Raw genomic sequence first — 57671 nt, forward strand, 5'->3', positions numbered from 1 at the left:
ATTGAACCCATCTTTGAAGCAGACTTCGAAGAAGTATCCTTCGGATTTCGTCCGAAGCGGAGTGCCAAAGGAGCACTGGATCGAATCCGGAAAGCCTGCAACCGCAAAGGAAATTGGGTAGTCGACGTCGATATTCAAGGTTACTTCGACAATATTAATCAGGAGAAGCTTGTGAAATTGGTACAAATGCGTATCAATGACAGGCGGATTCTAAAGTTAATACGGAAGTGGCTGCATGCGGGAGTCATGGAAGAAGGAAACGTAAGACGCTCCGATTTAGGGACGCCACAAGGTGGCGTCATCTCACCGCTTTTGGCGAATATCTACTTGAACTACTTTGACCGACTATGGGAGAAACACGGAAGTGGATTAGGGGAACTGACAAGGTATGCAGACGACTTTGTAGTGGTCTGTAAAACCAAAAAGGACGCGGAACATGCGTATGAACTTATACGCAGAATCATGGAACGTCTAGAGTTAACCCTCCACCCAACCAAAACCCGCATAGTAGGGCTATGGACAGGAGACGAAGGGTTCGACTTCTTAGGAATGCACCACCGAAAAACGAAAGCAGAAACTTCTCAAGGGAAGATGTACTATACCACACAGCAGTGGCTAACGAAGAAGGCAGAGGAACGTATACGAAGCGTGGTCAAAGAGAGATTAGCACCGCCCGGCATGCGTTCTAAATCTTTCGCGGAACATGTAGAATGGCTCAATCCGAAAATTCAGGGATGGAGAAATTATTACTACACGAACTACAGCCAAAAGAGGTTAGCCAAGCTGGATTGGTATATTCTGCAACGGTTCACCCGGTGGTATGCAAAGAAGAGACAACGCAGGAGATGGATGAGTTCACGATCTGAAGTCAAGTATATAGCCAGCATGTATGGACTAAAAACGCTATTGTAATCTGCATGCCCATGAATGACAAGCATCGGAAAGCCGTATGAGGGAAAACCTCACGTACGGTTTGATGAGGAGGGGCTGGTTTGAATCCAGCCCTTTACTCTAGAAATATCATTTATGAATTAGGCGGATGTCCCCCTCTACACAACCACCTTCGCATGCGGCCATAAAGAATGGAATGTACGTACGCATCCTGAATGATGTAGACCCCGTCCGTGAAGGGAATTGGCTGATATGGTGCAATGCATTCTTGCACGTACCCTTGCGACAAACAATACGCGATGCCGGGCGGTGCCGGCGACCATTCCCGAATTCGAAAAACCGACCACAATGTGCTCTGCGTGAGTAAATGGACTAAATGCTCCGAATGTGTACGAAAAACCGACTATAATACGCTGCTGCGTGGGTAAACGGGCTATATGTATATGAAAAACCGACCACAATTCGCTGCTGCATGGAGAAATGGACCAAATGTGTATGAAAAACTGACCACAATTCGTTGTTGCAGCGGTAATCGAGCCAAATGTGTACGAAAAACCGACCACAATTCTTTGTTGCAGCGGTAATCGAGCCATATGTGTATGAAAAACCGACCACAATTCATTGGAAATTCACAGAAACGTGTGAGAGACGAGATGAACTTTAAGCGCAAAATATAGTCACTATGTTACATCAATCATAAGAAGGGCAGTGTCTTAAAGTGTAGCTTTTAATCCGGCTGCCTCAACAAAAAAGTCAAAATTACACACGCTCCCGGCAAAAGTTCTCCCCGTGCGGCCTGTCTCCATCCTATACGATTAGGCAAACAGGCAGGTATTGTTAAGGGGGAATCAGAGATGTGGAAGGCCGCCATTGAAGATGCGGTTCAGAAGGTGCAGCGCAATATTGCGCGGTTTGACGGACGATATCCGCATGTAGGCGAGGGGAAGCAGTATGCACTGATCGGCAATGACGACTGGACGAACGGGTTCTGGAGCGGGATGCTCTGGCTATCCTGCGAATACACGGGCGATCCGCAGCTCCGGGAGGCCGCCAGGCATACGGTGGAGAGCTTCCACCGCAGAATGGATGAAGGCACGGTGCTGGATCATCATGATATCGGGTTTCTGTATTCGCTGTCGGCGAAGGCGCAGTGGATCGTCGAACGCGATGAAGAGGCACGGCAGCTGACGCTGCGCGCTGCGGACAAGCTGATGGAGCGCTGGCGGGAACAGGGCGGATATCTGCAGGCGTGGGGCCGGAAGGATGACGCGGCGGAGAACGGCCGCATTATTATCGACTGCCTGCTTAATCTGCCGCTGCTCTACTGGGCATCGGAGCAGACCGATAACCCCTTGTACCGGAACGCTGCGGAGCAGCAGGCCCGCAAGAGCAGAAGATATCTGGTCAGAGGAGATGACAGCTCCTATCATACCTTCTTCTTCAATCCGGAGACAGGAGAGCCGATTGGCGGAGCGACGCATCAGGGGTATACGAACGGTTCGACGTGGGCGAGAGGGCAGGCCTGGGGCATATACGGATTCGCCCTTTCTTACCGGTACACCGGAGACCCGGCGTTTCTGGAGACGGCGAAGCGGATGGCCCTGTACTTTGTGCAGCACTTGCCTGCTGACCATGTCGCTTACTGGGATTTCGCCCTGCCGCCCGGAATGGAGCAGCCTTACCGCGACAGCTCGGCGTCGGCCATTGCCGCCGCTGGGCTGGCCGAATTGCTGGACCATCTGAAGGAAGAAGATCCTGTGTATGCGTACCTTCAGGAAGGCCTGAACCAATCTATGACATCGCTCGTGCACAATTATTCTACTGCCGGTGACGACAGTGCCGAGGGGCTGCTGCAGCACGGCTCCTATCATGTGCGGGGCGGACTGGCTCCCGATGAGTATATGATCTGGGGCGACTATTTCTATCTGGAGACGCTGCTGCGGCTGGAGCGTGGAATCGGGGGCTACTGGTATGAGCGGAAATAAGGATAGTGCTAAAGGAAATGAGAACAGCGCTGTAAGAAATGCGGGTAGAACTGTAGGAAGTGAGGACAGCGCTGTAGGGTGTGGGAACAGCGCTGTAAGAAATGCGGGTAGTGCTGTAGGAAGTGAGGACAGCGCTGTAGGGTGTGGGGACAGCGCTGCAAGGAATGCAGGTAGTGCTGTAGGAAGTGAGGACGGCGCTGCACGTATTTCGCCGTCTGCAATCGAAGCATTACTTCCGCTGCTGAACCTGGCGTATCCGGGCCTGGACAAGGTAAAGGAAGCGCTGCGCCAGAATCGGCCCGAACTAGCCGCCGCCGAACTCATGGCCTACTTCGCAGGCCGGAAGATGCCGGCTGGATATCCCGATGCAGCCGACCGTGAAGCGGTGGCCGCGCATATCCGGGCATCTTGTGCAGACGAGCTTGCGCTGAGCAGGACTACAGCCGATGAAGTGCTGGAGCAGACCTTCCGGTTCCGGTTCCCGATGGATATGGAGCGTACCCAAATACCGGTGGCCTTCACCGGGGCCATTGACTGGAATCACGTGCCGGCCGGCGATGTGGAGTGGGCGTATATGCTGAACCGCCACCGCTATTGGGTGGCACTGGGACAAATGTATGTTCTGACGGGCGAAGAACGTTATGCCGAGGGTCTGTGCGGCCAGCTGGAGGATTGGATCGGCCGCAATCCGCTGCCGGCGGGTCCGGGGGAGGTGCTGACCTGGCGCAGCATTGAAGCCGGGCTTCGCGGCACCAACTGGACCAAGGCACTGTCCTATGTGCTGCACAGCCCCAGCTTCACCCCCGGCTTGCTGGTGAAATGCCTGCATGCGCTTTACGTGCATGCGGAGTATCTGGCAGCCCCTTATAGCGGCTGGAAGAATATCAGCAACTGGGGTGTGCTGGAGTGCTGCGGCCTGCTCCATATCGCGCGCTTTCTGCCGGAGCTCCGCCTCTCGGAGCACTGGAGCGACCTGGCGCTGGAACGGATGCGTACAACGGCGTCGCTGCAAATATTACCGGACGGTCTGCACTGGGAGCAGTCGCCGACCTATCACCATGAGGTGCTGTCCAGCTATCTGGAGATGATTCATCTAGCCCATTCGGGAGGAATCAGCCTGGAACCGGCAGTGTTGAATACGGTCCAGGCCGCGGCGCATGCCTCGCTCGGCATCGCTCAGCCGGACGGCGGCCAGCCGATGACCGGAGACAGCGACCGGCTGGCGGTTGCGCCGCTCATGGCGGCTGCCGCGCTGCTGTTCAATGATCCTGTGCTGCGGTTCGGAGGCGGGGAGCGCCTGGATTACGACAACGCCTGGCTGTTCGGAAGGTCAGGTCTGCGGCAATATGCAGGGATGTCTGCCAAGCCGCCGCAGGAGCTGTCGCAGGCGTACACGCATTCCGGCAACTATATCATGCGTACAGACTGGGACCGGCAAGCCTTATATCTGCTGCTGCGCTGCGCGCCGCTCGGCGGCGGGCACGGTCATGCCGATTCGCTGCACATTGATATTCATGCCTATGGCCGCAGCCTGCTGACCGATCTGGGCCGGTATAATTACAGCGATTCCGAGCCGCTGCGGCAGACACTCAAGCGGCCCTCCGCCCACAACACCTTTGTGGTGGATGATACGGATTTTACGGAAGTGATCGACACCTGGCAATACGGGGCCGTGGCTTCCCCGGCCGGAATCCACTGGGTGACGCTGCCGGAATTCGATTATGCCGAAGCCGGGCATGACGGCTACCGCCGTCTGGAGGTTCCCGTCTACCCGCGCAGACGAATCCTGTTCATCAAGCCTTACGGCTGGCTGCTGGTGGACAGTGCGGAGGGAAGGGGATAGCACAGGCTCAAGCAGCGGTTTCACTTCCCGCCCGGCCCGGTCCAGCTCTCTCCGGAGAGCGGAATTGTCCGCAGCCGGTCGGAAGCTGCCGCCAATCTGTGCATTGTCCCTGCCCCGCAGCACGGCCTGAAGGTATCGCTGGAAGAAAGCCGCATATCCTACGAGTACAATCTGCAAGAGCAGTGCAGTTGCGCCGTGTATGAGGCGGAAGGCAGCGGCCATGTTTCGTCGGCACAGTGGCTGTATCCGCAGCCGGCGGGAGAGACGGAACTTCCTTCGCTGCAGAAGCTTCCGGTCCACCGTTACAGCGGCGAGCAGGTAGAGCCTTCACAGGCAGAAGCCTTCCGCATTATGCTGCCGGATGCATCCGAGCGGCTCGTGCTGATCAGTCACCGTCCTCCGGCGGTGCATGCCGACTCGTATATCGTGGCGGGCCACCAGGTGTTCGGTGAGGTCGTAGTCATTGAACCGGGAAGCGCGGGGACAAAGATTAAGGTGATTAAATAGAAAAGTTAATGTGCTGAAATTTAGCCGCTCCGGGGATGTCCAACCTGCAGCGGGAGCTGTTACAATGGGAGAAAAGCTGCTTTAGTCCCATCCAAGAAGGTGCGGTGCATCCATGTTCAAACTTACGTATTACCGGAGAATACAGCTGTCCTTTCTGCTGTTCATCATCCTGCCGATCCTGGCGGTTTCGATATTCTCATACACGCTGCTGAAGCAAAACATGATCGAGAAGTTCCGGCTGAGCACCAGCAATATGCTGAATGTAATTGTCGGGGAAATCGAACGGACCATCGACGACGTCACCTTCGCTTCGCATTATCTGGTCAATGACACAGGCCTGAAGGCTTCACTGGACAATTTTGCCGATACGGGCCGGATCAGCACCTATCCCGACTATACCCGGTTTATGCAGATCAAGGACAGCTTCTCGCTGATTACCTCGAAACCGCTTAACAACAGCATCCGCATGTATCTGGTCAACCGGGCCGGATTCATCATCTCGCCGGATTCGGAGAACTTAAGTGCCATCAACGAACAGATGGGCGTGCTGCTGGACCGGGTGGATGCCTCCCGTCCTGCCGTGCTGCAGTGGCTGGGAGTGCTGGAGGGCGGGAAGGACGTGAAGGACGGGGAGGCGACCTATTATATGGCCAGAGTCATCGGCGGGGGCGGCGACCGGCCGTACTCCTCCGTGCTGCTGATCGGTATCCGCACGGCTTACTTCGAGCAGCTGCTCGGCCGGGTGGAGTTCGGGACGCCGGCTTTGTTCGACAGCGCAGGGCAGCGGATAGCCGGGGGCGAAGCGATTCTGCTCCATCCGGAGCGGGACACGGATTCCGTACTGCGCAGCGAGGAGGCGCTGGAGAAGACGGACTGGACACTCGTCTACGAGACCTCCGAGGAAGCGCTGACCGGCCAGATGTCCAGAGCCTTCTATACCGGCATCGCGCTGGTGCTTGTCTTCACGCTGATCTTCTCCGTGATTTCGCTGCTGTTCGCCCAAAGACTGCACAGCCCGATCCGCAAGCTGCAGCGTGTGGCCCGGCAGTTCACGATGGGCAACCGCGATATGCGGCTGGAGGTCACCGGCAAGGACGACATCGCCGAGCTCGGCCACTCCTTCAATCAGATGCTCGATGAAATCGAGGTGCTGATCGCCAATATCGAGCAGGAACAGGAGCAGAAGCGGGTGCTGGAATTGGAAGCGCTCTTTATGCAGATCCGCCCGCACTTCCTGATCAATACACTGAATTCTATCAAATGCAGTCTCATTCTGAATGACGACGAGCTGCACAGCGGCGTCATCGACTCGCTGATGGGCCTGCTGCGCGCTTACCTGAAGGTGAACGAACCGGCCACCCTGGAGGAAGAATGCCGCCTGCTGCGCTACTACGCCGATATCATGCAGGTGCGCAGCGAGATGCTGCTGGACCTGAAATTCTTCATTGCACCGGAGCTTGCGCCCCTGATTGTTCCGAAGCTGGTGCTGCAGCCGCTGGTGGAGAATGCCATTGTGCACGGGCTCGCGGATCAGGACCAGCCGCTGATTACAGTTACGGCCTGGAGAGAGCAGGGGATGATAGTGATTGAGATCGCCGACAACGGCGACGGCATCGAAGAAGAGCAGCGTTTGCGGCTAAACCGGCAGCTGAATGAACCGGATTCCGGGGAATATGCCGCTTATCCGCGGGTCGGGCTGCGCAATGTCATTCAGCGGCTGCGGCTGACCTTCGGCCCGGCGGCCAGCCTGGAGCTCCGCCCGGGTGAAGCCGCCGGCACTACAGTTCACTTACGGTTTCCTGCGCCGGAACGCCAGGACCGACTTACAGAGGAGGTGCGGGCATGTACAGAGTCATGCTGATCGACGATGATATCCCGATGCTGAAGGTATTGCAGCAGATGGTGGAATGGGAACGGCTGGATTTGCATGTGGCCGGGAGCACGTATTCCAGCGCCAAGGCGCTGCTGATGTTCAAGGAGACGCTGCCCGATATTGTCATTACGGACATCGGGCTGCCCAAGAAATCGGGTCTGGAGCTGGCCGCCGAATTTACGGCGATCAAGCCGGAGGTGCGGATCATCTTTCTGACCTGCCATGAGGATTTCCACTATGCCCAGTCAGCCCTCAAGCTGGACGCCGACGATTATCTGCTGAAGGACAGGCTGTCTGCGGAGCAGCTCGAAGAAAGCCTGCGCAAGTCGGTGGCCCGGCTCAAGGCCAGAGATGCCGGCAACCGGATTGAGGCTGCAGCGGGCGTACATGCCGGACTGCTGCGCCGGGCGCTGATGCAGATGGTCATGGACGGAACCCATCCGGAGCAGACCCGCGCCCATGCAGCTCAGCTCGGAATAGCCTGGAGCTATCCCTGGTTCATGCTCGGCATCGTCAATCTGCATTATTCCGCCTATGAACCGTTATACAACCGCAGTAATCTGCAGCTGATCCGCTATGCGGTATTTAATATTGCCCTGGAAATTGCCGAGAGCTTTGAAGGGATCACTCCGTTTATTGAACAAGAGCATTTCTTCGTGTTATACAACTACCGGGACAATCTGGCGGGCAATGCTGCGGCATATCTCCAGTCGTATCTGGAAGAGCTGCAGCGGCAATGCGCCGTCTTCCTGAAGCTGACGCTGGTCTCGGCGGCGGTAGCGGACAAGCTGGCGCTGCAGGCGATCGGGGCCGTGTACCAACAGGTCCGGCAGGGCCGCCCTGAATTCTACGGCGGCAGTCCGCTGATGATTGCGGCCATGGGTCAGGTGCTGGACCGCGTCTATTACCCGGCGCCGCAGGGCTTCGGGGAAGCGTTCCGCAGCAGGCTGGAGCAGCACATTCTGGACAAGGATGCAGCTACGCTCCGCGAGGTGCTGGAGCAATTCGGCAGCGAGGCGAGGAGCCGGAAGATTGAGCCCGGAGAGTTCATCGAGGAGCTGGTGGCGCTGCTGCGCAGCGCGGAAATGCTGTTCGCCCGGCGGAAGCCGGAAGAGGATATGTACTTCTACATCGGGGAAGCGCGGACGATGGAGGATGCTTTGGAGCTGGCCGCTGCCCGTCTGGAGCATCTGCTGCGGGAGCAGCAGACGGCGGCCGGAAACGGCGTTCATGCCCGGGAGCCCCGGCTCCAGGTGATCCAGGCGTTTATTGACCAGCATCTGGCCGAGAACATTACGTCCATTGATATCGCACAGTTCCTGTATTTGAATCCAAGCTATTTCTCCCGCTATTTCAAGCGGCTGACCGGACTCAGCTTCACCGATTATGTCCATCAGTACAAAATGAAAATCGCCGCCAACATGCTGAAGAACTCGGGGCAGACCCTCGAAACGCTGGCCATGGCGCTAGGCTATTCCGACCGGGCTTATTTCTCCAAGGTATTCAAGAAATATACCGGAATGACGCCGAGCGACTACAAGAGCCGGAAGCAACTGCGGCGTACGCCGTAAGGCTGTTTCCGAATGTCCGCTGCCGCACCTGAGGGTGCGGCTGTTTTTACCTCCGGCCCCGGAATTCCCGCCCTGCCCAACAAGTCAAAATTGTCCTCTTTACGGGTCAGAATCCGGCCCTTGAAGCCGCAGCGCTTCCCTTATGATGATCTCAACAAATCAGTTAGAGGTGATGGAAGTGGAAGCTGTAAAAAACATCGCGGCAGCGGTGCCGGAGCCCGGGAAGAGGAAATTCTGGACGCCGAAGCGGAAGGAAGCGCTCGTCGGCTGGCTGTTCCTGGCTCCCGAGATTATCGGCATGCTGCTGCTGAACGTATTCGCACTTGGATTTTCGCTGTACCTGAGCTTTTCCAAATGGGATATGCTCTCCGGCGTGTCCGGCATCGAATGGATCGGGCTGGGCAATTATGCCGAGCTGCTCCGGGACCCTGCCGTGCTGGAGGCGCTGAAGAACAATCTTCTGTATACCGTAATGACCGTGCCTATACCGATTGCCATTGCCCTGGTGCTGGCGGTCATTATCAACAACAGTGTTTTTCTCAAAAGCTATTTCAAGGTCGTCTTCTTCATTCCCTACATTTCGTCCATTATCGCGATTGCGGCCGTCTGGAGCGCTTTGCTGCATCCGTCGCTTGGACCGGTCAACCAGCTCCTGCTGCAGCTGGGAATTGATTCGCCGCCGAAATGGCTGGTCGACCCGAATACCTCGCTCCTGTCCATCGCGATTATCAGCACCTGGGCCAGTCTGGGGTACACCATTATCATTTATACCGCCGGGCTGACCAATATCTCCAGCGAGATTTATGAAGCTGCCGATATTGACGGCGCCACGCCGCTGCGGAAATTCCTGCGGATTACGGTGCCGCTGCTGCGCCCTACAACCTTTTTCCTGCTCATTACGATGCTGATCGGCTCCTTCAAGGTGTTCGATATCATCTCCTATCTGACCGAGGGCGGTCCGAACAATTCTTCTACGGTGCTGGTGTACCGCATCTATGAAGAGGGCTTCCGCAACTATGATATGGGATATGCATCGGCGATTTCCTGGCTGCTGTTCGCCATCATCGGCGTCATTACCGCGGCAACCTGGAAAATGCGCAACGAAGAAGCTTAAGGGGAGGGGTTCAACATGCAATTACTCGGCAAACATTTATCCAAAAGCATCCTGACGCTGATTATGGGCGCGGTTTCGATTGTTTTCCTGATTCCGCTGATCTGGATGGTCTCGGCGGCGTTCAAATTCGAAAAGGATGTCATGCGGTTCCCGATTCAGTGGATTCCGGACCATATCAACTTTATCTATAATTTCAAGGCGGTATGGATGGGCCGCGTGCCCTTCTACGACTTCTACTTCAACTCGCTGAAGGTCGCAATCATTACGACGGTGCTGACCCTGGTGATTTCCTCCATGTCGGCTTATGCGCTGACAAAGCTGCATTTCCGCGGACGCAACCTGATCTTTCTGGCGCTGCTGTCCTTCATGATTATCCCGGACCAGGCCACGCTGATTCCGCGCTTCCTGATCATCCGCTGGCTGGGGCTGTACGATACGCATGCGGCGATTATCCTGATGAGCATGTTCTCGATCTACTTTACGTTTCTGCTGCGGCAGTTCATGATGGACATCAGCGATGAATACCTCGAAGCGGCCAGGATCGACGGGGCGGGGCACCTGCGCTCCTTCGCTTCAATCATGCTGCCTCTCTGCAAGCCCGTACTGGCGACGGTGGCGATCATCAAATTCATCTGGACATGGAATGATTACCAGAACCCGCTGATCTTCCTGATGAGCAAGGAGCTCTATACGATTCCGCTCGGGATCACGCTGTTCCGCGACGACTACACCAACAATTACGCCATTATGATGATGGCAGCGTTGTCCGCCATTATTCCGCTGCTTGCAGTCTTCATTATTATGCAGAAGCAGGTTATCAACGGCATCGCGCTGGGCGGAGTCAAGGGCTAAGGAGCGCAGATATGAGGCGGATGAAGTATTTTTGGTCCCCGAGCAGATAGTCAAAAATAACCTCTTTCCCCCTCAAAATTGTACACTTGGCTGTCCGCGGCGGCGGCTATACTGAGGGGGATTCAGCAACATCATCCATTTAGGTACAAGGGGGAAGCAGGATGAAACACACAACCAAACGCAAGATGACAGTGGCAATGACCTTGCTGCTGACGGGAGCCATCGCCCTCGGCGGCTGCGGCAACGGCGGTTCCGCAAATTCGGACGCTGCGGCAAATACAGGAACTGGGGGAAATGCTGCGGCAGGCTCCGGCGAGCCGGTGACGATCAAGTACTACAACTGGGACAATGAAGCCCAATCCGTCGCCACCGAAGGCATGCTGAACGACTTCATGAAGGAGAATCCGGAGATCAAGGTGGAGCACGTGGTGCTGGTGCCGGGGGATTCGGTCGAAATGCTCAAGAAGCTGGACTTCCTCATCTCCTCGGGCGAAGCAGTCGACGTCATCGCACTGCCCAACCTGGGCTCGGTCTATGAGCGGGCTACCCGGGGCGCACTTGCTCCGCTGGATGAGTATTACGAGCAGGCAGGCCTTGTTCCTGAGGACGAATATTATGTCAATCCCAAGATCGACGAGCAAATTTACGGCATGCAGCTGACCTCCAGCTTCAATTATGTGCTGCTGAACAAGGATGCGCTGGATGAAGTGGGGCTGCCTGTGCCGACCTACGGCTGGACCTGGGACGACTACCGCGAATATGCGAAGAAGCTGACCAAAGGCGAAGGCGTCGACAAACGGTATGGCTCCTACTTCCACACCTGGGAGCTGTACATGAACGCTCCGGCGCAGACGGTGATGAAGGACCCGTTCCGTTATGATGACGGAAGCACAATTCTCGCCGACCCGACCTATAAATACTTCTTCCAGCTCCGCAAAGACATGGAGACGGTGGACCAATCGGCGAAGCCGTATGCCGATGTACTGGCGGCCAAGCTGAACTACCGGACCGAATTCTTCAACGAAGAAGCGGCCATGGTGCTGAGCGGCAGCTGGACGATTCCGGACCCGGCCAATCTGGAGCAGTACCCGCATGACTTCAAGACCGCTTTTGCACCGGTTCCGCTGCCGCCGGCAGGCGCCGAGCCGAAGGATTATGAAGGCGGCAAGTATTTCACCAGCGGCAATCAGGTGGTGATGGGAGCAACTTCGAAGAATAAGGAAGCTTCCTTCAAGCTGATGCGTTACATGACGACAGCGGATTCCGAGGCCAGAACCGAATTCTCCGGCTGGAAAAAAGCGGACAATCAGGCCGTCCTGGACCGCCTAATCGGCGACAATGCCGAGCTGTACGATGTGGAATCGCTGCAGAGCACGCTCTTCGGCGAGGACATCGAATATCTGGACGCTTCCAGTGTCATTACCGTATCGACCTCGGAGCTGACCAAGATTGTCGGCGACGGCTTCAGCAAGTTTATGCTGAGCAATGAATCCATCGACGATGTACAGAAGTGGATGGTCGATGAAGCGACCAAAATTATCAATGAGAAAGAAAGCAAATAAAGAGATCAGAAGACGCGCTTGACCCGGAGAGCTTCGAAGAGAGTGCCATGAGGCTTCCTTCGGAGCTCTTCGGCTGTGCGGACAGATGGGAGGAACAGCCATGGCCCGATTGGCCTGGAAGGATCAGAAGTATTGGCTGGATGGCGGGGAGCTGCGCATCCTTGCCGGAGCGTTGCATTATTTCCGGGTGGTGCCGGAGTATTGGGAGGACCGGCTGCTGAAGCTGAAGGCTTGCGGCTTCAACACGGTGGAGACCTATATCCCGTGGAATTTCCATGAGCCGGAGGAAGGGGTCTTCCGGTTCAGCGGAATGGCAGATATTGAAGGGTTCGTCCGGCTGGCCGGGCGGCTGGGGCTGCATGTTATTCTGCGTCCCAGCCCGTATATTTGCGCAGAATGGGAGTTCGGCGGTCTGCCGGCCTGGCTGCTAAAGTCGGGCATGGCGCTGCGCTGCATGGACCCGGCCTATCTGGAGAAGGTCGACCGTTACTACGATGAGCTGATTCCGCGCCTCGTGCCGCTGCTCGGTACGAACGGCGGGCCGGTAATCGCTGTGCAGGTGGAGAACGAGTACGGCAGCTACGGCAACGATACGGCCTATCTGGAATATCTGCGGGAGGGGCTGCTCCGCAGAGGCGTAGATTGCCTGTTGTTCACCTCGGACGGGCCAACCGACGAGATGCTGCTCGGAGGGACGGTAGAGGGGCTGCATGCGACCGTTAATTTCGGCTCGCGCGTCTCCGAGTCCTTCGCGAAGTTCCGCGAATACCGGCAGGATGAACCCTTAATGGTTATGGAATACTGGCTAGGCTGGTTCGACCATTGGCGGGAGCCGCATCATGTGCGTGAGGCGGCCGACGTGGCCGCCGTCCTGGACGAAATGCTGGAGCAGGGTTCATCGGTCAATCTGTACATGTTCCACGGCGGCACCAACTTCGGCTTCTACAGCGGGGCCAATCATATCGCAGGCTATGAGCCGACCGTAACCAGCTATGATTATGATGCCCCCTTGACGGAATGGGGCGATATTACGGAGAAATATCAGGCGATCCGGGCCGTGCTGGACAAGCACGGGGTGTCGCCGGGCGGGGAGCTTCCCGCGCCGCAGCCGAAGCAGGCGATCGGTGTGGTGAAGCTGACGGAGTCCGCCGATCTGCTGGCACAGGCGGAGCATTTAGCCGGGGTCAGCGCAGAGTCGGTCACAACCCGGACAATGGAGGAGATGGGCCAGAATTACGGCTTCATCCTGTATTCGGCCTGGATCAAAGGCCCGCGCACCGGGCAGCAGCTGCAGCTGCGCGAGGTGCGCGACCGGGCCCAGGTCTTCCTGAACGGCGCGCCGCTCGGCGTGGTGGAGCGCTGGAACCCGCAGCCGCTCAGCCTGACGGTTCCGCCCGAAGGCGCGAGACTGGATATTCTGGTCGAGAATATGGGCCGGGTCAATTACGGCCCTTGGCTCAGCGACCGTAAAGGCATAACGGAGGGTGTGTTGATCGACAACCAGTATCAGTTCAACTGGACAATCTCTACGCTGCCGATGGAGCCGGAGCTGCTGGAGCGGGTGCGTTACCGCGGGGTTGGCGAGGCTGATCGGGAAGATTTAGCAGTAAAAGAGGGAATCGAAACAAACGCAGGGTTAAAGGTAGAGCCGAAAGCAGGATCAAACGCAGGACCAAATGCAGAACCAAGCACCGAACGAAACAAATTAAGTATCGAGTTAAGTGCTGAACCAGGCACCGGGCGAAATGAATCGGATGCTGATTTACACGTTCGGTCCGCTTCTGAACCAGGCAGGGAATTTAGTGCTGAAGTTATGACTGGACGAAAGTTAGCGGGTGATGAGCAGGGCACTGAATCCAGTGCTGAACCGGGCCCCAGTCCGGGCACAGAACCAGGTACACAGGCAGCGGTACACGAACAATTGCACACCGGCCGTCCTGCGTTCTACCGAGGATCTTTCATGGCCGCCGCGCGCGAGGATACGTTCCTGCGCTTTGACGGCTGGGGGAAGGGAGTAGCCTGGATTAACGGCTTTAATCTGGGAAGGTACTGGAGTGCCGGACCGCAGCGCGCCCTGTATATTCCCGGCCCGCTGCTGCGCGAAGGCGCCAATGAGCTGGTTCTGCTGGAGCTGCACAGCTGCCCCGAAGAGCCCGCGGTCGAATTGACGGCGGAGCCGGACCTTGGTGCTGCGGCCGCAGTTGATGAGCGGGTGCTGAATTTTGTGCAGGAGGACTATATAGATTGAACTAAAGATTTTGTGTTGGGATTAGCCGTGACGCAAGAAAACATGTGGACTTCCGGCCGTTTCCCGTCCGTAGATTTCTTGATTTATACCGCTTGTTGCGGTTTCGGCCTCCGCCTGATGGCTTTCCGCAGTAAAGCTGATAGGCGGAGCACGGGCTGTCATCGTTTTAAGCTGCTGAAATGCAGATCGTGATTATCCTCCACACAGGTCCAATCAATTGGCGATTTTCCAACTGGAGTTTGCCTTTCAGAAGCCATCAGCCGCAATGAAATAACAAGCTCTTCATGACCTCACTAACCGCTGCAAAGCTGCTAATTGCAGTTTGTACAACTATATCCATCTAAACTGGCCGTCTCCCGGCAATAGTTGCATTTCGTACATCTATTTTCTTGCTTTTAGGCAATTTGTTCCCTATATGCTGATTTTAGTTGCACAAAACACATCTATCCTTCAAAAATGGGTGCATACCTAACAAATAGTTGTACGAAATACATTTATCCTTATTGAATAGGGGTTGCTTTTCGTTCTTCATACACTTTCCGGCCTTATTCAGCCAAATCTTAAGTTCAACTTATATAGCTTGCAATAGATTCAATATCTGATGCCCGTCTGCAAAAAGAAGCTGCTCCCCAAGCCATAAAAAGGCTGAGGAGCAGCTTCTTCACTAGATAAGTTGAGCGAGAGTAACACCCGACGCGTTGTAAAATGGAGGAGCAGCGTTCGTTTGATCGTACGTCAAACGCAGCCGTTCACAGCGAATAGGTGGAGAATCACTCATTAGTTTTGTCTTTTTAGATTTCAGCAAGCTCATTCGATTAGCGCCACTTTATTTACATGGTACTGCTTCATTTAGCTCAGGACCCTGCCTGCTGCACAATCTCCGTTATCCGGCGGTGCAGCTGCTCCGCAATCTCTGCGAAGCCGCTGTCCGACGGATGCAGGCCGTCGGAAGAGAGCCCGCTGCCGGCGGTCAGCAGATCGTAGCCGTTCAGATAAACCAGCTTCGGCCGGTTAAGCTTCTGCACAATCTCCCGGACCGTGTCCCGGAAGCCGGTATTGATGCTCTCTGCCTTGTAGTCGTTATAGTTGCGGAAGATATCCGTGCAGAAAATCCACTGGTCCGGATGGGCGTCGGCGATACGGCCAACGAAGGACTCTGCAGCTTCCCGGAACCGTTCCAGCGGCCAGTCCGTTACATTGACGCCCATTTCCAGCGTGGCAATGTCCCAATCGCTCCGCCCGGCGATGTACTCCGCCATAGCCGCATCCATCTGTGCGCTGCCGGCCATGCCGAGATTGATCAGATCCATGCCGAGCTTGCGGGCCAGACGGCTGGCGTAAGCCGCCGAATGGACGGACGCGCTGCCGCCGTGCGTGATCGATGAGCCGTAAGCGAGGTAGCGCTGCTCCGGAACCTGGCCGGGGAGCGGCGGGGCGACGTCGCCCTCGATATCATACAGCCGGTTGGCCCAGTCGTAAGGCAGCAGCACCCGGATTAGCTCGGGATCATAAGGGTATTGATCCTTATGCTGGACGGGAAGCAGGGATTCCAGGCTTTGCCGGGTAATCGTTACCCGGGTAGGCTCCGTCGTAATGACCTTGGGCGATAAATGGTAGGAGCCCTGGAATCCGCCCTGATACACTTCGCAGATACCGGCGGGGGAGACGGCGTCCGGGACGGCATCGCGGGCCAGAACGAAGGTGACTGAATGGCCGATGAGCCGGAAACGCAGCTCAGCGCCGCTGCCGGACAGGCAGGCGTATTGCGCTCCGCTGTTAACCCCGGAGCGCACCCCGGCCGGGAGGCGGCTGAGCAGAAAGCCGCCGTGCTCCGGTTCCTCAATCAAGTCCTGCACATTGTACAGTTCCACATTTTTATAGATCATATCTGATTCCGCACTCCCTGTGGATTATTGCTGCTTGCCTGCGTACCATTCCGAGAACTGCTTCTGGTATTCGGCGATGTATTTATCGATGCCTGCTGACTTGAGACGCTCCAGCGCCTTCGGATAAGCGGTTTCGTAATCGACAAAGCCGCTGCCGATCGGTGCCATGTATTCGGTGAACACGCCGTTCAGCTTCGTTTCTTCATTCTTGACCGGAGTATTATCAAAGTTGAAGCCCGCTCCCTTGGAGATAATGGCGCCGTCATCCCAGGCCTTATATTCGGCGATGAAATCATCGGGAACGGTATTGTCAAAGCGCATAAAGTTCTTGTTCATGAGCAGCCAGTCCGGGATCAGCGCATCGGTCGTCAGCTTGGTCAGACGGCCGTTCTCATCCAAGGTGAAATCCGTGCCTTCAATGCCGTAAGCGAACAGATCGTACAGCTCCTGATTCTTCTGCAGCAGGTTGAAGAACATGACATAACGTTCCGGGTCCTTGGCCGCCGCCGAGACGAAGAATGCGCTGCTGTAGGTGCCGCGGCTGATCTTCGGACGTCCTTCGCCCAGGAAGTAGTTGACCAGCTTCGCATCCGGAACCGCCTGTGAGATCGTTGCCGCGCCTTCAAACGGACGGGCGGCCGTGCCGGACCAGATCATGGCTTTGCCGGAATTCCAGTCAGATTGCAGCTGCGGTGTATTGGTGGCCGCATATTTCGGAATGATGCCTTTGTCGTACCAGCCGCGCATCAGATTGGCATAGTTCTTGAAATCCTCGCTCTCAAACCAGCTGATGATTTGATCGTCCTGGGCAGCCTCGTCGAGGGCAATGAATTCATTTTGCCAATACAGGTTCTTGTCGGTGTAATCATATAGCAGCATACGGCGGGCGTCTGTGCCGGCGAAGCCGACCAGCTCCGGATGGGCCGCGTGCGTTTTATCGTAGAATTCCTCAAGCTGTGTCAGCGAGGTGACCTCGGTCATACCGACCTCTTCGAGCAGATCCTGTCGCACCAGTACGCTGTAGAATTCCGCAGAGTTCGGCTTGTTGCCGACCGGAATGGCATATTGCTTGCCGCCGAGCTGGAAGGCCTTGAAGGAAGCCTCGTCCACATTCTTGCCCAGATCGGCAGCCGCATCCACATAAGGGGTGAGATCGGTGTATAGACCCTTGGCCACGGATTTGACCATATAGTTGGAGTCGGTATAAGTAGCGAAATCTTCGCCTGTGGACAGCATCAGGTCGGTCTTGCCGCCGGCATATTCTGTCCAGGGCAGGAATTGAAATTCAACCTCGGCATTGATCTCTTCTTTTACCACATCGTAGAACTCCGTCTTGGCCAGCTCTTTCATCCGGTTCGACTCGTCGCCGTACAGTACGATCTTCAGCTTGGCGGGAGCGAGGTCACTGCCTGCCTCTGTACCGTTTTCTGCGGACGGGCTTGCGGACCCTGGGCTGCTGTTGTTGCCGTTAGCGCTTTCATTGTTGCCCTGCGAACAGGCACTGAGCAGGAAAGAAGTGGCGAGGAGCAGACTGAACCAACCTTTTTTTGTCATGATGAACCCTCCTGAATTGGAATCGATATCTATTGCAAAGGCTGGCTCCCTTACTGCCATTGTACTACAGGAATACCGGCAGGAGGGAGACCTTAGCCTGGTGCAACCATAAAGTGGTTATGAATGGTGCAGGATCAGCCTTTGACCGATCCGACGATAATGCCTTTGACGAAGAAGCGCTGGAGGAACGGATAGAGAATCGCGATCGGCAGAACAGTCAAGCAGGTCATAGCCATCTTGGCAGTCTCCAGCGGCGGTGCGATGATGGCGCCACCCACCTGTGCGGCATTGCCCGAAGCAAGGAACTGGATGTTCGCCATCATGTTGTACATTAAATACTGTATCGTATAGAGCTCCTGATCGGAGACCAGCATCAGCGGCAGATAGAAGTCATTCCAGAACTGCAGCGCGTAGAACAGGGAGATGGTGACCAGTCCCACCCGGCCGAGCGGAATCATAATGCTGAAAAAGATGCGCATATGTCCGGCACCGTCGATCTCCGCCGACTCCACAATTTCATGCGGGATACTGCGGAAATAGTTGGTCATCAGGAACATCAGGAACACACTCAGCAGATAAGGGACGAACAGGCCGATCAGCTTGTCATCGAGATGATAGTATTTGGTGCTGAGCAGATACCAGGGCAGCGTACCACCGCTGAACAGCATCGTGAAATAAGCGAAGAAGGCCAGCACATTCTTGAAGCGGAAGCTTTTGACGGAAACGACATAGGCATAAGCGGTGGTCACCAGGACTGCGGAGGCCGTACCGAGCACGGTTACGAGCACCGACATGGAATACGCCCGGAGGATTTGCTCCGCCTTCGAGCCGAACAGGAACTGGTACGTCTCCAGCGTGAAGCCGCGCGGCCAGAAGGAGTAGCCTTCCGCCGCAATCCGTGATTCCGTGGACAGCGAGCCGGAGACCGCCAGCACGAACGGGACCAGACAAACGACGGAGAATACGGCGATACAGACGTAGAAGAAAATGAGTAATCCTTTGTTTTCGGTAGTTTGCATGCTTTTCGTCTCCTAAAATAGTTTGCTGTCTTTGTCATACCAGCCGGCCAGCTTGTTGGCGACCAGCACCAGAATGAAGCCAAAGACGGATTGGTAGAGCGTAATGGCGGATGCGAAGCCGAATTCACCGGACCGTATGGCTGTACGGTAGACATACACATCGATGATGTCGGTTGTCGGCAGCAGCAGCGGGTTGAGGAAGGTGACGCCCATAACCATACTGAGATCGCCCTTGAGCATTCCCCCGATATTGAGCAGCGACATCAGAATAATGGAAGGAATGAGCATCGGCACCGTAATCTTGGTTATGATCTGCCACCGGGAGGCGCCGTCGATCCGCGCTGCTTCATAGAAGGAGGTATCAATCCCCTGCAGCACGGAATAGTAGATGATGGCGCCGTAGCCCGCGCTTTTCCAGATATTCGCCAGCACCATTACAATGACGAACAGCCACGGGCTGGAATACCAGTCGACCTGGCCAAGGCCAAGCGCGGAGAACATCTGGTTCATGATCCCTTTGTCATAGTCAAGCAGGGAGAAGAGGATGGCGCCGATAATGATCCAGGAAATGAAATACGGGAAGAACATGACGCTTTGCGTGATTTTGACGAACCACTTGCTGCGAAGCTCGTTCAGAATAATGGCGATAGCTACGGAGAAAAAAGTCCCGGTCGCCATATACAGCACATTGAGCATGACCGTATTTCGCGTCGCCCGCATCGCGTCCTCCATACTGGAGAAGAAAAATTCGAAGTTGGATAATCCCGCCCAGGGACTGCCGAAGATCCCGTCGTTAAAATTGTAATTCTTGAAGACGAGGATCAGGCCGCTCATCGGCAGATAAGCAAACAAGATCAGAATAATGATTCCAGGCAAGGCGAGCAGGTACAGGGATCCGTCCTTCTTTAGGGATTTTCCGATGCGGCCTGTCTTGGACACCCGCGTCTTCACGATCTGCCCGCCCGGCTTCACCGGCGTAGCCTCTTGCATCATTGATGGTCCACTCCTTTAATGTTAGCGTGTTCATTTGTGTGTGCCCCCTCGAACCGAGCGAATCCGGGGAACCGCCTCTACATGCCACAGCATACTGCCGCAAAGCGTGAAAACGCTACCAAAATAAACGGGAAAAGTTTAAAAAAACCGTAAAACCGGAGCTTAAAAAAACGTAAAAGACATCATTTTTCTGCGCTGAGTGCTGATAATACGGGGGTTCGGTTACAGGAGGGGGTGCTGAGGGAGGGGCAGAGTAATGGAGTTGATGGTTAGCTCGGGCGGGTAGGGTGGAGCGGTTAACGAAAGCAGACATGGTTGCTTGGAACAGGTGGATTAATGGAGTGAGACGCTTAGCGCGGGCGGGCGTGTGGGGGGAGGCGGAACGGTTGGCGGGGTGGAGTAATGGAGTGGGGCTGCTGGAAGAGACTAATTAATCTGCCGAGTGGAGCTTCAGTCAAGTCCCGTGAAGCCCAGTGAAGTCCCGTGAAGCCCAGTGAAGTTTAGTGGAACCCAGAGAACTCCTCACAGCTCCCACCAAACGTTGAGCATGGCCTCCCCGTTAGCAGTCGAAGCTCCCACCAAACATTGAGCAAAGGCCTCCCCGTTAGCAGTCGAAGCTCCCACCAAACGTTGAGCAAAGGCCCTCTCCAGTGGAGGAGTGCACCAATTGCACTCACCAAGCAGCGAACCCGCGGTCTATCATGCATTTTCCATCCAAAAAAGACAAACACAAACAGGGATACTCCACCGCATGGCGCGGCGCTAAGTATCCCTGAAGCTTCATTGATATTTCAGACAACTATTCCTGCTGCTGCAAAATATGGTTCATCCGCCACTTGGACGGCGTAACGCCGTAGCGCTTCTTGAACTGGGTGGTGAAGTAGGTGCTGCTGTTATAGCCCACCTGCTCGGCAATTTCGCGGATGTCCAGCGACAGGTCGCCCACGAGCAGCTTCTGCGCCTGCTCCAGCCGCTGCAGATTGACCAGGTCGGGGAAGCTGCTGCCGGTCTCGTCGGCGATCAGGCGGCTCAGATAGGCCGGGCTGATCGCCAGCTTCTCGGCCAAGGCATTCAGAGACAGCTTCGGATCATTGTAATGCTGGCTGATATATTGAACGGCTTCCCCGGCCAGGCTGCGGGTCTGCAGCGTGTCCATATGCACCAGCCGTTCGCGGGCTGAATAACAGCAGTCCTCCAGCCAGCCGCGCAGTTCATTGTAGCTCTCCATCCGCCAGATTTGCTGGTAACAATCTACGAAGCCGGAATCGCGGGTGTCCGCTTTCACCTCTGCGGTCCGGCCCAGTTCAAAGGCCAGCTTCGCCAGCAGCACGGTAGCGGATTCCGCACGGTAGCTGCAGGCGACCGCGAGCAGCCGTTCTACCGCCTGCCGGATATGGTCGCTCTGATCCTGCTGCCTTACCGCCTGCAGCACCGGTTCCATGGTGCTGCCCTGTACCGGGCTGCTGTTGAGGTGAATGATATCGTCGGCAAAGATCACGGAGCGATGCTCATGGAACTTTACATAACGCTGGCATTCGGAAGCTTCATCGTATTTCTGCTTGAGCAGCGCAGCATCGTCCGTCAGCCCGCTGATGCCCAGGGCATAGTGCAGCCCGGAGGCGGCGGAGGCAAGCTCAAGCTGATCCCACCGGCTGCGGAACAGCGCGTAATCGTCGAAGCAGCCAGGCTGCAGCTCGCTGACAATGAGCACTGCCGCATGCTGATGCGGCCGGAACGTGCGGATATCCGCCCATTCCGCGAAGCCAAGATGCAGGCTCTCCAGGAATGCCTCGCAGGCTGTACTCAAATCACCGGCTTCGCCCCGGGCATGCATGGACAGCACGCAGACACAGTAGGAGCCGCCCGCTACATTCAGATGGACAGGCTCGCCGCTCTGATCGGGAATGCCGCCGGGAGCCTGCAGCCAGCGCATCAGGGCGCTGTCGTTGTTCTCCTTCCGGAGCTGTGCCAGCCGCGCCCCAATGGTCTCCAGCTCCTGGCTGACCGCGTTGTAATCGCTGCCCTTCAGCGCATTTTCGTTGCCTGACATATGTACGATGTTGCCGAAAATCCGTCCGATCGGCTGATAAATCCGCCGGGAGATCAAATAAGCGGTTGCGGCAGCGGCAGCCGTCAGCCCCAGACAGAGCGCTATCATCAGGTTGCGGGCACTGGAGATGTCGCGGATGCTGTCTTTGTAGGGAGTCTCCGAGACGAACCACAAGTCGTCCCTGGCGGAATGCACATAGGTGATGAGCTGCGGTTCACCGCTCCCTTGGGAGATGAAGGAGCCCTGCATCTCACCCGAGGCCACAATCTGCTCCATCATATCCGTCTCTACCGCACCGCCGCCCGGACTGTGCATCAGCACCGCTCCATCCTCGCCAAGTACCTTATAACGTGTGGATTCGCTGTCTTCCTGCGAGAAGAGATTATTTTGCAGCTTGGACAGGTTGACGGTAATCGCCACCGCCCCGTAATAAGCACTGTCCTCAAAAGCGCGGTCATTATAGAACACAGTCATTAATGTAACAGGACTGCCGTTATTCGTGGTGGCCTGCCAGAGGAACGGAGATTCCACAATGCGGCTATCCTGGACCCGCAGGGACAGCTCTTCCTTGGAAGCAGGACTCAGCGGCATATTTTCGAACATGGCTACGGGCTTGTCGATGCCGAAGATATATGCGTTCTCCAGATAGGGATTGACCACCAGCGCGCCGCGGATCTGGCTAAGGGCACTGTACAGCTGGTCGCTCCAGCCGGTATCCCCGCTCATCATCAGTGCATTGATATTGGGGTTGGCGTAGAAGTCCATGGTGTAGTTCTGGACAATATCTTTATAATTCATAAAAACGGTTTCAGTATTGAGCAGCACGCTCTGATTGGCTTTATTAACATTATTAATCGTAATATTCCGGTACCAGAAAAAGATCGCAACGGCCAGCACCAGTATGCTGCACACTGCAATCATGGTCAAACTCAGAAAAAAGCGGGTGTACAGCTTCTTGTTCTTTCTCATGGTGATCGCCCCTTCACAACAATCCTACTACACCTATTCTAGAGCGGCAAGGTAAACACTGACAAGCACCTAAATTACGCCAATAGAGCATGAAAGTATAAAAAACAATAAATCGAACATGAAAAATACAAGAAAGTTACATTTGTACGAACTATAATTGGTGGTGCTTACATATCAGCCGCGTCATTCGCGCCCAAGGAGGCTACACATTTTGAGAACATTCCGCAATCCCATTCTGCCCGGCTTCTACCCCGATCCGTCCGCGATCCGCGTCGGTGAAGATTACTATTTGGTCACTTCGAGCTTTGAATTCTTCCCCGGTGTACCGATCTTCCACAGTAAAGATCTGGTGAACTGGCGCCAGCTGGGCCATATCCTGGACCGGCCATTCCAGCTTAATCTCGATGGAACACTTCCTTCCATGGGTATCTGGGCCCCGACGCTCCGTTACCATGACGGCGTATTCTATATGATTACTACCTTTGTCGACAACAACAAAGACACGCATAATTTCTATGTAACAGCAACCGATCCGGCCGGAGAATGGTCCGACCCGGTCTGGCTGGAGGATGCGCCGGGCATCGACCCTTCGCTCTTCTTCGATGAAGACGGCAAGGTCTATTACACCGGGAACCGCGTTCCTCCGGAAGGCCAGGATTATCCGAAGCATATGGATATCTGGCTGCAGGAAATCGACCTGCAGTCAGGCAAGCTGGTCGGCGAGAAGCTCAGCATCTGGCAGGGCGCCCTCAAGGTGGGCCATGCCCAGGAAGGGCCGCATGTCTATAAGATCGGCGACTGGTATTATGTACTGATTGCCGAGGGCGGCACCGGCCATACGCATGCGATTACCATCGCCCGCAGCAGAAACGTAGCCGGACCCTACGAGGGCCATAAATCGAATCCGATTCTGACCCACCGCCATCTGGGCCGGGACTACCCGATTGTGAACGTAGGCCACGGGGAACTGGTGGAGACCCAGCATGGTGACTGGTGGATGTTCTGCCTTGCTTCACGGACCAGAGGCGGCTATTACCGCAACCTCGGCCGCGAGACCTTCCTTACGCCTGTGAAGTGGGAGAATGAATGGCCGGTGGTCAATCCGGGCAAAGGTGTGCTTGAGTTCGAGTCGCCCGCTCCCGACCTGCCGGAGACAACCTGGCTGCAGCTGCCTGCCCGCGATGAGTTCGACGGCCCGGCATTATCGCTGGCCTGGAACTTCCTGCGGACGCCGCGCAGTGAATTCTGGAGCCTGAGCGAGCAGCCGGGAAGCCTGCGGCTGCACCTGAGACCGGAGCGGCTGACCGATATCGCCAATCCTTCGCTGGTCGCAAGGCGCCAGCAGCATCTCAGCTTCCGCGCGGCGGCCGATATGGTCTTCACACCTGCCGGCGATGGCGAAGTGGCCGGCGTCGTCCTGTTCCAGAATGCGGACAATCATTTCCGCCTGGAGCTTGGGCTGCTGGAAGGCGAGTCCACATTGTCGCTGTCGATCCGCAGCCGCGGCGATGAGCAGGTGCTTGCGGCCATCCCATGGACGAAAGGCCATATTCAGTTCAAGGTCGAAGCCCAGGGACAGGAGTACAGCTTCTACTACAGGGAGAATGAAAGCAGCAAATGGACGGGGCTGTACGCAAATGCCGACGGCCGTGTACTCAGTACCGATCTGGCCGGCGGGTTCACCGGAGCTTACATCGGTCTGTATGCCAGCTCGCAGGGCGCAGACAGCGGCAATCATGCCGACTTCGACTGGTTCAGCTATGAAGGACTGGAATAGGAGGAGCTGAAGGAATGGACACAAATCTGCAAACCGATAAGTATCCGGTGCCCGAACTGCCGCAGATTCCCGGACTCACGGTGAACGTGACGGATTACGGCGCATCCGGAGACGGAATGTCGCTATGCACAGCGGCCATTCAAGCGGCAATTGATGCCTGTGCCGGGGACGGCGGCGGCAGAGTGGTTATTCCGGCGGGCATTTGGAGCACCGGGCCGCTCACACTGCGCAGCCGGATCAACCTGCATCTGGAACGCGGAGCGCTGGTGCAATTCGACCCGGATTACCGGCTCTACCCGCTGGTTACTTCCCATTATGAGGGCAACTCCGGCTGGCGCTGCCAGGCGCCGCTGGACGGGGACCGGCTGAGTGATGTGGCGATTACCGGCGAGGGAATCTTCGACGGCGGCGGTGAGGGGTGGCGACCGGTCAAGCGCTTCAAAATGACCGCGCAGCAGTGGAGAGCGCTGACGGATTCCGGCGGCGCGCTGGATGAGCCCGGCGAGATCTGGTGGCCGAGCCGTGAAGCGCTGGAGGGTGAGGCAGTCTGCAAAGCACTGCGCGCCAAGGGGGAGATCTCGGCGGAGGCCTATCTGCCGGCCCGGGCGTACCTCCGCCCGGCGCTGCTCAGCCTGCGGCACTGTGTCCGTGTGCTGCTGGAAGGGCCGACCTTCCAGAACTCGCCGGCATGGTGTCTGCACCCGCTCGGCTGTGAGGAGGTTACGATCCGCAAGGTTCAGGTCCGCAACCCCTGGTATTCACAGAACGGGGACGGGCTGGATCTGGAATCCTGCACGAACGCGCTGGTCGAATTCAGTACCTTTGATGTCGGCGACGACGCAATCTGTCTGAAATCGGGCAAGGATGAGGAAGGCCGGAGAATGGGGCTGCCGTGCCAGTATATTACGGTCCGGCATTGCACAGTGTATCACGGCCATGGCGGCGTAGTCATCGGCAGTGAAATGTCCGGCGGCGTCCGTGCCGTGCGGGTCAGCGATTGCGTGTTCAACGGCACGGATATCGGCCTGCGCTTCAAGAGCACGCGCGGCCGGGGAGGCGTGGTGGAGGATATTGTGATGGAGAACATCCTGATGAAGGATATTGTCCATGAAGGGGTATCCTTCCACCTGTTCTATGCAGGCGTGGAAGGCTCGGAAGGAAATGATGACGAGGTGTATCCGGTAACGGAGGAGACGCCGTGCTTCCGGGACATTACCCTGAAGAATATCGTCTGCAGCGGAGCCGCAACGGCACTGCTCGTCAACGGGCTGCCGGAAATGCCGCTGGCGAATCTGACCGTTGACGGGCTCCGTGCTGCGGCCCGCCGCGGAATTATTCTGCGGCATGCCGATGGCATCCTGCTGAACGATGTTGAGCTTCAAGCACAGGCGATGCCGCCGGTAGAGACCCGTCACTGCCGCAACGTCACGATTACGAACTCGGGAGCGCTGGCGGCTTCCGGGCAATAAACCGCCCGGTTCATTCCTCCGCCCGGGCCGGAGGCAGGGATTTCGCCTGCTTCCGGTACTGGAGCGGAGTAATGCCGGTTGCTTTCTTGAAGGTCTTGTTGAAATGCGAAAGATGCTCGAAGCCGACGGCGGAAGCGATCTCCTGAATCTTCGCCGCCGAGCCGGCCAGCAGGCGTTCCGCCTCTCTGACCCGGATATGGACGATATATTCACGGAAGTGGAAGCCGGTCAGCCGGTGGAACACGCGGCTCAGGTAAGACGGGCTGATGAAGAAATGGCCGGCCGTCTCTTCCAGCGTCAAGCCTTCACGGTAATGCTCGCGGATGTAGGTGGCTACATCCGTCACCAGATGATGCAGCGGATGCTTCGGTGCTCCGCCTTGCTGCAGGCCCTCCGAGCGCTGCAGGAGGATCATCAGCTCGGTGAAGAGGGCAACGGTGCAGGCCTCGTGATAAGGTCTGGCGGCGCGGCATTCCTCCAGCATGCGGCTTAACAGCTGCTGCGCTTCATCTTGCTCGCGCAGCGTCAGCCGGAACAAGCGGTAGCCGCGCCGGTGGAACCAGAGCGGTTCATCCCGCAGCGGCGGCGGCAGGAGCAGCGGATCATAGTTAATGAGAATCCGCTCGAACTCGGCGATCTCCGAGCTGGCCGTCGCATGCAGCTGCCGGGAAGGAATAAGGATCAGCTCGCCTTTGTGGACCGTCACGACGCGGTCGTCCACGAAGTAGACCCGCTCACCTTCGCACAGGTAATACAGCTCCATCAGCTCATGGCTGTGCGGGCGCGGCATGGCGGTGATTCCCTTGCGTTTCATATGCTGGATGCTGAACCGTCCGTCCTCCAGATAATATTTGGGGTTAGGACTGCTTATGCTGGACATAAATTTAGTACCTCTTCTCCTAGAGACAATTGATATTATTATAGAATAAACTCAGGCAGACAGGAAAGGAGCCCATAAATGATGCTGATTACAGTTTCCAAAAAAGAGCACGAAGGCTACAGCAGCCTGCAGAAAGCGCTGGATTCCATTCCGCAAGGAGAGCAGACCCCGGTGACCATCCGGATCAGGCCGGGAGTCTACGAGGAGAAAGTTACGGTTCAGGCGGATGCCCCGCCGATTCTGCTGCTTGGCGATGATGCGGCCACGACCATCATCAGCTGGTCGGACAATGCCCACACGCTGGGTCCGGACGGGCAACCGCTCGGAACCTTCCGTTCCGGAACATTGAATGTGTTCGCCGAGCATTTTACGGCGGAGAATGTAACGATCCGGAACGCCTCGGGTCCCGGAACAGGGCAGGCGGTAGCCGCATTTGTCGATGCCGGATACGCCGTGTTCCGCCGCGTACGGCTGCTTGGCGACCAGGATACGCTTTATACGGGCAAAGGCAAGCACTATTATAACGACTGCTATATCGAAGGGGATGTCGACTATATCTTTGGCCCGGCAACTGCGGTGTTCGACCGCTGTCAGCTGCACAACAAGCGCTCCAGGGGATATATTACTGCCGCATCTACGCCGGAAGGCACGCCTTACGGATACGTGTTCCTGGATTGTAGAATTACCAGCGAAGAAGGCTCCGGTGAGATATTTCTTGGCCGGCCGTGGCGTCCTTATGCCCATGTTGCCTTTATCCGCACGGTAATCGACGGTTCGATTCTTGCGGAGGGCTGGCATAATTGGGGGCAGCCGGACCGCGAGACGACGAGCCGGTATGAGGAGTTCGGCAGCAGCGGGCCCGGAGCCGCTCCGGAAGCCCGGGTGCCATGGTCACGCCAGCTGACGGCGGAGGAAGCTGCGGACTACCGGGTTATCAAGGTGCTGGACGGCTGGCATCCCGAGGGCTACTGAGGGAGCAGACGTAACCGCATACTTGCTACATAAGGAGGCAATAACGTGGGTTCTTTGGAACAATACATGAGCCGTCTGACAGGCGGGGTGACGCACCGGTCAGCCTTTCAGACAGAGACTTCATTCACGAAATGGCGGGCTGAACTCGTGGCCCGCTTCACCGAACGGCTTGGCGGATTTCCGGCAGTCCCACCCGCTACTCAGGTGAAGCTGCTGGAGCGGACGGAATGTGACGGCTACCGCCGTGAACGCCTAGAGATCACCACCTATGATGGGCTGCGGATGCCGCTGTATCTGCTGCTTCCACAGCAGCCGCTGCTGTCTCCTGCGCCTGCCGTGCTGGCCATCCATGGCCATGGCTACGGCAGCCGGGAGATCGTCGGGCTGGAGCCGGATGGGGCGGAGCGGCGGGGTGAGCCGGGGCTGCACAAGGATTTTGCCGTCTCGCTTGTCCGGCAGGGCTTCGTGGTCGCTGCTCCCGAAGTGCTCGGCTTCGGTGACCGGCGGCTGCAGGAGGATCTCGCAGCAGGCGAACCCGGGAGGAATTCCTGCTTCCGGCTGTCCTCCGCCTTGCTGATGGCCGGGCAGACGATGGCCGGCTACCGGATCTATGAAACGATGCGCACGCTGGATTACCTGCTGACGCGCGAAGAGGTCGATGGCGGAAGAATCGGCATTATGGGCATCTCGGGCGGCGGACTCGTTGCGGGATTCGCCGCCGCGCTGGATGAGCGCATCGCCTGCGCGGTTGTCAGCGGCTATGCCAATACGTTTGCGGCCAGCATTCTCGCGCGGAACCACTGCCTGGACAATTATATTCCCGGCATATTGCTGGAAGCGGAAATGCCGGATTTGCTCGGATTGATCGCGCCGCGCGGCCTGTTCCTGGAAGCGGGCGCCAACGACCATTTATTTGGTCCGGCCGGGGTGCGTGAAGCGCTGGAGCGGCTTGAGCAGATCTACAGTGCGGCGGGGCAGCCGGGGGGAGTCGAGGCCGACTTCTTCGAAGGCGGACATGAAATACACGGCGGACCGGCGTTTGCCTGGCTGCGGCAGCAATTGGCCGCAGAGGCTGGCGGTACCGGGCATTGGCGTGACTAAAGAGGAGGTACATCAACATGACCGCAACGGAAACGACAGGGGCAGCAACGAAGGGCGCAGATATCGCCCGTAGAATTGCGGATGCAGTTCTTTCCCAGTGCAACGAACAGGGGGTGCATCCATGGATCATGCAGCGCTGGGCTTACGTTCCAGGCATGCTGCTGCTGGCGATGTCCCGGGCCGGGGAGCAGCTAGGCAATCCGGACTACTCGGCTTTCATGCAGCGGCATATGGAAGCATTCATCGGAGAAGACGGAACCATCCGCTCCTACCGGCTGGAGGAATATAATCTCGATCAGATTAACCAGGGCAAGAATCTGTTTCCGCTTTACCACGCAACGGGAGAACAGCGTTATGCGGAAGCGGCCCATTTGCTGGCGGCCCAGCTGATCTCCCATCCCCGCACCTCGGAAGGCGGCTTCTGGCACAAGAAGGTCTATCCGTTCCAGATGTGGCTGGACGGCCTGTATATGGCTTCACCGTTCCTGGCGGAATACGGCAAGGTCTTTCAGCGTCCTGAGCTGATCGATGAGGCGGCCCATCAGCTGCTGCTGATTGAGCGCATGACCCGTGATCCGCGCACCGGCCTGCTGTACCACGGCTGGGATGAGTCGAAGGAGCAGGAGTGGGCCGATTCACTGACCGGACTTTCAGCTCATTTCTGGAGCCGGGCGATGGGCTGGTATGCGATGGCGGCAGTGGATTGCCTGGAGCATTTCCCGGTTACACATCCGAAGCGGGGAACGGTGATCGGCATATTCCAGCGGATGATGGGGGCACTTGTCAAAGTCCAGGACGAGTGCACCGGACTATGGTACCAGGTGCTCGATCAGGCCGGACGAAAGGGGAATTATCCCGAAGCCTCCGGCTCCTGCATGTTCGTCTATGCAATGGCGAAGGGGCTGAGGCTCGGTTATCTGGAGCCGTCCTTCCGGGAGGCGATGTGGAAAGGGTATGACGGGATTCTGCAGCATCTGGTGACCGAGGATGACAAAGGTGTCCATTTAAACAGCATTTGCCACGGGGCCGGATTGAGCATCGACCGCAACGGCTCCTATGATTATTATATTTCCGAAGCGGTGGTAAGCGATGCGCCGATGGGGCTTGCCCCGCTGCTCATGGCCCTGCTGGAGGCGGAGAAGTGCAGTAATGGTCAATAATCCGCAGACCGGTGCCGGCCGCCTGTATAGGTTCAATTTTGCCGCCAGTCCGAAAGACGGCTATATTTCTGTTCCCTACAACGAAATGAACGGCGCAGCGCTATATGATCCCGGGAACGGCTTCGGCTTCGTCGACTATACGCTGGCACTGCCTCCGCGTAGGGTTCATACCTTGGAGATCGTAAAGGAAGCTGCCGGATTCACCATTGCAGAGAGGGCAACGGAAGAGGATGACAGCCCAAAGAACGATCATTACAACCGTTTCGGCATGGCCTTCCGGGTCAAAGCCCCGCCGGGCGCCTACCGGGTAGAGGTTAGGCTGACCCCGGACTCGGGTGAAGCGGCAATTGCTGTGTCAGGCATGAATATGGCGCAATTGCAGGCCACCTCACACTGGGATGCGGCCAAGCTGGTGCCGAACCGCACGCAGGTGAAGCACAGTCTGCAGTGCTGGAGCTATGATTACGTGAACGGGCGGGAACATCTGGATGTCGAGATTGAGCCTGCCGCGCCGGGAGAGAAGGTAGGCGTCGCCGAAATCGTCCTGGCCCCGCTGCCGTCCAAGCCCCGCCTGCCGCAGAGTCTGCCGACGATCTTCACCCTGGGAGATTCCACGGTGAAATCGTATGTTTTTGCCGAAGCGCCGATGAGCGGATGGGGGCAGGTGCTGCCGAATCTGTTCGATTTAAACAAGGTGAACGTCGTTAATTATGCCATGGGCGGACGCTCATTCAAGAGCGCTTACAACGAAGGGCGTCTGAACGACATTCTAATGACCGGGTGTATCGGAGATTACCTGCTGATCCAGTTCGGCCATAATGATGAATCAGAGGATGAAGCGCGCCGGTTCGGCCGGGGAGCGACCGAGGAGATGTACCGCAGCTATTTCGAAGATGCCTACCTGCCTGCTATCCGGGCAAGAGGTCTGGTCCCTGTACTGGTAACGCCTATGTCCAGAGTAGACGGCGGTGCGCAGGAAGGGCATGGCTACACCGATTCTTTCTGTATCCGGCGTTTTCCGCAGATCATGCGGGAGCTGGCCCTGCAGCACGGGATAACGCTGATTGACCTGAACCGGGGCAGCGTTGAATATTACAATGAAATCGGCGCGGAGGCGACGACTGCCATCTTCATGTCGATCGAAGCCGGAGAGACGCCGGGCAAGACCAACGACGGCAGCTACGCGGGAGGACATCCGTCCCGCAAGAATGACGGCACCCATTTCAAGGAAAGCCTGTCCAAGCAGTTCGCAAGGATGATTGTCTCCAGTTTCGCTGCCCTGGCGGTGAAAGGTGATCCTGTGGCGGCTGAAATTTCCGGCTTCCTGAAGCCGGCTGTGCGTGAAGCGACTATATCAAACAACTGGTCGGGCGTGTATCCCGAAATTGCCGTGGATACCATAGCCGGTCCGGATGCTTATTACCGCAACCAGATTGAGAAGCTGCTGCAGCTGGGAGTGCTGGAATATGATGCGGCAGGCCGCTTTCATCCCGGAAACCCCATTTCCGGTGCGGAATTTGCCGCCGCACTGGCCGGGGTTATGGGTCTGGGAACCGGAGTACTCGAACAGTATATGAATTCCGCTGCTCTCACCAGAGAGACAATGGGCGCGATGCTGCTTGACGCCTATGAGGCACGGTTCGCGGAGAAACCGCGCTATATGACCGACTACAACGGTGATGCCACCGGCCCGGATGATCCCGGATATGATCCTTTCCTGGCACCCGGCGACCGGGGCATCATGTATTATCCGCTGGTGTCTTATGCGCAGTTGACCGATACCGGATCGGTTGCGCCGGAGCTGGCAACGAAGCTCAAGCGGGCGTATGAACTGGGGCTGCTGCGTGCAGAACGGGGAATCCGGCGCGGCGAGCTGTCCATTTCGAGCGGACTCGAACCTAAGCGGACAGTGACCCGCGGGCGGGCTGCCAAAGCTCTGTACTATATGTGGGTACTAGTTCACCCTGTCGATATGGAGAACCATTTGGTCTGATTATTTTATTTGCACCATAAGCGTTGTGTTAGTACCTTGACCAAGCCAAATCTAATGGTGGTATACGCCTACATCTCTTTCCTGTGAACAGTCCGACCAACAGCACAGTCTGGCTGATCATTCCTAATTGTAGGCCAAAAACCGACCACATCGTCTTGCCGTAGAGGAAAACAGACCCATTGTAGTCGAAAAACCGACCACAGTGGGCTGCAGTGAAGGTAAACAGGGCAAACGTAGGCGAAAAATCGACCACATCGTCTTGCCGTAGAGGAAAACAGACCCATTGTAGTCGAAAAACCGACCACAATGGGCTGAAATGAAGGTAAACAGGACAAACGTAGGCGAAATATCGACCACATTGTCTTGCCGTGGAGGAGAACAGATCAATTATAGTCTAAAAACCGACCACAACGGGCTTCAGCGAAGGTAGACAGAGCAAACGTAGGCGAAAAATCGACCATAATCCACAAACCAAGCTCACCTAACGAAAGGTAGGACAGTACACCTAGAAGTTTTCATGTCAACCCTTTTGCAGGGATTCACTGTATGAAACGTTTACTCCTGGCGTTGTGCTGTCCTTAGCGAAGCGGCTGGAAATTCATCACACCAGCAAGGGGAATTAAAGCACATATACCCAGAAATATGAATTGCTCAAGGCACCAGGCCTGATCCCAGCCGGTTCATCCAGGTGTATCGGGCCATTGCTGCTTTTTGAAGAGACAGACAACTGCACTGGGCGAACCTGCTGCTGCGGCTACTTTTGCCGGAAAGAAGAGGCTTTTGCTTGACCTGAATAACTGTAAGGCTTTTAATATGCATTAATGTTAAAATATGTGATTCTCTCTATTGACAAGGCTTAAGCGGCTATGACACAATTTATGACAATTACACCTCCTACATGACAAGGCGATAGGCATCCCGTTTCGTTAATATTATTAGCGGCCAGGGTTGTCTATTTTTTTCGCCAACAAGAAATGTAAGCGGTTTATACTGAGCATCGCATAAAGGGGGAGCCGCCTATTTAACAAGACGGGTAATATCCGATTGACGATAGCAATAACCGGAGCGGGAAATGCCGTTACACTCCGCATAGGCACCGTCATCGAAGGCAAGGGCGCAGCATACTCTAAAGTAATTCGAATCTTGGTGCCCGGAAAGGAGGGGATACATAAGATTATGGAAGCGGAAGCATTGCTGAACCGATTAAACGAGGAGCACTCCCTAACTGCCGGGGAACTGGTCACGCTGCTCCGGGAGCTGACCCCGGGACTGAAGAAGAGACTGTTCCGGCTGGCTGACGAGAAGCGCAAGAAATATTACGGCACCGGCGTCTATGTACGCGGGCTGATTGAATTCTCCAGCTTCTGCAAGCAGAACTGCAAATACTGCGGCCTGCGCCGGGGCAATGTCAAGGCAGAACGCTACCGGCTGACGGAGAAGGAGATTGTGGATTGTGCGGCTGAAGGCTACAAGCTCGGCTACCGGTCGTTTGTCCTGCAGAGCGGCGAGGACTTCGGCTTTACCGAGGAGCTGATGATCAGTATTGTCCGGCGGCTGAAGGCACGGTTTCCGGATGCGGCGGTTACGCTGTCAATCGGCGAGCGGAGCGAGGCTTTTTACAGGGCGCTCTACAATGCGGGGGCGGAACGGTTTCTACTGCGACATGAAGCGGCATCCCGTCCGCTGTATGAATCCCTGCATCCCGGCATGTCCTACGAGAACCGCATGCGTTCGCTGTTTCTGCTCAAGGAGATCGGTTATCAGATCGGGGCCGGATTTATGGTGGGTCTTCCGGGACAGAGCTATTGGCACCTGGCCGAGGATCTGCTGTTCCTTAAGGAGCTTCAACCGGAAATGATCGGCATCGGCCCGTTCATCCCGCATAGTTCAACCCCGCTCAAGCATGCGGTTGGCGGGACGGTCGATGAGACGCTGGTGATGATTGCCGTCGCCAGGCTGATGGTTCCAAAGGCTTTGATGCCGGCAACTACTGCGATGGGCAGTCTGGATCCGGCAGGCAGGGAGAAGGCGCTGTCCGTCGGCGCCAATGTGGTGATGCCCAATCTGTCACCGCTGCGGGTACGCGAGAAATACGCCCTCTATGAGAACAAAATTTGCACCGGCGACGATGGACCGCAATGCCGCAGCTGCATTGAAATGCGCATTGCCGCCTCGGGGTATGAGCTTGCGCTGGGCCGGGGCGATCATTACAGCTACAGCAGGTCGTTGTAACCAAGATTGAGGTAGCACAGATATTCTCAATCCATTCTCAGCATACAAGTGAAAATATTCACGTAATATGATGATTAGACCTGTTATGAGAATTTATCATGCAATAATTCTGATGCTGAAGTTACATTCAGATCCATCAATTCAAGGGAGGAAACCCTATGTCTACTTTACCAAAGCATAATGCGCTCGGTTTCTTCGAGATCCGGCTGGAGTCCATCGGCGGCCTCGGAGCGAATCTGGCCGGCAAAATGCTCGCCGAGACCGGAGCGATCGAGCTCGGGCTGAACGCGGCCAACTTCTCGTCTTACGGCTCGGAGAAGAAAGGGACGCCTGTCAAGACCTTTGTGCGGTTCTGCGAGCCGGAGATCGAGATCCGCGACCACAGCCCGATTGAGGAGCCGCATGTCGTGGCGGTGTTCCATGAAGCCCTGTACAAGACGGTCAACGTGGTCAGCGGCCTGCCGCTGGACGGTGTTGTGCTGATTAACACCACCCGCGATTTCGACGAGGTGCGTGCCGATCTCAAGCTGGAGTACGGAACGATTGCACTGGTGGACGCCATGGGCATCGCCGTGGAGGAGAAGACCAAGGTCAATACCTCCATGCTCGGAGCGCTGTTCCGGATCTGTGATTTCCTCGATCCCGAAGCGATGCGCACCGTCATCCGCAGAACGTTCGAGAAGAAATATCCGCATCTGGTGGAGCCCAACCTGCGCACTTTTGACCGCGGCTACAACGAAGTGAAGTTCAAGACCTATGAAGCTCCTGAGGGTACGGTAGCCAGACCGTTCAAGCGTGCACAATCCCTTCTTGGCTATCAGACGCAGCTGCCTGGAGGGCTTATTGCGGCCCAGGCCAACAGTATCCTCAAGGACCTGAGCGGCTCGCGGGCCGGGATGATACCGGTATTCGATGCGGAGACATGCATCAGCTGTGCGGCCTGCGACAATGTATGCCCGGATTACTGCTTCGTGTGGGAGCCGGCCGAGGACAAGCGGGGCAGAGTGCAGCAGTTCCTGCGCGGGATCGATTACCAGTACTGTAAAGGCTGCCTGAAATGTATCGAGGCCTGTCCGACAGACGCGCTGAAGAGTGCCCGCGAGGAAGTCGGCTATGCCGAACAGCACCGCGTGGCCCAAGTATTCGTATAGCGAAAGGGTGGAGACAAACAATGGCAATCAGTGAAAATGAATTGACCAAGGCGTTGCCTGCCGAGCAGGTCACCTATTTTGAATCAGGCAATGAAATGGCGGCTACGGCGGCCGCACAGATCAATTATCATATCATGGGCTATTTCCCGATTACGCCGTCCACGGAGGTCGCCCAGTATCTCGACCAGATGAAGGCGCGCGGACAGCATGACATCCAGCTGATCGCCGCCGATGGCGAACACGGCTCCGCCGGCATCTGCTACGGTGCGGCGCTGGCCGGCGCACGTGTTGTCAACGCTACCAGTTCCCAAGGCTTCCTGTATATGCTGGAGCAGCTGCCGACCCAATCGGGCACACGGTTCCCGATGGTGCTGAACCTTGTAACCCGGGCTGTGAGCGGACCGCTTGATATCCGCGGCGACCACTCCGACCTCTACTATGCCCTGAATACCGGCTGGGTCATTCTGACGGCCAGTACGCCGCAGGCTGTATACGACATGAACATTATCGCGCTTAAGGTGGCGGAGCATTCCAAAGTGCGCCTGCCGGTCATCGTGGCCTATGACGGTTTCTTCACCTCGCATCAGAAGCGTAAGGTACAGTACTTTAAGGACAATGAGGCCGTCCGCAATTTCGTCGGTCCGAACCCGAATCCGGGCTATCCAAATATTTCCGATCCTGCGCACCCGGTGACTATCGGGGCCCATATGGGCGGCGACGATCTGATGAACAATCATTATCAGCTCTCTGAAGCGCTGTATGCAGCGGAAGATGTGTATGAGGAAATTGCCAAGGAATACGCGCTCCTGTCGGGCCGTGAATACAAGGTACTGGACCTGTACCGCATGGAGGATGCGGAAGTTGCAGTCTTCCTGCTCAACTCGGCGGCGGAATCCGCCAAGGATACCGTGGACGCCCTGCGGGCGAAGGGAATCAAGGCGGGCCTGATCCGGCCGAATGTGATCCGCCCGTTCCCCGGAGAGCAGCTGCGTGAGGCGCTGAAGAACGTCAAAGCGCTTCTGGTCGGCGAACGCGCCGATTCCTACGGGGCCGAAGGCGGCAACCTGACGCATGAGATCCGTTCCGCACTGCAGGTGGACCCGGAGAACGAGACCATCGTGCTGTCGCGGGTATTCGGTCTCGGAGGCAAGGACTTCTATGCGGACGACGCGCTCGCGTTCTTCCAGCTGGCCATCGACGCCGCCGAACTGGGCTATGCCGCCAAGCCGTTCGATTACCACGGGTACTATCCCGGAGAAGAGAAGAATATGCTGCAGCCGGTGATTGAGCCGCCGCACGGCGACGCTTTCAAGACCGGGCTGATTCAGGTGACCCAGAACGAGGATACCGGCCTCCTGAAGGTCAAGCTGCCGCCGCTGCGCCAGCTGACCGCCAAGCCGCACCGCCTCGCCCCCGGGCATGGCGCATGTCCCGGCTGCGGCGCATTGTCGGCACTGGAGCTGTTCTTCAAGGGCATTGAAGGCGATATGGTGGTGCTGTTCCAGACAGGCTGCGCGTATGTAGTCACCGCCAGCTATCCGTATTCCTCGCACAAGCAGACCTTCGTGCACAACCTGTTCCAGAACGGCGCGGCCACCGTCGCCGGGATGGTCGACGCGTTCTACGAATTGAAGCGGCGCGGCGAGATTGAGGTCTCCGACGATTTGACCTTCGTCATGGTGTCGGGAGACGGCGGTATGGATATCGGCATGGGTGCAACCGTGGGCGCTGCACTGCGCAATCATAAGATGATCATTCTCGAATACGACAATGAAGGTTACATGAACACCGGGTCCCAGTTGTCCTACTCCACACCGATTGGCCATATGACCAGCACCTCCGGCGTCGGCAAGGCCCAGAAGGGCAAGAAGGGACATCACAAGGATACGGCGCAGATTCTGGCGGCCTGCAATATCCCTTATGTGTTCACCGCCGCCGAGTCCAATCCCCAGGACCTGCTGCAAAAAGCGGCCAAGGCCCAGTGGTACGCCAACAATGTCGGCACAGCGTACGGCAAAATCCTGTGCGCCTGCCCGCTCAACTGGAAATCGCCGGATGACAACGGAACAGAGCTGGTCAAAGCAGCGGTCGATTCCTGCTTCTTCCCGCTCTATGAAATTGAACAGGGCATTACCAACCTGACGTATAATCCAGAGCTGAAGAACAAACGCATCCCTGTATCCGACTGGCTCAAGGGCATGGGCAAGACGAAGCATCTGCTCGGCGATGCAGAGCTGCTGCAGGATTTCGAGACGGAAATCGAGCGTCGCTGGTCCCGTCTGAAGCTCAGAAGCGAGAATGCGCTGCTCTAAGCCATCCGGGTCAGCGGGTTGAGTGACGATTCCGCCATTATAACTTGATTGAAGGGAGCTTTAATCATGGAAGAGCAACTCGCCTTCGGCTGTGGTCACACAGCCGAAGCCGAAATTGACGAGAAACTGGAGAAGATCGAGGCGGCCATTGAGCAGTTCCGCACGATCAAAGGCGCGCTTATCCCTGTACTCCATGAGGTGCAGGATGTGTACGGCTACCTGCCGGAGAAGATTCTGCAGATTGTGTCCAGGGCGCTGAATCTGCCGATGAGCGAGATCTACGGGGTGGCTTCGTTCTACCACTTCTTCTCGTTAACCCCCAAGGGCGACAACATTATCCGGGTCTGTATGGGCACCGCTTGCTACATCAAGGGAGCACAGGCGCTGCTTGACCGGTTCAGCACGGAATTAAAGGTTCCGGTTCAGGGAACGACGGAGGATAACAAGTTCACGCTGGAGGCGACCCGCTGCCTGGGGGCTTGCGGCCTCGCTCCGGTGTTGACCATCGGCGAGAAGGTGCATGGACGGCTGGTGCCTAATAATGTGCCGAAGATTTTGAAGGAATATTGATGCTAGGCTTGCGCGGCAGGCGCAATATTATCGGGGGTGTCTACACATGAAGCTGTTAACGGATCTTGATGCAATCCGCACGCTGTCCAAGGGCCTGCTCGACAACCGCAGGATCACCGGGCAAACGCCGGAGTCGATTCAGTTCCGGTCGGTGATGGTCTGCGGCGGCACGGGCTGCACGTCATCGGACTCTAATGCCATAGTCGATGCATTGAACAAGGAAATCGCGAATTTAAGCATCCAGAACAAGGCGGAAGTGGTACGCACCGGCTGCTTCGGCTTGTGTGAGCTGGGGCCGGTTGTCATTGTCTATCCGGAAGGGATCTTCTACAGCCGGGTGGAGGTCAAGGATATTCCGGAAATCGTAGAGCAGCATTTGCTGTACGGAACACCGTTTGAGAAACGGATCTACGAGCAGACCCGGAAGGACGGGGAAATCCTCAATTTCGAGGAGACGGATTTCTACAAGAAGCAGGTGCGTATCGCACTGCGCAATTGCGGTACCATTGATCCGGAGGTTATCGACGAGTACATCGCCAGCGACGGGTATACGGCGCTCGGTAAAGTCATCATGACGATGACTCCCGAGCAGGTGGTAGACACGGTCAAGCGCTCAGGTCTGCGCGGACGGGGCGGCGGCGGCTTCAACACCGGGCTGAAGTGGGAATTCGCGGCCAGGCAGGAGAAGCAGCAGAAATACGTGATCTGCAATGCGGATGAAGGCGATCCCGGGGCGTTTATGGACCGCTCCATCCTCGAAGGCAATCCCCATGCCGTTATTGAGGCGATGGCGATTGCAGGCTATGCAATCGGGGCCAATCAGGGCTTTGTCTATGTGCGGGCAGAGTATCCGATTGCTGTCCAGCGATTAATGAAAGCGCTTGATCAAGCCCGAAAATATGAGCTGCTCGGCGACAACGTGATGGGCACGGGCTTCAAGTTCGATATTGATGTACGGCTCGGCGCGGGAGCCTTTGTCTGCGGGGAAGAGACGGCGCTGATTCATTCCATCGAAGGCTTCCGCGGAATGCCGACGCCCAAGCCGCCGTTCCCGGCAGTGCAGGGGCTGTGGAACGAGCCGACGATCATCAATAATGTCGAGACGCTGGCTAACATTCCGCAGATTGTCCTGAACGGGGCGGAGTGGTATGCCTCCATAGGTACCGAGAAATCGAAGGGGACGAAAGTCTTTGCCCTGGGCGGGAAGGTCGTCAACACCGGACTCGTCGAGGTGCCGATGGGGATCACGCTGCGCGAGGTCATCTTCGAGATCGGCGGAGGCATCCCGAACGGCAAGAAGTTTAAGGCTGTGCAGACCGGCGGACCTTCCGGCGGCTGCCTGACTGAAGAGCATCTCGACTGTACCATCGATTTCGATACACTGACCAGCCTGGGGTCCATGATGGGCTCCGGCGGGATGATCATTATGGATGAGGATACCTGCATGGTTGATGTTGCCCGGTTCTACCTCGATTTCACGCGCGACGAATCCTGCGGCAAATGTACACCCTGCCGGATCGGGACCAAACGGCTGCTGGAGCTGCTCGACAAGATTACCGAGGGCAAAGGCACGCTTGAGGATCTCGATAAGATGGAGAGCCTGTCGCTGCAGATCAAGAACTCGTCGCTGTGCGCGCTCGGCCAGACGGCCCCCAACCCGGTCTTGTCCACGATCAAGTATTTCCGGGATGAATACGTGGCCCATATTACAGAGCAGCAATGCCCGGCAGGCGTGTGCAAATCGCTGATTTCCTATGAAATCGATGCACAGCTGTGCAAGGGCTGCAGCCTCTGTGCCCGCAAATGTCCAAGCGACGCCATCTCGGGCAAGCCGAAGGAGCCGTATGTCATCGAGAAAGCGAGCTGCATCAAATGCGGCGTCTGCTTCGATGTCTGCAAATTCAAAGCCGTAATGATAGTCTGACATTAGGAGTGATCGGGTTGAAGACGATTAATATAACCATCGACGGAATCGATACAGAAATCCCCAAGGGCATGACCGTTCTGGAAGCGGCCCGCGGGCTCGATATTCAAATTCCCACCCTCTGCTATCTGAAAGGCGTCAACCACTCCTCCAGCTGCCGGGTGTGTGTGGTGGAGGTGGGTCCCAGGCTGATCGCCTCCTGTACGCTGATTGCCGAGGAAGGCATGCAGATCCGCACGAATACCAAGAAGGTCCGCGATGCCCGCCGGACTTCGGTGGAGCTGCTGCTGTCCGACCATGAACGCGAATGTCTCAGCTGTTCCCGCGGCGGCAGCTGCGAGCTGCAGTCGGTCTCGAATGACCTTAACATCCGCCAGGTGTCTTATGTCGGAGAGAAATCCAGCCAGGAGAAGGATTATACTTCTCCGGCCATCATCCGGGACGCAGCGAAGTGTATCCTCTGCGGACGTTGTGTAGGGGCCTGCGGGACCCTGCAGACCGTCAACGCCATCGGCTTCGCGAAGCGCGGCTTCGATACGGTGATATCCACGGCGTTCGGCCGTCCGCTGGCGGAATCCACCTGCATCAACTGCGGCCAGTGTATTATGGCCTGTCCCGTCGGTGCACTCGGCGAGCACGAGAATATCACCGATGTCTGGAACGCCATTTCCGATCCGGCCAAAACCGTTGTCGTGCAGACCGCTCCGGCGGTGCGCGTGGCGCTGGGCGAAGAATTCGGACTGCCGATCGGCTCCCGCGTCACCGGCAAGATGGTGGCCGCGCTGCGCAAGCTCGGCTTCGATAAGGTATTCGACACCAATTTCGGGGCCGATCTGACGATTATGGAAGAGGGGACGGAGCTGCTGAACCGGCTTGGCAGCGGACAGAACCTGCCGCTGATGACCTCCTGCTGTCCGGGCTGGGTGAAGTTCGTGGAGCATAACTTCCCGGATATGCTGGATAATCTCTCGACCTGCAAATCGCCGCATGAAATGGAAGGGGCGATGGTGAAATCCTATTTCGCCAAGCAGGAAGGAATCGCGCCGGAGGATATTGTCGTTGTCTCGATTATGCCGTGCACTGCTAAGAAATTCGAAAGCGGCCGCGACGAATTGTCCGGCGGCGGGCTGGCGGATGTCGACTGGGTGCTGACGACCCGGGAGCTGGCGGCCATGATCAAGGAAGCCGGGATTGATTTCGCGAACCTGAAGGATGAAGCCTTCGACAATCCGTTCGGCGAGGCATCTGGCGCCGGCGTCATCTTCGGAGCGACCGGCGGGGTGGCCGAAGCGGCGCTGCGTACCGTGTTCGAGCTGACCTCCGGCAAGGAGCTGGAGACGGTCGAGTATACGGCGGTCCGGGGGATGGAGGGCATCAAGGAGAATGTGATCGAGCTGCCGGGCGGCCAGGAGATCCGCACCGCTGTGGTCCACGGACTCGGCAACGCCCGCAGGCTGATGGAAGCCATAGAACGGGGCGAGAAGAGCTATGATTTCATGGAGGTTATGGCCTGTGCAGGCGGCTGCATTACGGGCGGCGGCCAGCCGATCCATGATGCGAGAACGCTGGAGACGGTCAATATCAAAGCGGAACGGGCCAAAGCCATTTACTCGGAGGATGAAGCGCAGGTGATCCGCAAATCGCATAATAATCCGCAGATTCAGAAGCTGTATGCGGAATTTCTGGGTACCCCCGGCGGCCATAAATCCCATGAGCTGCTGCATACCCATTACCTTGAGCGTTCCAGATTCTGAACAGAAAGTCTATTTTGCCTAAAGTGCACTTGGGAGGTTGACGCCGTGCGGAAGGAATGGGAAGCGGCACATTTTATCGATGATGAGGAAATCCACCGGAGCTTGCGGGAAGCTGCAGTTACAGCCGGGGACCAGGCCTATGTTCAGACATTATTAGCCAAAGCGCAGGAATGCAAGGGGCTGACCCACCGGGAAGCGGCCGTGCTTCTGGAGGTTACCGATCCGGAGGTGCTCGCTGACATCTATACTTCCGCCAGGGCGGTCAAGGAGAAGATTTACGGCAACCGCATTGTACTGTTCGCACCGCTCTATATCAGCAATTACTGCGTCAACAACTGCGAATATTGCGGTTACAAGCATAGCAACAAGGATTTTGAGCGGCGCAGGCTGCAAATGGACGAATTGGCCGAGGAAGTACGGGTGCTTCAGGAGCTGGGACATAAACGGCTGGTGCTGGAGGCGGGGGAAGACCCCGTGCATTGCGGCATTGATTATGTTGTGGAAGCCATCGAGACCATTTATGCGGTCAAGGTAGACAACGGCAGTATCCGGCGGGTGAACGTCAATATTGCCGCTACAACCGTCGAAGATTATCAGAAGCTTCATGATGCCGGAATCGGCACTTATATTTTGTTCCAGGAAACGTACCATAGGCCCACTTATGCGGAGCTGCACCCGCAAGGCCCCAAGAGCGATTATGACTGGCATACCACGGCGATGGACCGGGCCCAGCTGGGCGGTATCGACGATGTCGGCGTAGGCGTACTCTATGGGCTATATGACCACAAGTACGATACGGTCGCTATGCTGATGCATGCAGAGCATCTGGAGGAGCGGTTCGGCGTCGGCCCGCACACCTTGTCTGTTCCAAGATTGCGGGAAGCAGAAGGTGTTAACTTGAAAACGTATCCATACCTCGTGGATGATGCGGAATTCAAGAAGCTGGTCGCCGTACTAAGGCTGGCCGTACCGTATGCAGGGATGATTCTGTCCACCCGCGAGGAGCCGGTGTTCCGCGACGAGATCATCAAGCTGGGCATATCACAGATCAGTGCAGGCTCCAGCACCGGTGTCGGCGGATATATGGAAGCGAAGAAGGGGAGTGCCGAGCGCTCCAGGGAAAAGCCCCAGTTCGAGGTCAGCGACCACCGTTCGCCGGAGGAGATCATCTTCAGTCTGTGCCGGGACGGGTATGTGCCGAGCTATTGCACTGCCTGTTACCGCGAGGGCCGAACCGGAGACCGCTTCATGCGGTTAGCCAAATCCGGTCAGATTCACAATGTATGCCAGCCTAACTCGCTGCTTACGTTCAAAGAGTATCTGCTCGATTATGCCGGAGAAGAGACCCGTGCGCTCGGCGACGAGATTATCCGCCAGGGGCTGGAGGCTATTCCGAAGGAATCTGCGCGTAAGATCACCCTTGACCGGCTCCAGCGACTGGAGAACGGGGAGCGGGATCTGCGGTTTTAAGCGGCTAATGCCACCATTTCCTGTTTCATCAATGAAGGAGGAATCAGCAATGCAAACGACACTGCCTACGGGCAAAATGCATATAGCGGTGTTCGGCAGAAAAAACTCGGGTAAATCCAGCCTGATCAACGCCCTGACCGGACGGAGCTCACTGATTGTGGGCGATAAGCCGGGGACTACGACCGAGCCGATATTTCAATCTTTTGATATGGATAAGGTCGGGCCTGTAATGATGGTGGATACCGCCGGGATTGACGATGAGACGGAGGCCGGTCCCTTTTTGGTGCAGAAGACGCGTGAAGTGATGGATCTGACGGATCTCGGCATCCTGATCTTCTCGGAGGAGTCGGATAATTTCAAGCTGGAGAAGGAATGGTACCGGGAGCTTGATAAACGCCATATTCCCGTCATCGGCGTCATTACCAAGACCGACGACCATTATGTCGATACCGATTCACTCAAAAGAGAGCTGGGCATTCCGATCGTCAAGGTCAGTGTGAAACGCAACGTAAATCTCGGCGGCCTGCGCTATGCGATTCGGGACCGCGCACCGGCGGAGTTCGAGCGCAGCAGTATTGTCGGCGACCTCGTCAAGGCTGGCGATGTGGTGGTCATGGTGGTGCCGGAGAAGATTCCTGCACCGAAGCACCGGCTGGTCGCATCCCAGCAGCAGATTCTCCGCGACCTGCTGGATCACCATGTGATGGCGCTGACGGTAACGGAGGCCGAGTTGCCGATGCTTCTGATGGATCTGAAGGTGACGCCGAATCTGGTCATTACCGATTCCCAGGTATTCGATATCGTGAATGAGCTGATTCCGGCAGAAGTCCCGCTGACGACAATTGCGGTGCTGATGGCGCGCTTCAAAGGCGATCTCGATACCTTTGTCGCCGGAACGGAGGTCATTGCGCGTCTGCAGCCGGGCGACAAGGTGCTGCTGTCCGAAGCATGCATTCACCATCCGCACAACGGCGAGATCGACCGCTCGCTGGTCCGGGCGAAGCTGCAGGAGATAGCCGGCGGGGCGCTGCAGATTACGTCCAGCGTCGGACCGGAGTTTCCGGCGGATATTTCCGCCTACAAGCTGGTTGTGCATTGCGGCGGCTGCATCTTTAACCGCAAGCAGCTGATGGACCGGCTCGCGCGTTCGGGTGACAAAGGGGTGCCTATCACCAATTACGGCATTGCTTTTGCCTACTTCAACGGAATACTGCCGCGTGTGTTGGAAGTGCTGAATAAGTGAATAAAGGCACAAACTTTGCAGCGTTGCGACCGCGCCGTGAAACGGACGCCTTAGGCACTATGGAGCTGCCCGGGGATGCTTACTACGGGCTGCAGACGGCGCGGGCACTGCACAATTTCCCGGTCAGCGGCCGTCCGGTCAACGCCCACCTGCTGCAGGCGCTGATTACGGTCAAGAAAGCCGCTGCGCTGACCCATCTGAGGCTGGGCAGCTTCCCTGCATCTGTTGCGCAGGCTATCGCCGAGGCTTGTGATGAGCTGCTCGCCGGCAAGGTCAGCGGGCAGTTTCCGGTTGATGCGCTGCAAGGCGGTGCCGGCACATCAACCAACATGAATGTAAATGAAGTGATCGCCAATCTGGCGATTGAGCGGCTGGGCGGGATACGCGGCGACTATTCGCTGGTGCATCCGCTGGATCATGTCAACCGCCATCAATCGACCAACGATGTATATCCAACGGCGCTGCGGATTGCAGCCATTGGTCTGGTGCGCCGCGTCAGCGCTGCCTTTGCTTCGCTGCAGGAGGCGCTGCAGGAGAAGGAGCAGGAGTTCGCCGGCATACTGAAGCTGGGCCGCACCGAGCTGATGGATGCCCTGCCGATGACGGCCGGTCAAGGCTTCGGCGCCTATGCCAGGGCCGTGGCCCGGGACCGCTGGCGGCTGTACAAGGCGGAAGAGCGGCTGCGCGAGATCAATATCGGCGGGACTGCCATCGGCACGGGACTGAACGCACCGCCGAAGTACACGTATCTGATGACTGATCTGCTCCAGGAATTGACGGGCTACGGGCTTGCCCGCAGTGAATATCCGATGGACCAGACGCAGAATATGGATGTATTCGTGGAAGTGTCAGGGCTGCTTAAGGCAGCGGCGGTAACGCTGCTCAAGATCTCGAATGATCTGCGGCTGCTGGCCGGCGGACCCACCGGCGGCCTCGGTGAGCTGGAGCTGCCGCCTGTGCAGGCAGGCTCGTCGATGATGCCGGGGAAGTGGAACCCTGTCATCGCGGAAATGGCCGGCCAGGCCGGCATGCGGGTCATCGCCAATGACACGGCGGTAGCACTGGCGGCGGCGGGAGGCCAGCTGGAGCTGAACGCCTTCATGCCGCTGATTGCCGATAGTCTGCTGGAGTCTCTGGAGCTGATGGAGGCTGCGGTGCGTCTGTTCGAGGAGCGCTGTGTGCGCGGCATCCGGGTCAACGGAGCGCGCTGCAGGCAGACGCTGGAGAACTCCGCGGCACTAGCCACCGCGTTCGTAGAGCATATCGGGTATGAGCGTTCAGCTGAGCTGGCCCTGCGTGCAAGGGAGGAAGGGAAGTCCGTGCGCCAGGCCGTGCTGGAGACGGGGCTGTTAAACGAAGAGCAAATCACGCAAATTCTGAGCACGGAACAGGTGACCCGGCCGGGGATTCCCGGAGCTTAATACGAAGCTGTTGCCCGTTGGTTAACAAAAAGGAGAATACGGTATGAGCCTGAATGATACGCCCCGCTCCAGCCGCCTGCATATCGCTTTCTTCGGCAGGCGCAATGCCGGGAAATCAAGCATTATTAACGCGATCACGAAGCAAGATATTGCTGTAGTCTCGCCAGTGAAAGGCACCACCACCGACCCGGTATATAAGGCGATGGAGCTGCTGCCGCTCGGGCCAGTGGTGTTCATCGACACGGCCGGACTGGATGACGAAGGCGAATTGGGCGAGCTGCGCAAGAAGAAGACACTTGAAGTGCTGAACCATACCGATGTCGCCATGATCGTGGTGGATGCTTCCTGCGGGGTAACTGCTCTGGAGCAGCAGCTTGCCGCTGATATCCGCAGCAAGGGCATTCCAGTGCTGGGCATTCTCAATAAATGCGATCTGGTGGCGGACCTGTCCGGCTCCGGGCCGGAGCGGCAGGCGGCAGAGGTCCAGCGGGCGGAGGAAGAACTGGGCCTGAAGGTGATGCCTGTCTCTGCTCTGGAAGAGCGCGGATTCAAGGAGCTGAAGAAGGCGCTGACTGCTGCGGTGCCGGAAGAGGAGGATAAGTTCCGGATTGTAGGCGACATCGTCTCGCCGGGCGACCTGGTCGTGCTGGTCACGCCGATCGACAAGGCGGCGCCCAAAGGCCGGCTGATTCTGCCGCAGCAGCAGACCATCCGCGATATTCTGGAGAGCGATGCCATCGCGGTCGTGACCAAGGAGCATGAGCTGCGCGAGACCCTGGAGAGCCTGGGCCGCAAGCCGCGCCTGGTGATCACCGATTCCCAGGTGTTCCTGAAAGCGGCGGCAGATACGCCGAAGGATGTAGCGCTGACCTCATTCTCAATTCTGTTCGCCCGGAACAAGGGCGACCTTGCGGAATTGGTCCGCGGTGCCCGGGCCATCGGCCGTCTGCAGAGCGGCGACAAGGTGCTGATCGCCGAAGCCTGCACCCACCACCAGCAGCCGGACGATATCGGCAAGGTGAAGATTCCGCGCTGGATCCGCCAGGCCAGCGGTAAGGAGATTCAGTTCGATTTTGCTAACGGGATGAAATTTCCGGACAATGTTACGGATTACGCATTGATCGTACATTGCGGAGGCTGTATGCTGAGCCGCAGGCAGATGCAGTGGCGGATCGAGCAGGCTCGTGCTGCCGGAGTGCCGATTGTGAACTATGGCGTGGCTATCGCCTATGTTCAGGGGATTCTGGAACGGGCGGTCGCCCCGTTTCCGCTGGCCCGGCTGGCCTGGGAGGAAGCAGGTCAGCAGCCGCAGCCTTTATAAACAACATGAATACGGGACTGGCCTGTCCGCTGTATGGCGGTTAAGTCAGTCCCGTTTCTATTCTTATGAAGGTGACCGCCGCCAGCGGCTAAAGGTAACCGGTGACAGCAGTGCTGCAAGAATTCCGATGATCAGGGTACAGGCCAGCGCGAACGGCGCATAAAGTACCGGATAACCGAACCAATTGTAGGTACTGTAGCTTTGCAGAAGCCTCCCGCTGTTGAGCAGGAAGGTGGGAAGCAGAACAGACCAGCGGTCGTTCAGGAACAGGTGGGCAATAACCATGCCGGCAGCGATCAGGCTGGTGCTTATACTGCTGCGCAAAAGGGCGGAGAGCAGCCCGATCACAACGGCAAAGGAGATGGCGCCGATCAGGGCAATGCCGTATTGAAGGATAAATGCTTGCAGCATATTCAGATGATAAGGTGTAGCCCAAGTCGGATAAAGATCGTTAAGCGGCGCATCCCAGCCTATAAATCCAAAGGGCAGACAGGCGATAAGGAGCGTGGAGGCAAAGATCAGCGTAACGCTGCAGACCGCAAAGAGGACAGCGGCCGCCGTCTTCGCTGCAACAATCCGCAGCCTGCCGCTAGGGCTGGATAAGATCAGAGCATCCATCCGGCTGACCGTCTCACCGGCGAATAGCGGGGCGAGCCCGAAGGCCAGCAGTAGCCCGATCCATACGCCGCAAACACCGGGAAAGCCAGAAGTGTAGAGAAATAAATGTAACCAGTCCTCAGTGACATAGAACCCTGGAAGCTCCAGGCTCCCCCACATGGTCAACCACTTGCTGAGATCCCTGTAAGCAAAGGTATTCTGTTCACCCCGCTCCTCCATCCGGGCAATTTTCTGTTGAGCCTCTAGAACCTCTTGCTTAAATAGATTGGCTTGATAGCCTGTAACAGTATAATGCTGCTCCAATATCGCGGTGATCTTCTCTTCGTCGGGCTTATCGCTGTCCTCCGCACGTTCTTCGTCTAACCGGTAAGCATACTTCTCAGCCAGCTGCGGGTCTACCGGCCCAATCAGTTGTTTAACACGTTCAGGCTCGGCTTTATATACTGCCAGAATGCTGTTCATTCCCTTCGGATACGCGGTGGAGATAAACCAGAAGGCCGTAAAGCCGATGGCTGCGGCCAATATAATCCATACGCGCAGGATCAGCAGCTTGCGGAGCTCAAATCCGATTAAGTGCTTCATCTGGAGAGAGCCACCTTTCGGCTTCCGGGAGTGCTTTTGAAATGGTGCATGTAGACATCCTCCAGTGAAGGGGTTACAGGCATAGCCTGTTCACAGGGCGGCCTGCCGGCAATGACCCGCACATCCAGGCCTTCGCCCTGCTGCTGTACATTGATAACGGTGCCGATTTCCTCCAGCTGCGGCAGGAGACGGGCCGGAATATAGGCTTGCCACACTTCTCCGGCCAGCTCTCCGGCCAGTTCGGCAGGAGTTCCCTGCCGCAGCAGCTTGCCTTGACCCATCAGAATGACCTGCCTCGCGATGAAATCAATGTCGGACACAATATGGGTGGACAGCAGTACAATCCGGTCACTGGATATTTCCGATATCAGCTTGCGGAAATGCACCCGCTCCAGCGGGTCCAGACCGACTGAAGGCTCATCAAGAATAAGCACGGCCGGATGGTTAAGCAGAGCTTGAATGATGCCTAACCGCCGCTTCATTCCGCCGGAGTATTTACCGCATTTCTTGTCCAGCTCATCCGCCAGATTGACAATTCCGGCAAGCTGTTCGATACGCTCATCCGCTTCGCTGCGTGTCAAGCCCTTTAGTGCAGCAATATAACGCAAGAAGGCTCTTCCGGTAAAATGGTTATACATGCCCAGCTCTTGCGGCAGATAGCCGAGCACGGCCCGGTAGGTATCGCCCAGCTTATCTTTGTCCTGGCCGTCCAGCAGCACTTGTCCGCCTGTCGGGGCGAGCACATCGGCCATAATGCGCATCAGCGTCGTTTTACCTGTTCCATTCGGTCCGAGCAGACCGTATACCCCGGGTGAAAGGCTGAAGGATATATCCCGCAGCACCTGCTTTTTGCCGAACCGGTGTTGAATACTGCGTAGTTCAAGCTTCAAGAATCATTCCTCCTTGTTGAATATGACGCGCTTGGCCTTTGGCGGCTAAGGCCAGCAGGACAAGCGATGCAGCGGAAGCGAGCATCAGGAACGGCAGCGGAAGCGTGGTAAGGAAACGCTGAACGGGATCACCCACAAGCACGGTTAGCCAGATGCAGGGCAGTACACTGAGTGAAACCGCAAGCTGCCGGAAATTGCGGATGCGGGCAGAGAGCTGGAGCGAAGCTGCCGTGTTGAGCAGCAGTGGAATGCTCCAGAGCAGAATGAATCTTCCGGGTTGAATGGGAACGCCCGCCGCGATCAGAACCAGTGTGATACAACTATTGACCAGCAGTGCCGTAGCAGCTGCTAATAGCAGCCGGGTAAGCACGTAACGGTGAAGCGAAATCCGCAGGCTGCGGGTAAGCTCGCCCATGCCGCATAAAGCATGGCGGGCTGTGTTCAGCGTGACTGCAAAGAGCGGAATGCACCCAATGACGGAAAGGATTAGCAGCGGATGCATTTCCTCATTCCATTGCAGCAGCGCATAAGCAGCAGCATAGAAGGACAAGCCGAGCAGCAGCGCCGGCCATAGTCCCTGGGACGTCACGATGCGCAGCCACCTTGTGAATGACAGCGGTGAGGGAGTGGCAGGAGGGGAGAAGGCCAGCCGGGTACGGCGCCATCGCTGCATTGCCGCGGCGACAAAGCCGTCAGGTACCGGAGCTTCTGGAATGTCACGGATGTGCCGGATGACCGAATTCAGTTCGTGGCTTGTCCAGTGCTCCTGAAGCTCAAGCCTGCTTATTTCATGCTGCATGCGGATGTCGAGCAGCTTATGCTCTTCCTGTTCAAGCTTTGCCTGATACCGAGGGCTTGGATGGTCTTTGGACATGACGTTCATCCGCTCCTTTTTTATTTTTGCCTTCCCGTTTAGTTGTCTTTTCGCTTAGAGTTGTCCGCAGCTTCTGCAACGAACGGCTGACCCGCGACTTTACGGTTGTCTCCGGCTCGTTCAGGACGGCAGCAATTTCCTTATAGGAATATTCATACTTGTACCTTAACAACAAGGCATCGCGTTGTTCTTTCGGCAATTGCCGGATTACGTCATAGACCGCCGCTACTTCCTCGCGCAGCAGAATGCCCTCCAGAAAATCACTATCCGCAGCAACCTCGTTCATATTGACGGAGCCGGGCTCCGTAGCTTTCGTCTGCCGTGCAGCTTTGCTGCGATAGTAGTCGATGCAGACATTGGAGGCGATGGCCATCAGCCAGGAGCGGAAGCTGCCTTGATTGCCTATGTATGTGTCAAGCCGGGTCCAGACTTTCTCGTAGACGCTTTGTGCCAGATCCCATGCCAGCTCCGAATCGTGAACCTTCCAACGGATGAACCGGTAAACGTCGCCGTATGTATGACGGATAATCATTTCTGCTGCAGCTTCATTGCCCTTCCTGGCCTCATGTATCCATTGATCTTCACAGATAAAGCCTTCCTCCCTTCCTCTTTCTGACTAATATTACGAGATTGTGCAAATGATCGACGCATTGCGAGATGAAAACTCCGGAAATATCTTTATTGACGCAAAAAGTGGCAAGAATACTTATATGCACTGAAGATAATGCGTTGCATTTGCTTCTAAATACTTATTAACGCTTGCCCTTAATAGATAAATGCAGTACAATTGCTTACATAAACGCATGAATGCGAATTTGCGAAGGAGAAATGCCTATGTTTCAGGAAGAACGGATGCAGGCGATATCCGAATACCTCACCCGTCATCAGCGGATTGATATTAAAGAGATCTGCCAGCGATTCGAGGTATCGCGGGATACCGCGCGCAGAGATCTGTTAAGAATGGAAGAACTCGGCCTGATTCTGCGTACCCACGGCGGGGCGGTGCTGCCTCCCAAGGGCGGAGTGGAGGTCTTTGAATATAAAGTGCGGCTGGAACGGGAGTCCAGCGAGAAACGGGAGATCGGCCTGTGTGCGGCTTCGCTCATCAAGAACGGGGACCATGTGCTGATGGATGCCTCTACCACCGTCCAGTTCGCGGCAGAGAATATTACCGCAGATGATATCGTGGTCGTAACGAATTCCATAGATATTGCCGACGTGCTTTCCCGCAAGCCTGCGGTCAGAACATACCTGCTGGGGGGCGAGCTGCATCCGAAGCACCGGTTTCTGTATGGCCAGGCGACGGTCGACAAGCTTGCCGACTACCGGGTGGACAAATTGTTTCTGGGCGCCTGCGGTATAACCGCAGAAGGGCTGACTTTTCCGCATGAGGAGGATGGTGTGGTTAAGCGGGAGATGATCAAACGGGCGGAGCAGGTGATTGTGCTGGCGGATCATACGAAGTTCGATAACCGGATGTTCTACCGGATTGCGGGTCTGGACGCCGTGGACCTGCTGATTACGGACCGGAAGCCGGAAGCGGATATGCTGAGACTACTCGAGGAGCATCAAGTAGAACTGATTTTAGTACCGGAGGATGATAGCGATGATTAAACTGATTGCGTCGGATTTGGATGGAACGCTGCTGGACCGGCAAAGGAATATTGCGCCCGAAGATTGGGCGGCGGTCAAGTCGGCTTTTGAGGAAGGCTATATTTTCTGTGTGGCTTCGGGCAGAATGCACTCCGAAATCATGCAGCTGATGACTGAATACGAGGGGCAATACTATACCGTCGGCCAGAATGGGGCCACCATTTATACGAAGGAGAAGGAACTGGTATCCCATGCCGCTTTTGCACCGGAAGTATCTTCAGGAATTATGCGCACAGGCAAAGCCTGCGAAGGGCTGCTCCATTTCGTGCACTGCGCAGACGATTCATATTATACGGAGGAACGCAACGCGGACACACAGCCGGTCGAGGCCCGGATCATGACGGAGTGTACCGCAAATGCACAGCTTGTTCAGGACCTGGAGAGCGGGAAGCTTGTCAGCTGCAAAATCTCCTTCTTCGGCGAGCTCGAAACACTGCTGGAGCTGGATGCCGAACTGCGGCGCACATTCTCCGGCCAGATCGAAACGTTCACCTCGGAAAAAGACGTCCTCGACATCATGCCGCTGAACGTCAACAAAGGCACGGGTCTGCAGCACCTGATGGATGCCCTTGGACTCGCACCGCAGGAAATCGCCTGCATCGGAGACTCCTTCAACGACCTGTCGATGTTCGCACTGACGGAGCATAGCTATGTCATGGCCGGTGCCCATCCGGACGTAAAGTCCAGTGCCAGCCATGTGGTCCGTTCTGTAGCGGAAGCCATTACGCATATACATGCGCATAACAGGGAGGAGCAGGCATGTGGATAATAACCGGACTACTGCTGTGGTTGTTTCTTTGCGCATCCGTTCTGCTCGCGGCACTATGTGCCGTACCCTATGGAACTGCAGAAGTAAAGCATGCCAACGTAAACCGCTCAGACAACGATCCGTTCGCATTTCTATTTGAATAAGTTTAAGGAGCTTTTATGAAAAAAACGAATCAAACCGCACTAGTCTCCGCCTTTACTTTAATGGCTTTTGTACTGGGCACGTCGGAGTATATTATTGTCGGACTACTAACTGAAATTGCCGGATCGCTGCGGGTGACGGTCGCTGCCGCCGGTGCGTTAGTCTCCGGCTTTGCGCTCGCCTACGGCTTGGGAACACCGGTGCTTATGACATTCGTGAGCCGGTTTCCGAAGAAGAAGACCATTCTGACGCTGCTTGCACTGATCGTCGCCTTGAATCTGCTCAGCGCAGCTTCGACCACCTTTTTCTGGCTGCTGGTCACCCGGATTGTCACGGCCATTCTATGCGGGCTCAGCATTTCGCTGGCGTTGTCCGCTGTAAGCGTACTGGTGGCACCGGAACGGCAGGGGAGATCGGTAGCTTACATTCTCGGCGGCTTCGGTATCGCCAATGTGCTCGGAGTACCGATCGGCACCTGGGTCGGTCAGCATTGGGAATGGCCGGCGGCGTTCGTACTGACCGCCCTGATGGGAGCGGCAGCATTTATCCTTAATGCGCTTACTATTCCGGCCCATCTGCCGGGCTCGCAGGCCTCGCTGAGGGAGCAGCTTGGACTGCTCGCAGACGGGCGTATTCTACTGGCATTATTTATCCCGATTCTCGGGATCGGAGCGGTCTTCTCGCTGTATACGTATATACGGCCGCTGATGGACGACTACATGCACGTGCCGCCGTCAGCGGTAAGCGGAGTGCTGCTGGCTTACGGCGTTGCGACCATTTTCAGCACCTGGCTGGGCGGAAGAATTGCTTCCGGCAACGCGGTCGGCAGGCTGCGCGTGGTGTTTCTGGTGCAGGCCGCCATTTATGCCGTGTTTTATTTTGCGGCGCCGCTCCATGTGCCCGGCCTGATCGTGCTGTTCCTGTGCGGCGTGGTATCCAGCCTGCTCAATGTGACTGCACAGCTCTATCTGATTGAGCTGTCCGTCGAGCGCTCTCCGGCTTCGCGCGACTTCGCCGCGTCGCTGAATCCGGTGGCGTGCAACTTCGGCATTGCCTTTGGCTCCGCCATCGGCGGCGTTGCCATGGAGCAAGCCGGGGTAGCCGCGCTGCCCTGGACGGCGATGTTCATCGCGCTGGCCGCTTTTGCGGTAACAGCAGTCAGCTACAGCCTGCGCCGCAAAACACTGGCGCGGCGGGCGTTACAACCCGATATATGATGCGGTCCGGGACGGGACGGGGCTTCTAGGAGGCCCCGTGTCGCTCTATGGCTTAAGAAAGCGGACGAATGCCCAGCTTCTGGCGAAGCAGCATCAGGTCCGCTTTTTGCGCCCGGCGGCTTCGCTCTGGTATTCACTGCATGCCGCCGCAAACGCCTGGAAGATCTGCAGGCTTGCAGGATCACTGCGGTAAGAGAACTCCGGATGCCATTGCACGGCGTGGACAAATCTTTTACCGGGGAGGTACAGACCTTCAATAATGCCGTCATCTGCCGTAGCCGAGATTTCAGCCTCCGGCGCCTTGGTACGCACCGCCTGATGATGATAGCTGTTGACCTCCAGTCTGGAGGTGCCGACAATCGGGTAGAGCGGACTGGACACTGGAATATTCACCGGGTGCAGCGGTTTATCGTAGGGAGGCTTCTGCTGATGAATCTGCACACCGGGGGCTTCCGTCTGCAAATCCTGATACAGCGTGCCGCCGAGCAGAACATTGAAGAGCTGAATCCCCCGGCAAATGCCGAGCATCGGCAGGTCTGCCGCCAGCGCAAGCTGGAATAGACGCTGCTCCAGAACATCGCGTTCCTGACAGAGTGCGCCGCAAACCTCACGCACCGGCTCCTGGTACAACTCCGGTGAGACATCATGCCCGCCCGCAAACAGCAGCCCGTCCAATTTGTCCAGCAATACCGGCAGATCCTCCGCTTCATGCGCAAGCGGCAGCATCACCGCAATCCCGCCGGCCGCCGCGATCCCCTCCATATAACCGGGCAGCATCCAATAGCTGTCTCTGCCCTCGTCCACCAGAGGAGTAATTCCAATTACAGGCTTGGTTCTCAAATGAATCCTCTCCTAAACACCGATATTTTTATTTTTACATACAGTTGTACCGTATCCGGTAGTGAAAGGGAAGTGAATAATTTACTTTTGCTGAGCACAAACGGGCATAGGGTAGCCTGCAGCCTACACGAAACATCACAAGTGGAACATCGCAGTATTCGGAACCCCGATCTTAATGCAATCTTAATACGGGGGGCAAACTTATAACACTATCCAGATTTCAAGAGTGGTATACTAGCGCTACAAACAGAGCGGAGCTTTAGCTTCGCAGCACGGCAGATCAAGACTGTTTAGAGATAAAGTCATATCACAAAAGAGCACAGAACCAGACAGAGAAGAGGTTACGGGGAAATGGCGACGCATCAATCAACCGGCGGACCCTTGCCCGGGCATGGTCTAGCCGTACCGGGCCCGCCAAGAAGAGGCCGGTTAAAAATATTTTTTGGCTATGCAGCGGGCGTAGGCAAGACCTATGCCATGCTAAGCGATGCCCACACCCTGATGAGGGACGGAGTCGACGTGGTCGCCGGGTATATCGAGCCGCATATCCGGCCTGAGACGACGGCGCTGCTTGAAGGGCTGGAGCAGCTGCCGCCGCTGGAACGGTTCCGTCAGGACCGGGTCCAGCACGAGTTCGACCTGGACGGCGCGATCCGCAGACGTCCGGATCTCGTCCTGCTGGATGAGCTGGCCCATACCAATCTCGCAGGCTGCCGGCACAAGAAAAGATACCAGGACGCCGAAGAGCTGCTGCGTTCCGGCATTGACGTCTACACCACCGTCAACGTCCAGCACATTGAAAGCTTGAAGGACGTAGTGGCAGCCATTACGGGCATCTCCGTGAGGGAGCGGATTCCCGACAGCCTGTTTGAGAGCGCCGAGCAGGTCGAGCTGGTGGATATCGAGCCGGCCGAACTGATCGAGCGGCTGCACAAGGGGAAAATATACCGTGAGGAGCAGGCCCGGAGGGCGCTGTCGCATTTTTTTGTCAAAGACAAGCTGATTGCCCTGCGTGAGCTGGCGCTGCGGTACACCGCAGACCGGGTGGGCCGGGGCGCTATGCACATCACCGGAAGCACCAAGCCCGGCGTTTATCCTGCAAGTGAGCATATTCTGGTCTGTCTGTCCCCGGCCGCTTCAAACCGGAAGGTGATCCGCACCGCAGCCCGGATGGCTGACGCTTTTCACGGCCGCTTCACTGCACTGTTCGTGGAGACCCCGCAGACCCGGGAACTGCATTTGCGCTCCAAGACTGAGCTCAGGCGTAATTTGCGGCTTGCCGAGCAGCTTGGCGCCCAGGTCGCGACGGTGTACGGTAACGATATTCCGGTGCAGATTGCCGAGTATGCCCAGGCCAGCCGGGTGTCCAAGATTGTCATGGGGAAATCCCGGCATCGGCGGAGCTGGCTTCCTGCTGGCAGCTTTGTCGATAAACTGACCGTACTGGCGCCGAACATTGATATTCATATCATTCCCGACTCGGACTCCGCCCGTCCGGTGCTCCGGCGCAAGCCACTGTTCGCGCAGACCCCTGCATTCTCACGTGTGGAGGCCGCGAAGACGCTGGGTATTCTGTCTGTCTGCACAGCCGCCGGATTGGGGTTTCAATGGCTGGGAGTACGGGAAGCCAATATCATTACCTTGTACCTGCTGGGTGTACTGCTGATTGCTATGGTCACTTCAGGCCGCCTATACAGTGCGTCTGCTTCCATATTGAGTGTGCTGGTGTTCAATTATTTATTCACCGAGCCGCATTATTCGTTAAGAGCCTATGACACGGGATATCCGATTACCTTTGCCGTAATGCTGACGGCGTCTTTCCTAACCGGAACGCTGACCAAGAGGGTCAAGGATCAGGCCCGGCAATCGGCTCAGAAGGCTTACCGGACAGAGGTGCTGCTGGAGACGAACCGGATTCTGCAGCAGGCAGGAGATGTCCCATCCATCATCAACGAGACGGCGCAGCAGCTGACCAAGCTGCTGGAGCGGAGCGTCATTATATACAACACGGATAAAGACGGGTTGTCTGCACCGCAATTCTATCCTAAGGCAGGGTCAGACGGTAATGCCGGGCCCTTCACCGGACCCAATGAACGCGCAGTTGCTGATTGGGTCCTGCGCAATAATAAACGTGCAGGGGCGACTACAGATACCTTCTCCGCCGCCAAGTGCCTGTATCATGCGGTCCGCAGCGGCGATACCGTGTTCGCCGTGGCCGCCGTCGTCATCGGCGACCAGGAGGAGGCGCTCGATGTATTCGAGAAGAGCCTGATGATCGCCATGCTGGACGAAAGCGCTCTGGCGCTGGAGAAAGAAACGCTAAGCGAGCGGCAAAAGCAAATCTCGCTGCAAATCCAGCAGGAGCAGCTGCGCGCCAATCTGCTGCGGGCGATTTCCCATGATCTGCGGACGCCGCTGAC

General features: G+C 56.7%; 41 protein-coding genes (1 of these 41 running past the window's edge). 30 read left to right on the top strand and 11 right to left on the bottom strand.

Features of this window, described 5'->3' with window-relative positions; all coding sequences use genetic code 11:
• The 10 genes from ltrA to F1379_RS25665 form a co-directional block, all read left to right on the top strand.
• Positions 1-912, top strand: a 912-nt coding sequence (gene ltrA / locus F1379_RS25620; protein WP_150275317.1) for a group II intron reverse transcriptase/maturase, incomplete at its 5' end; no start/stop codon positions are given.
• 833 nt (positions 913-1745) lie between these two features.
• Complete coding sequence (locus F1379_RS25625) at positions 1746-2876, top strand: glycoside hydrolase family 88 protein (protein WP_150275318.1); 1131 nt, start codon at positions 1746-1748, stop codon at positions 2874-2876.
• Positions 2863-4719: an alginate lyase family protein gene (locus F1379_RS25630; protein ID WP_203457176.1), complete on the top strand. Its 1857-nt coding sequence runs from the start codon at positions 2863-2865 to the stop codon at positions 4717-4719. The genes F1379_RS25625 and F1379_RS25630 overlap by 14 nt, the downstream gene beginning before the upstream one ends.
• A gap of 195 nt (positions 4720-4914) precedes the next feature.
• Complete coding sequence (locus tag F1379_RS25635) at positions 4915-5226, top strand: hypothetical protein (protein WP_150275319.1); 312 nt, start codon at positions 4915-4917, stop codon at positions 5224-5226.
• A gap of 112 nt (positions 5227-5338) precedes the next feature.
• Positions 5339-7087: a sensor histidine kinase gene (locus F1379_RS25640; protein ID WP_150275320.1), complete on the top strand. Its 1749-nt coding sequence runs from the start codon at positions 5339-5341 to the stop codon at positions 7085-7087.
• Complete coding sequence (locus F1379_RS25645; protein ID WP_150275321.1) at positions 7069-8670, top strand: response regulator transcription factor; 1602 nt, start codon at positions 7069-7071, stop codon at positions 8668-8670. The genes F1379_RS25640 and F1379_RS25645 overlap by 19 nt, the downstream gene beginning before the upstream one ends.
• A gap of 172 nt (positions 8671-8842) precedes the next feature.
• A complete protein-coding gene (locus F1379_RS25650) occupies positions 8843-9784 on the top strand; it encodes a carbohydrate ABC transporter permease (protein WP_203457178.1) in 942 nt (313 codons plus the stop codon).
• Between the two features lie 15 nt (positions 9785-9799).
• Complete coding sequence (locus F1379_RS25655) at positions 9800-10636, top strand: carbohydrate ABC transporter permease (RefSeq protein WP_150275323.1); 837 nt, start codon at positions 9800-9802, stop codon at positions 10634-10636.
• Positions 10637-10797: 161 nt separating this feature from the next.
• Positions 10798-12198 carry an ABC transporter substrate-binding protein gene (locus tag F1379_RS25660; protein ID WP_150275324.1) on the top strand — a complete coding sequence of 467 codons (1401 nt, stop codon included), beginning with the start codon at positions 10798-10800 and terminating at the stop codon, positions 12196-12198.
• Positions 12199-12298: 100 nt separating this feature from the next.
• Positions 12299-14446 carry a glycoside hydrolase family 35 protein gene (locus tag F1379_RS25665; protein WP_239004811.1) on the top strand — a complete coding sequence of 716 codons (2148 nt, stop codon included), beginning with the start codon at positions 12299-12301 and terminating at the stop codon, positions 14444-14446.
• A gap of 854 nt (positions 14447-15300) precedes the next feature.
• Here F1379_RS25665 and F1379_RS25675 read toward each other — a convergent pair.
• The 5 genes from F1379_RS25675 to F1379_RS25695 form a co-directional block, all read right to left on the bottom strand.
• Entirely contained in the window at positions 15301-16332 is a 1032-nt protein-coding gene (locus F1379_RS25675; protein ID WP_150275325.1) for an SGNH/GDSL hydrolase family protein, read from the bottom strand.
• A 24-nt stretch (positions 16333-16356) separates the two neighbouring features.
• Complete coding sequence (locus F1379_RS25680) at positions 16357-17886, bottom strand: ABC transporter substrate-binding protein (protein ID WP_162551287.1); 1530 nt, start codon at positions 17884-17886, stop codon at positions 16357-16359.
• A gap of 134 nt (positions 17887-18020) precedes the next feature.
• On the bottom strand, positions 18021-18905 hold the full coding sequence (locus F1379_RS25685) for a carbohydrate ABC transporter permease (protein ID WP_150275327.1): 885 nt from the start codon (positions 18903-18905) through the stop codon (positions 18021-18023).
• A gap of 12 nt (positions 18906-18917) precedes the next feature.
• Positions 18918-19898, bottom strand: coding sequence for an ABC transporter permease (locus F1379_RS25690; RefSeq protein WP_150275328.1), 981 nt, complete (start codon positions 19896-19898; stop codon positions 18918-18920).
• A gap of 799 nt (positions 19899-20697) precedes the next feature.
• On the bottom strand, positions 20698-22917 hold the full coding sequence (locus tag F1379_RS25695; RefSeq protein WP_150275329.1) for a helix-turn-helix domain-containing protein: 2220 nt from the start codon (positions 22915-22917) through the stop codon (positions 20698-20700).
• Between the two features lie 211 nt (positions 22918-23128).
• Between F1379_RS25695 and F1379_RS25700 the strand changes: the two genes are divergently transcribed.
• Both F1379_RS25700 and F1379_RS25705 read left to right on the top strand, forming a co-directional pair.
• The gene (locus F1379_RS25700; protein WP_150275330.1) at positions 23129-24694 is read left to right on the top strand and encodes a glycoside hydrolase family 43 protein; all 1566 of its coding nucleotides are present in this window, start codon (positions 23129-23131) and stop codon (positions 24692-24694) included.
• A 14-nt stretch (positions 24695-24708) separates the two neighbouring features.
• Positions 24709-26163: a glycoside hydrolase family 28 protein gene (locus F1379_RS25705; RefSeq protein WP_150275331.1), complete on the top strand. Its 1455-nt coding sequence runs from the start codon at positions 24709-24711 to the stop codon at positions 26161-26163.
• 10 nt (positions 26164-26173) lie between these two features.
• On the opposite strand, the gene F1379_RS25710 is transcribed toward F1379_RS25705, so the two are convergent.
• On the bottom strand, positions 26174-27043 hold the full coding sequence (locus tag F1379_RS25710) for a helix-turn-helix transcriptional regulator (protein ID WP_150275332.1): 870 nt from the start codon (positions 27041-27043) through the stop codon (positions 26174-26176).
• Between the two features lie 78 nt (positions 27044-27121).
• Here F1379_RS25710 and F1379_RS25715 point away from each other — a divergent pair, with 78 nt between their 5' ends.
• The 14 genes from F1379_RS25715 (at position 27122) to hydF (F1379_RS25780) (ending at position 47667) form a co-directional block, all read left to right on the top strand.
• Complete coding sequence (locus tag F1379_RS25715) at positions 27122-28015, top strand: pectinesterase family protein (RefSeq protein WP_239004812.1); 894 nt, start codon at positions 27122-27124, stop codon at positions 28013-28015.
• A gap of 45 nt (positions 28016-28060) precedes the next feature.
• A complete protein-coding gene (locus F1379_RS25720) occupies positions 28061-29116 on the top strand; it encodes an alpha/beta hydrolase family protein (protein WP_150275333.1) in 1056 nt (351 codons plus the stop codon).
• A gap of 17 nt (positions 29117-29133) precedes the next feature.
• Positions 29134-30276, top strand: coding sequence for a glycoside hydrolase family 88/105 protein (locus F1379_RS25725; RefSeq protein ID WP_150275334.1), 1143 nt, complete (start codon positions 29134-29136; stop codon positions 30274-30276).
• On the top strand, positions 30266-32269 hold the full coding sequence (locus tag F1379_RS25730) for a GDSL-type esterase/lipase family protein (protein ID WP_162551288.1): 2004 nt from the start codon (positions 30266-30268) through the stop codon (positions 32267-32269). The genes F1379_RS25725 and F1379_RS25730 overlap by 11 nt, the downstream gene beginning before the upstream one ends.
• Before the next feature lie 1176 nt (positions 32270-33445).
• A complete protein-coding gene (gene hydE, locus F1379_RS25735; protein WP_150275336.1) occupies positions 33446-34501 on the top strand; it encodes a [FeFe] hydrogenase H-cluster radical SAM maturase HydE in 1056 nt (351 codons plus the stop codon).
• Between the two features lie 158 nt (positions 34502-34659).
• Positions 34660-35652: a 2-oxoacid:acceptor oxidoreductase family protein gene (locus tag F1379_RS25740; protein ID WP_150275337.1), complete on the top strand. Its 993-nt coding sequence runs from the start codon at positions 34660-34662 to the stop codon at positions 35650-35652.
• A 20-nt stretch (positions 35653-35672) separates the two neighbouring features.
• Positions 35673-37964, top strand: a complete 2292-nt coding sequence (locus F1379_RS25745; RefSeq protein WP_150275338.1) for a thiamine pyrophosphate-dependent enzyme — start codon at positions 35673-35675, stop codon at positions 37962-37964.
• Between the two features lie 66 nt (positions 37965-38030).
• Positions 38031-38534, top strand: coding sequence for an NADH-quinone oxidoreductase subunit NuoE (gene nuoE / locus F1379_RS25750; protein ID WP_150275339.1), 504 nt, complete (start codon positions 38031-38033; stop codon positions 38532-38534).
• A gap of 46 nt (positions 38535-38580) precedes the next feature.
• The gene (nuoF, locus tag F1379_RS25755) at positions 38581-40458 is read left to right on the top strand and encodes an NADH-quinone oxidoreductase subunit NuoF (RefSeq protein ID WP_203457177.1); all 1878 of its coding nucleotides are present in this window, start codon (positions 38581-38583) and stop codon (positions 40456-40458) included.
• Positions 40459-40466: 8 nt separating this feature from the next.
• Entirely contained in the window at positions 40467-42212 is a 1746-nt protein-coding gene (locus F1379_RS25760) for an NADH-dependent [FeFe] hydrogenase, group A6 (RefSeq protein ID WP_239004815.1), read from the top strand.
• Positions 42213-42257: 45 nt separating this feature from the next.
• A complete protein-coding gene (gene hydG / locus F1379_RS25765) occupies positions 42258-43682 on the top strand; it encodes a [FeFe] hydrogenase H-cluster radical SAM maturase HydG (RefSeq protein WP_150275341.1) in 1425 nt (474 codons plus the stop codon).
• Between the two features lie 49 nt (positions 43683-43731).
• Positions 43732-44925, top strand: coding sequence for a [FeFe] hydrogenase H-cluster maturation GTPase HydF (gene hydF, locus F1379_RS25770; protein WP_150275342.1), 1194 nt, complete (start codon positions 43732-43734; stop codon positions 44923-44925).
• Complete coding sequence (locus F1379_RS25775) at positions 44922-46346, top strand: aspartate ammonia-lyase (protein WP_275262659.1); 1425 nt, start codon at positions 44922-44924, stop codon at positions 46344-46346. Before hydF (F1379_RS25770) ends, F1379_RS25775 begins: the two co-directional genes overlap by 4 nt.
• Before the next feature lie 43 nt (positions 46347-46389).
• The gene (gene hydF / locus F1379_RS25780) at positions 46390-47667 is read left to right on the top strand and encodes a [FeFe] hydrogenase H-cluster maturation GTPase HydF (protein ID WP_150275343.1); all 1278 of its coding nucleotides are present in this window, start codon (positions 46390-46392) and stop codon (positions 47665-47667) included.
• Between the two features lie 63 nt (positions 47668-47730).
• On the opposite strand, the gene F1379_RS25785 is transcribed toward hydF (F1379_RS25780), so the two are convergent.
• The 4 genes from F1379_RS25785 to F1379_RS25800 are packed head-to-tail and all read right to left on the bottom strand — an operon-like array spanning position 47731 to position 51163.
• The gene (locus tag F1379_RS25785) at positions 47731-48867 is read right to left on the bottom strand and encodes a hypothetical protein (protein WP_150275344.1); all 1137 of its coding nucleotides are present in this window, start codon (positions 48865-48867) and stop codon (positions 47731-47733) included.
• Positions 48864-49757: an ABC transporter ATP-binding protein gene (locus F1379_RS25790; RefSeq protein WP_150275345.1), complete on the bottom strand. Its 894-nt coding sequence runs from the start codon at positions 49755-49757 to the stop codon at positions 48864-48866. The genes F1379_RS25785 and F1379_RS25790 overlap by 4 nt, the downstream gene beginning before the upstream one ends.
• Positions 49747-50631 (bottom strand): hypothetical protein, encoded by an 885-nt coding sequence (locus F1379_RS25795; RefSeq protein WP_150275346.1) that lies wholly within the window; start codon positions 50629-50631, stop codon positions 49747-49749. Before F1379_RS25795 ends, F1379_RS25790 begins: the two co-directional genes overlap by 11 nt.
• Positions 50588-51163: an RNA polymerase sigma factor gene (locus F1379_RS25800; protein ID WP_150275347.1), complete on the bottom strand. Its 576-nt coding sequence runs from the start codon at positions 51161-51163 to the stop codon at positions 50588-50590. The genes F1379_RS25795 and F1379_RS25800 overlap by 44 nt, the downstream gene beginning before the upstream one ends.
• Positions 51164-51465: 302 nt before the next feature.
• Here F1379_RS25800 and F1379_RS25805 point away from each other — a divergent pair, with 302 nt between their 5' ends.
• From F1379_RS25805 to F1379_RS25815, 3 genes are all read left to right on the top strand, one after another.
• The gene (locus F1379_RS25805) at positions 51466-52245 is read left to right on the top strand and encodes a DeoR/GlpR family DNA-binding transcription regulator (protein WP_150275348.1); all 780 of its coding nucleotides are present in this window, start codon (positions 51466-51468) and stop codon (positions 52243-52245) included.
• Positions 52238-53053 carry a Cof-type HAD-IIB family hydrolase gene (locus F1379_RS25810; RefSeq protein ID WP_162551289.1) on the top strand — a complete coding sequence of 272 codons (816 nt, stop codon included), beginning with the start codon at positions 52238-52240 and terminating at the stop codon, positions 53051-53053. Before F1379_RS25805 ends, F1379_RS25810 begins: the two co-directional genes overlap by 8 nt.
• Positions 53054-53211: 158 nt before the next feature.
• Complete coding sequence (locus tag F1379_RS25815; RefSeq protein WP_150275350.1) at positions 53212-54411, top strand: MFS transporter; 1200 nt, start codon at positions 53212-53214, stop codon at positions 54409-54411.
• Between the two features lie 93 nt (positions 54412-54504).
• Here F1379_RS25815 and F1379_RS25820 read toward each other — a convergent pair whose 3' ends face one another.
• Positions 54505-55251 (bottom strand): gamma-glutamyl-gamma-aminobutyrate hydrolase family protein, encoded by a 747-nt coding sequence (locus F1379_RS25820; protein ID WP_150275351.1) that lies wholly within the window; start codon positions 55249-55251, stop codon positions 54505-54507.
• A gap of 351 nt (positions 55252-55602) precedes the next feature.
• On the opposite strand from F1379_RS25820, the gene F1379_RS25825 reads away from it, so the two are divergent.
• Positions 55603-57671, top strand: partial view of a sensor histidine kinase gene (locus F1379_RS25825; protein ID WP_150275352.1) — the 5' portion only. 640 nt of this gene lie beyond the right edge of the window; 2069 of the gene's 2709 nt are visible here — the first part of the coding sequence; the start codon lies at positions 55603-55605; the stop codon falls past the right edge of the window.

It is taken from the genome of Paenibacillus tepidiphilus (assembly GCF_008635795.1).
GTDB lineage: Bacteria > Bacillota > Bacilli > Paenibacillales > Paenibacillaceae > Paenibacillus_AQ > Paenibacillus_AQ tepidiphilus.

Bases quoted from the DNA above. Each gene is read 5' to 3' on its own strand.
- F1379_RS25625 (WP_150275318.1), top strand. From the start codon at position 1,746: ATGTGGAAGGCCGCCATTGAAGATGCGGTTCAGAAGGTGCAGCGCAAT.
- F1379_RS25630 (WP_203457176.1), top strand. From the start codon at position 2,863: ATGAGCGGAAATAAGGATAGTGCTAAAGGAAATGAGAACAGCGCTGTA.
- F1379_RS25640 (WP_150275320.1), top strand. From the start codon at position 5,339: ATGTTCAAACTTACGTATTACCGGAGAATACAGCTGTCCTTTCTGCTG.
- F1379_RS25645 (WP_150275321.1), top strand. From the start codon at position 7,069: ATGTACAGAGTCATGCTGATCGACGATGATATCCCGATGCTGAAGGTA.
- F1379_RS25650 (WP_203457178.1), top strand. From the start codon at position 8,843: ATGGAAGTGGAAGCTGTAAAAAACATCGCGGCAGCGGTGCCGGAGCCC.
- F1379_RS25655 (WP_150275323.1), top strand. From the start codon at position 9,800: ATGCAATTACTCGGCAAACATTTATCCAAAAGCATCCTGACGCTGATT.
- F1379_RS25660 (WP_150275324.1), top strand. From the start codon at position 10,798: ATGAAACACACAACCAAACGCAAGATGACAGTGGCAATGACCTTGCTG.
- F1379_RS25665 (WP_239004811.1), top strand. From the start codon at position 12,299: ATGGCCCGATTGGCCTGGAAGGATCAGAAGTATTGGCTGGATGGCGGG.
- F1379_RS25675 (WP_150275325.1), bottom strand. From the start codon at position 16,332: ATGATCTATAAAAATGTGGAACTGTACAATGTGCAGGACTTGATTGAG.
- F1379_RS25680 (WP_162551287.1), bottom strand. From the start codon at position 17,886: ATGACAAAAAAAGGTTGGTTCAGTCTGCTCCTCGCCACTTCTTTCCTG.
- F1379_RS25685 (WP_150275327.1), bottom strand. From the start codon at position 18,905: ATGCAAACTACCGAAAACAAAGGATTACTCATTTTCTTCTACGTCTGT.
- F1379_RS25690 (WP_150275328.1), bottom strand. From the start codon at position 19,898: ATGATGCAAGAGGCTACGCCGGTGAAGCCGGGCGGGCAGATCGTGAAG.
- F1379_RS25695 (WP_150275329.1), bottom strand. From the start codon at position 22,917: ATGAGAAAGAACAAGAAGCTGTACACCCGCTTTTTTCTGAGTTTGACC.
- F1379_RS25705 (WP_150275331.1), top strand. From the start codon at position 24,709: ATGGACACAAATCTGCAAACCGATAAGTATCCGGTGCCCGAACTGCCG.
- F1379_RS25710 (WP_150275332.1), bottom strand. From the start codon at position 27,043: ATGTCCAGCATAAGCAGTCCTAACCCCAAATATTATCTGGAGGACGGA.
- F1379_RS25715 (WP_239004812.1), top strand. From the start codon at position 27,122: ATGATGCTGATTACAGTTTCCAAAAAAGAGCACGAAGGCTACAGCAGC.
- F1379_RS25725 (WP_150275334.1), top strand. From the start codon at position 29,134: ATGACCGCAACGGAAACGACAGGGGCAGCAACGAAGGGCGCAGATATC.
- F1379_RS25730 (WP_162551288.1), top strand. From the start codon at position 30,266: ATGGTCAATAATCCGCAGACCGGTGCCGGCCGCCTGTATAGGTTCAAT.
- hydE (WP_150275336.1), top strand. From the start codon at position 33,446: ATGGAAGCGGAAGCATTGCTGAACCGATTAAACGAGGAGCACTCCCTA.
- F1379_RS25740 (WP_150275337.1), top strand. From the start codon at position 34,660: ATGTCTACTTTACCAAAGCATAATGCGCTCGGTTTCTTCGAGATCCGG.
- F1379_RS25745 (WP_150275338.1), top strand. From the start codon at position 35,673: ATGGCAATCAGTGAAAATGAATTGACCAAGGCGTTGCCTGCCGAGCAG.
- nuoE (WP_150275339.1), top strand. From the start codon at position 38,031: ATGGAAGAGCAACTCGCCTTCGGCTGTGGTCACACAGCCGAAGCCGAA.
- nuoF (WP_203457177.1), top strand. From the start codon at position 38,581: ATGAAGCTGTTAACGGATCTTGATGCAATCCGCACGCTGTCCAAGGGC.
- hydF (WP_150275342.1), top strand. From the start codon at position 43,732: ATGCAAACGACACTGCCTACGGGCAAAATGCATATAGCGGTGTTCGGC.
- hydF (WP_150275343.1), top strand. From the start codon at position 46,390: ATGAGCCTGAATGATACGCCCCGCTCCAGCCGCCTGCATATCGCTTTC.
- F1379_RS25785 (WP_150275344.1), bottom strand. From the start codon at position 48,867: ATGAAGCACTTAATCGGATTTGAGCTCCGCAAGCTGCTGATCCTGCGC.
- F1379_RS25795 (WP_150275346.1), bottom strand. From the start codon at position 50,631: ATGTCCAAAGACCATCCAAGCCCTCGGTATCAGGCAAAGCTTGAACAG.
- F1379_RS25800 (WP_150275347.1), bottom strand. From the start codon at position 51,163: ATGATTATCCGTCATACATACGGCGACGTTTACCGGTTCATCCGTTGG.
- F1379_RS25805 (WP_150275348.1), top strand. From the start codon at position 51,466: ATGTTTCAGGAAGAACGGATGCAGGCGATATCCGAATACCTCACCCGT.
- F1379_RS25810 (WP_162551289.1), top strand. From the start codon at position 52,238: ATGATTAAACTGATTGCGTCGGATTTGGATGGAACGCTGCTGGACCGG.
- F1379_RS25815 (WP_150275350.1), top strand. From the start codon at position 53,212: ATGAAAAAAACGAATCAAACCGCACTAGTCTCCGCCTTTACTTTAATG.